52 protein-coding genes and 3 pseudogenes (2 of these 55 cut by a window edge) are annotated in these 57,671 nt (G+C 66.2%); 38 read left to right on the top strand and 17 right to left on the bottom strand.

From position 1 onward, the window contains the following. Positions 1-875, top strand: the 3' portion of a protein-coding gene (rarD, locus tag H276_RS0110320) for an EamA family transporter RarD (protein WP_019971233.1). The gene continues 25 nt to the left of window position 1, outside the view; 875 of the gene's 900 nt are visible here — the last part of the coding sequence; the start codon falls outside the window, past its left edge; its stop codon occupies positions 873-875. Positions 876-995: 120 nt separating this feature from the next. Then, entirely contained in the window at positions 996-4,553 is a 3,558-nt protein-coding gene (dnaE, locus tag H276_RS0110315; protein ID WP_026356802.1) for a DNA polymerase III subunit alpha, read from the top strand. Here dnaE and H276_RS0110310 read toward each other — a convergent pair. Beyond that, positions 4,550-5,383 (bottom strand): class I SAM-dependent methyltransferase, encoded by an 834-nt coding sequence (locus tag H276_RS0110310; protein WP_019971231.1) that lies wholly within the window; start codon positions 5,381-5,383, stop codon positions 4,550-4,552. The genes dnaE and H276_RS0110310 overlap by 4 nt on opposite strands. Before the next feature lie 205 nt (positions 5,384-5,588). On the opposite strand from H276_RS0110310, the gene H276_RS0110305 reads away from it, so the two are divergent. Then, positions 5,589-5,993 (top strand): polyketide cyclase, encoded by a 405-nt coding sequence (locus tag H276_RS0110305; RefSeq protein WP_026356801.1) that lies wholly within the window; start codon positions 5,589-5,591, stop codon positions 5,991-5,993. A gap of 10 nt (positions 5,994-6,003) precedes the next feature. Here the strand turns inward: H276_RS0110305 and H276_RS0110300 are convergent, their stop codons facing one another. Further along, entirely contained in the window at positions 6,004-6,444 is a 441-nt protein-coding gene (locus H276_RS0110300; protein ID WP_036460844.1) for a lipoprotein LpqH, read from the bottom strand. Positions 6,445-6,571: 127 nt separating this feature from the next. Between H276_RS0110300 and ilvA the strand changes: the two genes are divergently transcribed. Continuing rightward, on the top strand, positions 6,572-7,849 hold the full coding sequence (gene ilvA, locus H276_RS0110295; protein WP_026356799.1) for a threonine ammonia-lyase IlvA: 1,278 nt from the start codon (positions 6,572-6,574) through the stop codon (positions 7,847-7,849). A gap of 4 nt (positions 7,850-7,853) precedes the next feature. Here the strand turns inward: ilvA and H276_RS0110290 are convergent, their stop codons facing one another. From H276_RS0110290 to H276_RS0110270, 5 genes are all read right to left on the bottom strand, one after another. Next, positions 7,854-8,300 (bottom strand): hypothetical protein, encoded by a 447-nt coding sequence (locus tag H276_RS0110290; protein WP_019971227.1) that lies wholly within the window; start codon positions 8,298-8,300, stop codon positions 7,854-7,856. A 25-nt stretch (positions 8,301-8,325) separates the two neighbouring features. Beyond that, a complete protein-coding gene (gene treZ / locus H276_RS0110285; protein ID WP_019971226.1) occupies positions 8,326-10,098 on the bottom strand; it encodes a malto-oligosyltrehalose trehalohydrolase in 1,773 nt (590 codons plus the stop codon). After that, positions 10,091-12,358, bottom strand: coding sequence for a malto-oligosyltrehalose synthase (gene treY / locus H276_RS0110280; protein WP_036460842.1), 2,268 nt, complete (start codon positions 12,356-12,358; stop codon positions 10,091-10,093). Before treY ends, treZ begins: the two co-directional genes overlap by 8 nt. Before the next feature lie 3 nt (positions 12,359-12,361). Next, positions 12,362-14,503, bottom strand: a complete 2,142-nt coding sequence (gene glgX, locus H276_RS0110275) for a glycogen debranching protein GlgX (protein WP_026356797.1) — start codon at positions 14,501-14,503, stop codon at positions 12,362-12,364. Positions 14,504-14,565: 62 nt separating this feature from the next. Then, on the bottom strand, positions 14,566-16,737 hold the full coding sequence (locus H276_RS0110270) for an acyltransferase family protein (RefSeq protein WP_019971223.1): 2,172 nt from the start codon (positions 16,735-16,737) through the stop codon (positions 14,566-14,568). A 91-nt stretch (positions 16,738-16,828) separates the two neighbouring features. On the opposite strand from H276_RS0110270, the gene H276_RS0110265 reads away from it, so the two are divergent. From H276_RS0110265 to H276_RS0110250, 4 genes are all read left to right on the top strand, one after another. Further along, entirely contained in the window at positions 16,829-18,127 is a 1,299-nt protein-coding gene (locus H276_RS0110265; RefSeq protein WP_019971222.1) for an adenosylmethionine--8-amino-7-oxononanoate transaminase, read from the top strand. A 66-nt stretch (positions 18,128-18,193) separates the two neighbouring features. After that, positions 18,194-19,342 carry an 8-amino-7-oxononanoate synthase gene (locus H276_RS0110260; RefSeq protein WP_019971221.1) on the top strand — a complete coding sequence of 383 codons (1,149 nt, stop codon included), beginning with the start codon at positions 18,194-18,196 and terminating at the stop codon, positions 19,340-19,342. Next, the gene (bioD, locus tag H276_RS0110255) at positions 19,339-20,022 is read left to right on the top strand and encodes a dethiobiotin synthase (protein WP_019971220.1); all 684 of its coding nucleotides are present in this window, start codon (positions 19,339-19,341) and stop codon (positions 20,020-20,022) included. Before H276_RS0110260 ends, bioD begins: the two co-directional genes overlap by 4 nt. 56 nt (positions 20,023-20,078) lie before the next feature. Next, positions 20,079-20,588: a 2'-5' RNA ligase family protein gene (locus H276_RS0110250; RefSeq protein ID WP_019971219.1), complete on the top strand. Its 510-nt coding sequence runs from the start codon at positions 20,079-20,081 to the stop codon at positions 20,586-20,588. 45 nt (positions 20,589-20,633) lie between these two features. On the opposite strand, the gene H276_RS0110245 is transcribed toward H276_RS0110250, so the two are convergent. Then, on the bottom strand, positions 20,634-21,236 hold the full coding sequence (locus tag H276_RS0110245) for a TetR family transcriptional regulator (protein WP_019971218.1): 603 nt from the start codon (positions 21,234-21,236) through the stop codon (positions 20,634-20,636). Positions 21,237-21,387: 151 nt separating this feature from the next. Here H276_RS0110245 and bioB point away from each other — a divergent pair, with 151 nt between their 5' ends. The 3 genes from bioB to H276_RS0110230 are packed head-to-tail and all read left to right on the top strand — an operon-like array spanning position 21,388 to position 23,340. Then, the gene (gene bioB, locus H276_RS0110240) at positions 21,388-22,380 is read left to right on the top strand and encodes a biotin synthase BioB (RefSeq protein ID WP_196807886.1); all 993 of its coding nucleotides are present in this window, start codon (positions 21,388-21,390) and stop codon (positions 22,378-22,380) included. 11 nt (positions 22,381-22,391) lie between these two features. Next, on the top strand, positions 22,392-22,640 hold the full coding sequence (locus tag H276_RS0110235; protein ID WP_155943034.1) for a hypothetical protein: 249 nt from the start codon (positions 22,392-22,394) through the stop codon (positions 22,638-22,640). 28 nt (positions 22,641-22,668) lie between these two features. Beyond that, entirely contained in the window at positions 22,669-23,340 is a 672-nt protein-coding gene (locus tag H276_RS0110230) for a DUF2567 domain-containing protein (protein ID WP_019971215.1), read from the top strand. Positions 23,341-23,346: 6 nt separating this feature from the next. Here the strand turns inward: H276_RS0110230 and H276_RS0110225 are convergent, their stop codons facing one another. Continuing rightward, positions 23,347-24,678 (bottom strand): lipase family protein, encoded by a 1,332-nt coding sequence (locus tag H276_RS0110225; RefSeq protein ID WP_019971214.1) that lies wholly within the window; start codon positions 24,676-24,678, stop codon positions 23,347-23,349. 42 nt (positions 24,679-24,720) lie between these two features. Further along, a complete protein-coding gene (locus tag H276_RS0110220) occupies positions 24,721-25,413 on the bottom strand; it encodes an NUDIX domain-containing protein (protein ID WP_019971213.1) in 693 nt (230 codons plus the stop codon). A 47-nt stretch (positions 25,414-25,460) separates the two neighbouring features. On the opposite strand from H276_RS0110220, the gene nadA reads away from it, so the two are divergent. The 3 genes from nadA to nadC are packed head-to-tail and all read left to right on the top strand — an operon-like array spanning position 25,461 to position 28,959. Continuing rightward, positions 25,461-26,504, top strand: a complete 1,044-nt coding sequence (nadA, locus tag H276_RS0110215) for a quinolinate synthase NadA (protein WP_019971212.1) — start codon at positions 25,461-25,463, stop codon at positions 26,502-26,504. Continuing rightward, positions 26,501-28,102, top strand: coding sequence for an L-aspartate oxidase (locus tag H276_RS0110210; protein WP_019971211.1), 1,602 nt, complete (start codon positions 26,501-26,503; stop codon positions 28,100-28,102). Before nadA ends, H276_RS0110210 begins: the two co-directional genes overlap by 4 nt. Next, positions 28,102-28,959 carry a carboxylating nicotinate-nucleotide diphosphorylase gene (gene nadC / locus H276_RS0110205; protein WP_026356794.1) on the top strand — a complete coding sequence of 286 codons (858 nt, stop codon included), beginning with the start codon at positions 28,102-28,104 and terminating at the stop codon, positions 28,957-28,959. Before H276_RS0110210 ends, nadC begins: the two co-directional genes overlap by 1 nt. Before the next feature lie 329 nt (positions 28,960-29,288). Here the strand turns inward: nadC and H276_RS22825 are convergent. Next, positions 29,289-30,498: pseudogene (locus tag H276_RS22825) on the bottom strand (transposase family protein). 391 nt (positions 30,499-30,889) lie between these two features. Between H276_RS22825 and hisD the strand changes: the two are divergent. The 8 genes from hisD (at position 30,890) to hisI (ending at position 37,299) form a co-directional block, all read left to right on the top strand. Beyond that, complete coding sequence (gene hisD / locus H276_RS0110195) at positions 30,890-32,218, top strand: histidinol dehydrogenase (protein WP_019971208.1); 1,329 nt, start codon at positions 30,890-30,892, stop codon at positions 32,216-32,218. 63 nt (positions 32,219-32,281) lie between these two features. Further along, positions 32,282-33,409: a histidinol-phosphate transaminase gene (locus H276_RS0110190; protein WP_019971207.1), complete on the top strand. Its 1,128-nt coding sequence runs from the start codon at positions 32,282-32,284 to the stop codon at positions 33,407-33,409. Continuing rightward, complete coding sequence (hisB, locus tag H276_RS0110185; RefSeq protein WP_019971206.1) at positions 33,406-34,014, top strand: imidazoleglycerol-phosphate dehydratase HisB; 609 nt, start codon at positions 33,406-33,408, stop codon at positions 34,012-34,014. The genes H276_RS0110190 and hisB overlap by 4 nt, the downstream gene beginning before the upstream one ends. Next, positions 34,011-34,628, top strand: coding sequence for an imidazole glycerol phosphate synthase subunit HisH (gene hisH, locus H276_RS0110180; protein ID WP_019971205.1), 618 nt, complete (start codon positions 34,011-34,013; stop codon positions 34,626-34,628). Before hisB ends, hisH begins: the two co-directional genes overlap by 4 nt. Beyond that, the gene (priA, locus tag H276_RS0110175) at positions 34,625-35,359 is read left to right on the top strand and encodes a bifunctional 1-(5-phosphoribosyl)-5-((5-phosphoribosylamino)methylideneamino)imidazole-4-carboxamide isomerase/phosphoribosylanthranilate isomerase PriA (RefSeq protein ID WP_019971204.1); all 735 of its coding nucleotides are present in this window, start codon (positions 34,625-34,627) and stop codon (positions 35,357-35,359) included. The genes hisH and priA overlap by 4 nt, the downstream gene beginning before the upstream one ends. Before the next feature lie 4 nt (positions 35,360-35,363). After that, positions 35,364-36,176 (top strand): inositol monophosphatase family protein, encoded by an 813-nt coding sequence (locus H276_RS0110170; protein WP_019971203.1) that lies wholly within the window; start codon positions 35,364-35,366, stop codon positions 36,174-36,176. Continuing rightward, positions 36,173-36,952 carry an imidazole glycerol phosphate synthase subunit HisF gene (gene hisF, locus H276_RS0110165; RefSeq protein WP_019971202.1) on the top strand — a complete coding sequence of 260 codons (780 nt, stop codon included), beginning with the start codon at positions 36,173-36,175 and terminating at the stop codon, positions 36,950-36,952. The genes H276_RS0110170 and hisF overlap by 4 nt, the downstream gene beginning before the upstream one ends. Further along, positions 36,949-37,299 (top strand): phosphoribosyl-AMP cyclohydrolase, encoded by a 351-nt coding sequence (gene hisI / locus H276_RS0110160; RefSeq protein ID WP_019971201.1) that lies wholly within the window; start codon positions 36,949-36,951, stop codon positions 37,297-37,299. Before hisF ends, hisI begins: the two co-directional genes overlap by 4 nt. 5 nt (positions 37,300-37,304) lie before the next feature. On the opposite strand, the gene H276_RS0110155 is transcribed toward hisI, so the two are convergent. After that, a complete protein-coding gene (locus H276_RS0110155) occupies positions 37,305-38,033 on the bottom strand; it encodes an ABC transporter permease (RefSeq protein ID WP_019971200.1) in 729 nt (242 codons plus the stop codon). A gap of 248 nt (positions 38,034-38,281) precedes the next feature. Here H276_RS0110155 and H276_RS0110150 point away from each other — a divergent pair, with 248 nt between their 5' ends. The 3 genes from H276_RS0110150 (at position 38,282) to H276_RS0110140 (ending at position 41,493) form a co-directional block, all read left to right on the top strand. Beyond that, entirely contained in the window at positions 38,282-38,806 is a 525-nt protein-coding gene (locus H276_RS0110150; RefSeq protein ID WP_019971199.1) for a hypothetical protein, read from the top strand. Positions 38,807-38,870: 64 nt separating this feature from the next. After that, a complete protein-coding gene (locus H276_RS0110145) occupies positions 38,871-40,511 on the top strand; it encodes an N-6 DNA methylase (protein ID WP_019971198.1) in 1,641 nt (546 codons plus the stop codon). Beyond that, the gene (locus H276_RS0110140) at positions 40,501-41,493 is read left to right on the top strand and encodes a hypothetical protein (RefSeq protein WP_019971197.1); all 993 of its coding nucleotides are present in this window, start codon (positions 40,501-40,503) and stop codon (positions 41,491-41,493) included. The genes H276_RS0110145 and H276_RS0110140 overlap by 11 nt, the downstream gene beginning before the upstream one ends. On the opposite strand, the gene H276_RS0110135 is transcribed toward H276_RS0110140, so the two are convergent. Beyond that, positions 41,490-42,287, bottom strand: a complete 798-nt coding sequence (locus tag H276_RS0110135; protein ID WP_019971196.1) for an ABC transporter ATP-binding protein — start codon at positions 42,285-42,287, stop codon at positions 41,490-41,492. The genes H276_RS0110140 and H276_RS0110135 overlap by 4 nt on opposite strands. Next, complete coding sequence (locus H276_RS0110130) at positions 42,284-42,955, bottom strand: FadR/GntR family transcriptional regulator (protein WP_019971195.1); 672 nt, start codon at positions 42,953-42,955, stop codon at positions 42,284-42,286. Before H276_RS0110130 ends, H276_RS0110135 begins: the two co-directional genes overlap by 4 nt. A gap of 204 nt (positions 42,956-43,159) precedes the next feature. Between H276_RS0110130 and H276_RS0110125 the strand changes: the two genes are divergently transcribed. Beyond that, complete coding sequence (locus H276_RS0110125) at positions 43,160-44,806, top strand: 2-isopropylmalate synthase (protein WP_026356793.1); 1,647 nt, start codon at positions 43,160-43,162, stop codon at positions 44,804-44,806. Here the strand turns inward: H276_RS0110125 and H276_RS0110120 are convergent. Beyond that, positions 44,793-45,257 (bottom strand): peroxiredoxin, encoded by a 465-nt coding sequence (locus H276_RS0110120; protein ID WP_019971193.1) that lies wholly within the window; start codon positions 45,255-45,257, stop codon positions 44,793-44,795. The two genes, H276_RS0110125 and H276_RS0110120, sit on opposite strands and share 14 nt — an antisense overlap. 52 nt (positions 45,258-45,309) lie before the next feature. Here H276_RS0110120 and H276_RS0110115 point away from each other — a divergent pair, with 52 nt between their 5' ends. The 12 genes and pseudogenes from H276_RS0110115 to H276_RS0110060 all read left to right on the top strand — a co-directional run bounded on the left by H276_RS0110115 (position 45,310) and on the right by H276_RS0110060 (position 56,883). After that, complete coding sequence (locus tag H276_RS0110115) at positions 45,310-46,827, top strand: anthranilate synthase component I (RefSeq protein WP_019971192.1); 1,518 nt, start codon at positions 45,310-45,312, stop codon at positions 46,825-46,827. Next, the gene (locus H276_RS0110110; RefSeq protein ID WP_019971191.1) at positions 46,824-47,441 is read left to right on the top strand and encodes a TIGR02234 family membrane protein; all 618 of its coding nucleotides are present in this window, start codon (positions 46,824-46,826) and stop codon (positions 47,439-47,441) included. The genes H276_RS0110115 and H276_RS0110110 overlap by 4 nt, the downstream gene beginning before the upstream one ends. Before the next feature lie 82 nt (positions 47,442-47,523). Further along, positions 47,524-48,342: an indole-3-glycerol phosphate synthase TrpC gene (trpC, locus tag H276_RS0110105; protein ID WP_019971190.1), complete on the top strand. Its 819-nt coding sequence runs from the start codon at positions 47,524-47,526 to the stop codon at positions 48,340-48,342. Between the two features lie 36 nt (positions 48,343-48,378). Next, a complete protein-coding gene (gene trpB, locus H276_RS0110100) occupies positions 48,379-49,644 on the top strand; it encodes a tryptophan synthase subunit beta (RefSeq protein WP_019971189.1) in 1,266 nt (421 codons plus the stop codon). Then, a complete protein-coding gene (gene trpA / locus H276_RS0110095; RefSeq protein WP_019971188.1) occupies positions 49,641-50,429 on the top strand; it encodes a tryptophan synthase subunit alpha in 789 nt (262 codons plus the stop codon). The genes trpB and trpA overlap by 4 nt, the downstream gene beginning before the upstream one ends. Continuing rightward, positions 50,426-52,060: a prolipoprotein diacylglyceryl transferase gene (lgt, locus tag H276_RS0110090; protein ID WP_019971187.1), complete on the top strand. Its 1,635-nt coding sequence runs from the start codon at positions 50,426-50,428 to the stop codon at positions 52,058-52,060. The genes trpA and lgt overlap by 4 nt, the downstream gene beginning before the upstream one ends. Positions 52,061-52,118: 58 nt before the next feature. Next, positions 52,119-52,556: an NINE protein gene (locus H276_RS0110085; RefSeq protein ID WP_019971186.1), complete on the top strand. Its 438-nt coding sequence runs from the start codon at positions 52,119-52,121 to the stop codon at positions 52,554-52,556. Then, the gene (locus tag H276_RS0110080) at positions 52,546-52,959 is read left to right on the top strand and encodes a DUF2752 domain-containing protein (RefSeq protein WP_019971185.1); all 414 of its coding nucleotides are present in this window, start codon (positions 52,546-52,548) and stop codon (positions 52,957-52,959) included. Before H276_RS0110085 ends, H276_RS0110080 begins: the two co-directional genes overlap by 11 nt. Positions 52,960-53,039: 80 nt before the next feature. Beyond that, positions 53,040-53,429: pseudogene (locus H276_RS0110075) on the top strand (hypothetical protein); the annotation flags it as partial. A gap of 33 nt (positions 53,430-53,462) precedes the next feature. Beyond that, positions 53,463-54,553, top strand: a pseudogene (locus tag H276_RS25655) (glutamate synthase subunit beta); the annotation flags it as partial. A 27-nt stretch (positions 54,554-54,580) separates the two neighbouring features. Continuing rightward, positions 54,581-55,999, top strand: coding sequence for a pyruvate kinase (gene pyk / locus H276_RS0110065; protein ID WP_019971183.1), 1,419 nt, complete (start codon positions 54,581-54,583; stop codon positions 55,997-55,999). Between the two features lie 17 nt (positions 56,000-56,016). Next, complete coding sequence (locus H276_RS0110060; protein ID WP_019971182.1) at positions 56,017-56,883, top strand: acyl-CoA thioesterase II; 867 nt, start codon at positions 56,017-56,019, stop codon at positions 56,881-56,883. A 5-nt stretch (positions 56,884-56,888) separates the two neighbouring features. On the opposite strand, the gene H276_RS0110055 is transcribed toward H276_RS0110060, so the two are convergent. Next, positions 56,889-57,497, bottom strand: a complete 609-nt coding sequence (locus tag H276_RS0110055) for a DUF4190 domain-containing protein (protein ID WP_019971181.1) — start codon at positions 57,495-57,497, stop codon at positions 56,889-56,891. Positions 57,498-57,507: 10 nt separating this feature from the next. Beyond that, on the bottom strand, positions 57,508-57,671 hold the 3' portion of the coding sequence (locus H276_RS0110050; RefSeq protein ID WP_019971180.1) for an ATP-binding cassette domain-containing protein. The gene runs 1,369 nt beyond the window's last position; only the last 164 of its 1,533 coding nucleotides appear in the window; the start codon falls outside the window, past its right edge; it ends in the stop codon at positions 57,508-57,510.

Below are 57,671 nucleotides of genomic sequence, written 5' to 3'. Positions count from 1 at the left end.
TCTGGTGGGGCCTGTGCCCCGGGTTCTTCCTGCTCCTGCTGCCGGCCGGAGCGCTCGAGGTGCTCGCGCACCGCATCGTCTGGAGCGCGGTGTTCCTGCTCCTGGTGCTGGCTGTCGCGCGTCGGCTCGGCGATCTGCGGAAGCTGAGCCTGCGCACCTGGCTGCAACTGCTGGCTGCGGCGGCGCTCATCTCCGTGAACTGGGGCACCTACATATACGCGGTCACCAACGGCCACGTCGTCGACGCCGCGCTCGGGTACTTCATCAACCCACTCGTGACCGTCGCACTCGGGGTCGCGGTGTTCCGTGAACGCATCAACCGCTGGCAGGCGGTGGCCCTGGCCATCGCCGTAGCCGCGGTCGCGGTGCTGACCGCGCAGGTCGGTGCGCCGCCGTACATCGCCGCCGTGCTGGCCGTGTCGTTCGCCGTCTACGGACTGGTCAAGAAGGTGGTGGCGGCCGATCCACGGGTCAGTGTGGCGGTCGAGACGTTGCTGGCGCTGCCGCTGGCCGCGGGATACCTGATCACTCTCGGTGTGCTCGGGCACGGGCATTTCCTCAACAGCGGCGCCCGGCACGCGGCCCTGTTGTTGCTGGCCGGCCCGGTCACGGCGATCCCGCTGTTGCTGTTCGCTGCCGCGGCGCAACGACTCCCGCTGGTCACCCTGGGGCTGCTGTTCTATCTCAACCCGGCTCTGCAGATGGCGTGGGGTGTGTTCATCGGACATGAACCGATGCCGTTGGGCCGGTGGGTCGGGTTCGCGCTGATCTGGCTGGCGCTGATCATCATGACCCTCGGGGCGATCGGGAGGAAAACTCCGGAGCCCTTTTCAGGGTCTGTCGATCGAATCGAACCGGAATCGTCGTCACTGTGACAGCCCGAGACAAACACCGGGTTGCCGGACGGAGATGAGCGGGCCTACTGAGCTGTGGCTGGGGACACGCTCGGCGACACGCTCGGATGTGTCGGTGGGCCGCAATAGACTGGCCACCCTATGAGCGGTTCATCTTCGGGGTCTTCAGGATCCTTTGTGCACTTGCACAACCACACCGAGTACTCGATGCTGGACGGCGCCGCGAAGATCACTCCGATGCTCGCCGAGGCGCAGCGGCTGGGTATGCCCGCGATCGGCATGACCGACCACGGCAACATGTTCGGCGCCAGCGAGTTCTACAACTCGGCGACCAAGGCCGGCATCAAACCGATCATCGGCGTCGAGGCGTACATCGCTCCCGCGTCGCGGTTCGACACCAAGCGGGTCCAATGGGGTGACCCGAGTCAGAAGGGCGACGACGTCTCGGGTAGCGGTGCCTACACCCACATGACGATGATGGCCGAGAATGCCACCGGTCTGCGCAACTTGTTCAAGCTCTCGTCGCTGGCGTCCTTCGAAGGTCAGCTCGGCAAATGGTCGCGGATGGACGCCGAGATCATCGCCGAGCATGCCGAGGGCATCATCGCAACCACGGGGTGCCCGTCCGGGGAGGTGCAGACCCGGCTGCGGCTCGGTCATCGGGACGAGGCGCTCGAAGCGGCCGCCAAGTGGCGCGACATTTTCGGCAAGGAGAACTTCTTCCTGGAGCTCATGGACCACGGCCTCGACATCGAGCGTCGCGTCCGGGAGGGCCTCCTGGAGATCGGGCAGAAGCTTGCCATCCCACCGCTGGCCACCAACGACTGTCACTACGTGACGCGCGAGGCGTCGCAGAACCACGAGGCGCTGCTCTGCATCCAGACGGGCAAGACGCTGTCCGACCCGAACCGCTTCAAATTCGATGGTGACGGCTACTACCTCAAATCGGCCGAAGAGATGCGGGCGCTGTGGGACTCGCAGGTGCCCGGCGCGTGCGATTCCACGGTCCTCATCGGCGAGCGGGTCCAGTCCTACGCCGACGTGTGGACCCCGACCGACCGGATGCCGGTGTTCCCGGTTCCCGAAGGCCATGATCAGGCGTCGTGGCTGACCCACGAGGTGACCGCGGGGTTACAGCGGCGATTCCGGGGCGATGCCGTGCCTGCCGAGTACTCGGACCGCGCCGCCTACGAGATCAAGGTCATCTGCGACAAGGGCTTCCCGTCCTACTTTCTCATCGTCGCCGACCTGATTAACTACGCCCGCTCGGTCGACATCAGGGTCGGCCCGGGCCGCGGCTCGGCCGCCGGATCCCTGGTGGCCTATGCGCTCGGTATCACCAATATCGACCCGATCCCGCACGGGCTGCTGTTCGAGCGGTTCCTCAACCCCGAACGTCCGTCGGCCCCCGACATCGACATCGACTTCGACGACCGTCGCCGCGGTGAGATGCTTCGCTATGCGGCCAACAAGTGGGGCAGCGACCGGGTCGCCCAGGTCATCACCTTCGGCACCATCAAAACCAAAGCGGCGCTGAAGGACTCGGCGCGTGTCCACTACGGTCAGCCGGGCTTCGCCATCGCCGATCGGATCACCAAGGCGCTCCCACCGCCGATCATGGCCAAGGACATCCCGCTGTCGGGTATCACCGATCCGAGCCATGAGCGGTACAAGGAAGCCGCCGAAGTCCGCGGCCTGCTCGACACCGATCCGGATGTGCGCACCATCTACGAGACGGCACGCGGCCTTGAGGGCCTGGTCCGCAACGCAGGTGTGCACGCATGCGCGGTGATCATGAGCTCCGAACCGCTCATCGACGCCATTCCGCTGTGGAAGCGGCCCCAGGACGGCGCGGTCATCACCGGTTGGGATTACCCGTCATGCGAGGCCATCGGCCTGCTGAAGATGGACTTCCTGGGCCTGCGGAACCTGACGATCATCGGCGACTGCATCGAGAACATCAAGGCCAACCGCGGTATCGACCTCGACCTCGAAACGCTGCCATTCGACGACCCGGCCGCCTACGAACTGCTCGGCCGCGGTGACACCCTCGGGGTGTTCCAGCTCGACGGTGGTCCGATGCGGGACCTGCTGCGCCGCATGCAGCCCACCGGGTTCAACGACATTGTCGCGGTGCTGGCCCTGTACCGGCCCGGCCCCATGGGCATGAACGCCCACAACGACTACGCCGACCGCAAGAACGGGCGGCAGGCGATCAAACCGATCCACCCCGAACTCGAGGAATCGCTCAAAGACATCCTTTCCGAGACCTACGGCCTGATCGTCTACCAAGAGCAGATCATGTTCATCGCGCAGAAGGTCGCCTCGTACTCGATGGGCAAAGCCGATGCGCTCCGAAAGGCCATGGGTAAGAAGAAGCTTGAGGTGCTCGAGGCCGAGTACAAGGGCTTCAAGGAGGGCATGACCGCCAACGGCTTCTCCGAGGGTGCGGTGAAAGCCTTGTGGGACACCATCCTTCCGTTCGCCGGCTACGCGTTCAACAAATCGCACGCGGCCGGCTACGGCTTGGTGTCCTACTGGACGGCCTATCTCAAGGCGAATTACCCGGCCGAGTACATGGCGGGCCTGCTCACCTCGGTCGGTGACGACAAGGACAAAGCCGCGGTGTATCTCGCGGACTGCCGCAGGCTCGGCATCACGGTGTTGCCGCCCGACGTCAATGAGTCGGTGCAGAACTTCGCCTCGGTGGGAGCCGACATCCGGTTCGGGCTCGGTGCGGTGCGCAACGTCGGCGCGAATGTCGTGTCGTCGCTCGTGAGTACCCGTGCCGAGAAGGGCAAGTACACCGACTTCTCGGACTACCTCAACAAGATCGACATCGCGGCGTGCAACAAGAAGGTCACCGAATCGCTGATCAAGGCCGGCGCGTTCGACTCTCTCGGCCATCCGCGCAAAGGCCTGTTCCTCGTGCACACCGATGCCGTCGATTCGGTGCTCGGTACCAAGAAGGCCGAGGCGATGGGGCAGTTCGACTTGTTCGGTGGCGGTGACGCCGCTGATTCCGGAGACGCCGCGTTCACCATCAAAGTCCCCGACGAGGAGTGGGATGACAAGCACAAGCTGGCGCTCGAACGTGAGATGCTCGGCCTGTACGTGTCCGGCCATCCGCTCAACGGCGTCGCGCATCTGCTGTCCGCCCAGGTCGATGACCAGATCCCGGCGATCCTCGACGGTGACGTCGCCAACGACGCCCAGGTAGTGGTCGGCGGCATCCTGGCCTCGGTCAACCGCCGCGTCAACAAGAACGGATTGCCTTGGGCGTCAGCACAATTGGAAGATCTCACCGGTGGTATCGAGGTGCTGTTCTTCCCGCAGACATATTCGCTGTTCGGTGGCGAGATCGCTGACGACGTGGTGGTGTTGGTCAAGGCCAAAGTTGCTGCGCGTGACGACCGGATCTCGCTCATCGCGCACGAGCTCGTGGTGCCGGATTTCACCAGCGCCCAGGCCGACCGGCCTCTTGCGGTGAGCTTGCCGACCCGGCAGTGCACCATTGACAAGGTCAGTGCGCTCAAGCAAGTGCTGGCCAATCATCCGGGTACAGCCCAGGTGCATCTGCGGCTGATCAGCGGTGAGCGGATCACGACCCTGGAGTTGGATCAGTCGCTGCGGGTGACGCCGTCGTCGGCATTGATGGGTGATCTCAAGGCGCTGTTGGGGCCCGGCTGTCTGGGTTAGAACCGGTAACGCAGGATCCGTCCCTTGCGCGCTGTCGCCTTCGTCTTCCCCATCAGGCGGGTGGCGATTCGCAGCCATCGGGGGAAGAGGTCGACTTCGTCGGCGTGGGTGAGGCTGGCCTCCTCGACGAGGCGCAGCCGCGGATTCCAGGTCTGCGGATGGTGAGCGTCTTTGAATCCGAGGTATCCCCATTGACTACCAACGTCTTTGAACATTTTCTGGGGATAGAACTTGAGTGCTGCGCGGCTGAACCAGCCGATCCCGCCGTAGTCGTTGAAGGCGATCTCGCCAGTGTGGAAGTGCTCGGTGATGCCGCGGAAGATGCCGGCGATCACCGGTTCGGTGAGGAATGCCAACAACCCGTCGGCCACCAGCATGGTGGGCCGATCCGCCGGAATCGTCGCTGCCCAATCAGGGGCGGCCAGCGACGCCGCCACGATGTGTGAGCGTGGATCCGGAGGCAGGAGACCCTCGCGCAAGGCGCTGATGCCCGCGAGGTCGATGTGGTACCAGTCCACGGTCGCCGGCGGCGAGACACGGTATAGGCCACTGTCTAGACCGGCCCCGAGATCGACCACGACGGCGTTCGGATGTGCCGAGGTGAAGGTACGGACCCGGTCGTCGAGCATCTTGGCCCGCAGTGCCGTCTGGCACGCCACGCTGGTCTGAACACCCAGCCCGGCAAAGTCGTAGTCGATATCGTCGACGACCGAATCGGCCAGCGAATCCCCGAGTATCGGGCGCGCCGCGCGATTGTCCAACGCCCGGGCATACAGCGTCAGCAAGGCCGTCTCTTCGACCGGGGTCAGATCGGTGATGACAGTCCTCATAAGTGCGACCGTACACCCCGCCGTCACGTTGAACGATCAGCCCAAAATGTTTACCGCCCTGGCGATTACGCGTCTGGCAGTGGACAGCACCACCACGACGTGGACCACCAATCCGGTTTCGGCAACACCAGATGCCGAACACGATGATGGTGGTGACGAAGGTGGCTGCGTCGCTACCCAACAGGATCGCCCTACGCTGTGAAACATGCGGAGTTGTCATATCAGTGTCTGGATCGATGCCGCGCCCGAAGCGGTGTATGCGTTCGCCGCCGACCCGCACCAGTTGTCGCGCTGGGCCGCGGGTTTGGCCGGGGGCTCGCTGCGGCCGTCGGCCGACGGCTGGCTGGCGGATTCCCCGATGGGACAGGTGACCGTACAGTTCAGCCCGCCCAACACTTTCGGCGTGCTCGACCATGTGGTGCGGTTGCCGTCCGGTGAGGAGGTCTACAACCCCATGCGTGTGGTTGCCGCCAGCCCCGGGGCAGCACAGTGCGAGGTGGTGTTCACCGTGCGGCAGCGGCCGGGGGTCTCCGATGAGGACTTCGACACCGATATCGCCGCAGTGACCGCCGATCTTGAAACTCTTCGCGGCCTGCTCGAAGGTCGGTGACCGCAGGACTTCAGCAGTGCGCTTCCAGCCGGTACTGAACATCGGCCGGTCGGGTCGGGTGATCGTCATGGGCGCCGCGTGCCGTGCCGGTGATGGTGAACGTCGCCCCTTTGATACTGGCCTCGGTGGCGCCCTGCCGTCCTTCTGCCCAACTACCGGTGAAACCGTCGATGCCGCGGAGTCGGACCGCCTTGGGGGTGACGGCAGTTCCGGTCTCGACCATCGCAGTGAAACCCGGTTCCTTCTGCAGCGAATCGATGATCCACAGCCAGGCTCGCTGCGTGCAGTCGATCGGAAACGCGGTGGAAGACTGCTGGCCATTGATCGTGATCCGCGCGGTGTTCCCGCCGGCGGGAGGTCCGGGCGGGGTCGAACACGCGCTTACCACCAGAGCGGCGAGCACCACGGTGCGCGCCCCTACCGACCGGATCCGCCGTTGGGCGTGGCGCATGAGAATGGGTTTACCCCTTGTCTGCCTGTTTGGCCATAGTCGTGCGTATTCCGGATCGACTACGAGGCCCAGGTGTCTGTGCTCACCCCGGTGAAGTGAAACCGCTGGCCGGTGGCACTATTGACCGGTGACTGCCGAACTGAGCCCCCGTACGTCTGCGCCGCTTTGTGCGGCCGACATCGATGAGGCTGCCCGGCGAATTTCCGGCGTGGTCACGCAAAGCCCCCTGCAGATTTGCGAGCGGCTGTCCGAGGCCACCGGCGCAACGGTGTACCTCAAGCGCGAAGATCTGCAGGCAGTGCGGTCCTACAAGGTGCGTGGTGCCTTCAACCTGATGGCCCAGCTGTCCGAGGAGGAGAAGGCTGCGGGCGTGGTGTGCTCTTCGGCCGGAAACCATGCTCAGGGCTTCGCGATGGCGTGCCGGTCGATGGGTATCCACGGCCGGGTGTACGTGCCGGCCAAGACTCCCAAGCAGAAGCGTGACCGCATCCGATATCACGGCCGGGAGTTCATCGAGCTGATCGCCGTCGGGGCGACCTACGACCAGGCCGCTGCAGCGGCCCTTGACGACGTGGCGCGCACGGGCGCCACTCTCGTACCCCCGTACGACGACGTGCGCACCATGGCCGGACAGGGCACCATCGCCGCCGAATTGCTTGAGCAACTCGATGCCGAACCCGATCTGGTGATCGTGCCCGTCGGCGGCGGGGGTTGCATCTCCGGTATCACCACCTATCTGGCGGAGCGCACCACCAGCACATCGGTGCTCGGTGCCGAGCCGGCTGGTGCAGCGTCGATGATCGCGGCGCTGGCGGCGGGCGAGCCGGTCACCCTCGAGCATGTGGACCAGTTCGTCGACGGGGCCGCGGTCGCCCGGGCGGGTGCGCGGCCCTACGCCGCACTGGCGGCAGCCGGGGACATGGTGTCGATCACCACCGTCGACGAGGGCGCGGTCTGCACCGCGATGCTCGACCTGTACCAGAACGAGGGCATCATCGCCGAGCCGGCCGGTGCCCTGTCGGTGGCGGCCCTGCTGGAGGCCGACATCGAGCCCGGCTCCACCGTGGTCTGCCTGATTTCCGGTGGCAACAACGACGTCTCCCGATACAACGAGGTACTGGAACGGTCGCTGGTTCATCTGGGGCTCAAGCATTACTTCCTGGTCGATTTCCCACAGGAGCCCGGCGCGCTGCGGCGCTTCCTCGATGAGGTGCTCGGGCCTGGTGACGACATCACCCTCTTCGAGTACGTCAAACGCAACAACCGGGAGACCGGCGAGGCGCTGTGTGGGGTCCAGCTGAGCTCGGCTGCCGACCTGGAAGGTCTGCTGGCCCGGATGGGAGCCTCCGATATTCACGTCGAGTTGCTCGAGCCCGGATCCCCGACGTACCGCTACCTGACCTGAGCGGTCAGCCGGCGAGTCGCAGCGTCGGCCCCACCTCGAGCACCGCGTCGTCGTTGGCGCGGAAGATCGGTTCCAGCGGTACGTCGTATGCGGCGGCAGACACGGTCAGCAGCGATGCCCAGTCGCGGTCGAGGTTCGACACGGGGCCGCGTCCCGGCCGCGTGAGCAGCATGGCAACGGTGGCGCCGTCTTCCATCCCTCTCAGAACTCGCGGGAGTCGACTGACGATGTACTCGACCAGTCCCGGCTGCGGTCGGGCCCGCACCGGCACCTGGCTCATGGTCTTGTACATCCGACGGTCGCCGCCGACGAATCCGACCCACAGTAACCGTTGCCCGAACCCGAGATCACCCATGAGGGCGCGCCAACGCTCGCGCAAGTCGGCGGCGGAATGGATCGGGTCGGTGGCGGTTTCGATCGGCGGGATGGGCAGCAATTCATGATCACTCATGCCCGCATCATCGTCGCCAGGATGTCTAGCGGGGTAACGCGTTATCCACAGGCTCGGCGGTTGTGGACAGCGGTTTGACAGTGCGCAGAATCGCGAAAGAATGTCCGGCCAGCGTAGTGGCGTCGGGACCGACCGTCGGCGCGCCCCACGCCAGCACCAGGTCTCCGGTCACCGGGACGCTGGCGGCCGCTTCCCCCAGGTTGCAGGCGATGGCGAGGCTGCCACGGAGCAACACGATCCAGCGCTGCCGCTCATCGAACTCGATGTGCAGATGGTCAAGCCAGGGATCGGCGAGATCGGCCTCGTTGTGGCGCAGGCCGATCAGATCGTGGTAGAGCCGCCGTAACCGGCCGTGGTCGCCTTCGTCGATCTCGTCCCAGTTCAGTTTGGACCGCTCGAATGTCGCCGGATCCTGAGGATCGGGAATCTCGTCGGCATCCCAGCCGTGTTCGGCGAATTCGGCCTTGCGGCCTTCGGCCGTGGCACGAGCCAGTTCAGGTTCCGGGTGCGAGCTGAAGAATTGGAACGGCGACGACGAGCCCCACTCTTCGCCCATGAAAAGCATTGCAGTATAGGGAGATCCGAGTGCAAGTGCGGCCTTTACGGCGAGCTGCCCGGTGTCCAGCTGCTGCGACGGCCGGTCTCCGACCGCCCGGTTGCCGACCTGATCATGGGTCAGCGTGTAGGCCAGTAGCCGGGTGGCGGGAATGGTCGTGGTGTCCAGCGGGCGGCCGTGCCTGCGGTGCCGGAACGACGAGTAGGTGCCGGCGTGGAAGTAGCCGTTCTTGAGTGTGCTCGCCAAGGTCTGCAGTGACCCGAAATCGGCGTAGTAGCCCTGTCTTTCGCCCGAGACCGCAGTGTGGATGGCGTGGTGGATGTCGTCGTCCCACTGTGCGGTCAGTCCGTAGCCGCCACGATCCCGCGGGGTGATCAGGCGGGGGTCGTTGAGGTCGCTCTCGGCGATCAGCGACAGCGGCCGGCCGAGTTCTGCTGCCAGCGCGTCCGTTTCGGTGGCCAGTTCCTCCAGCAGGTGGATCGCGGTGTTGTCCATCAGCGCGTGTACGGCGTCCAGCCGCAGCCCGTCGGCGTGGAACTCCCGCATCCACCGCAGGGCACAGTCGAGGATGTAGCGACGTACTTCGTCTGCGTCGTTGCCGGACAGATTGATCGAGCTGCCCCACGGGTTGTGGCCGGCAGACAGGTACGGGCCGAACCGGGGGAGGTAGTTGCCGGACGGGCCGAGGTGGTTGAACACCGCGTCGATGAGGACACCGAGTCCGCGGGCATGGCAGGCGTCGATGAGCCGGATCAGGCCGTCGGGGCCGCCGTAGGGTTCGTGCACCGCATACCAGAGCACGCCGTCGTAGCCCCAGCCATACGTTCCGTTGAAGGCGTTGACCGGCATCAGCTCAATGAAGTCGACGCCGAGGGCGACCAGATAGTCGAGCTTTTCGATCGCTGCGTCGAAAGTCCCGGCCGGCGTGAACGTGCCGATGTGCAGTTCGTAGATCACCCCGCCCGCGATGGACTTGCCCGTCCAGTCGGCGTCGGTCCAGGCGTCCGGTCGAGCGCGCCACAGCCGGGAGCGTTCGTGCACGCCGTCGGGCTGGCGGGGTGAGCGCGGGTCCGGAACTACCTGCGGGTCGTCGTCAAGGATGAATCCATATCGGGCGTCAGCAGGGGCGTCCACATCGGTGCGCCACCAGCCGTCCTCGGTGCGGTTCATCTCGTGGCGGGCACCGTTCACGTCGAGCCGGACGCGTTCGGGCTTCGGCGCCCACACCGCGAATTCAGTCATTGTCGCGCACCAACAGTGCGACCGGCAGTTCGGCGAAAAGCCCGTCGGCGGGGACCGTCCCGCTGTGCTGTGCGCCGGTGAGCCGGTCGGCCCAGACACCGTCGGGAAGTGTGAGCGTGGTGTCTGCCCAACCGGTTTCGGCCAGACGGACGGTCCAGCGGCTGACGGCCACCAACACGTCGCTACCGCGTTGGAACGACACCACGTGCGCTGCGGCAGGTCCGTCGGCTCGTACCGGCCGGTAGCTGCCGCTCAGGAAGCTCTCCGGTCGTTCCCGGCGCAACCGTAACGCCGTGTTCGTCACTCGCAGTTTCTCTTCGCTGTTCTCCCGCAGTGCGCGACGACGCGCTGCGTAGTCGACGGGCCGGCGATTGTCCGGGTCGACCAGACTGTCCTCGGGGAATTCGGTGCCCTGGTACACGTCGGGCACACCCGGTGCGGTCAGCTGGATGAGCTTTTGGCCCAGAATGTCATTGCGGGTGTGGGCGTGCAGATGCGTCGTCAGGTTCGTCAGCCCGGCTGCGACCGGACCGTCGAGCACCTGATCGAGCCAATTGTGAACGGCTGCCTCGAAATCGGGGTCGGGGTCGTGCCAGGACGTGTGGACGCCCGCCTCCCTGATGGCCTTCTCGGCGTAGGCGTGCAGCCGGGTGCGTAACTCGTCGCTCACGACGCCGTCGGCCGGCCAGACACCGAAGATGTTCTGCCACAGGAACAACCCGGTGCCGGCATCCGGGGGCGGAGCCAACGCTGACCACTCACCGATCCGGTCGACCCACTCCGAGGACACCTGCGACAGCACCCCGATGCGGGCGCGCACATCCTCACCACGCTTGGTGTCGTGCGTGGTCAATGCGGTCATTGCCAACGGCCAGTGGCGGACCCGAGTTGCGGCCCGCTGATGGAATTCGGCGGCACTGACCCCGAACAGCGCCGGGTCGCCCCCGACCTCGTTGAGTGACACCAGACGTGCATCGCGGTAGAACAGGCAATCCTCGACCGACTTCGCGGTCGCCGCGCCACACAGCTGGTTGAACCGGGCCGCCGCTTCAGGGCTGGTCGACACCGCTGCCGCCACGATGGCCAACACGTCAGCCAATTCCGGTGTGGCCACCACTGTTTCGGCGAGGGCGACCGGCAGCACAGCGGCCAGTGCCGGATAGTCGCAGCGGTACACCGGGATCCGGCTGACCAGCGCCGCGACGGCTACGGGTAGACGGGCATCGCGGGCTCCCGTGGCAGCCGAGATGACGCGGCAGAGCCGGGCCAGCTCACTGGCCAGAGTGTCGGTGACGGTGGTGGTCTTGAGTTCGATCTCCGGGGCCGCGTCGTCCTGCGCCGCCAGTTTCGTCAGGGCGGCTGCCCCGGTGGGATCGACGAACAGACCGCCGACCTCCCGCAGCGCGTCGTAACCCGTGGTGCCGTCCACCGGCAACGAGGAGTCCAGGCTTTCGTCGGTGGCGAGGATCTTCTCCGCCACGATCCACGCCGTCGGCCCGGTCAGTTCGCGCAGCCAGGCGAGATATCCGGCGGGATCGGACAATCCGTCCGGGTGGTCGATGCGCACGCCGTCGACAAGCGACTCGTCAAACCACCGCCGGACCTCGGTGTGGGTGGCGTCGAACACCGTGCGGTCCTCCTGCCGCAGCGCGGCCAGCGACGTGATCGAGAAGAATCGGCGATACCCGCACTGTCCGGCGCGCCATCCGGTGAGCCGGTAATGCTGTCGGTCGTGCACCTGCACACCGGTGCCGTCGCCAGTGCCCGCGGCCACCGGCAGCACGAGATCGCCCAGCCGCAAAACGTCGCCGTCGACCTCCAGGTGTTCGGCGTCCTCGTCGGAACCCAAGATCGGCAACACGATCCGGCCGTTGTCGAGATCCCAGTCGATATCGAAGAACTGCGCGTAAGGGGAGTCGTGCCCGTTGGCGAGGACATCCCACCACCACCGGTTCTGCTCGGCATGGGAGACGCCGACGTGGTTGGGCACGATATCAACGATGAGGCCGATATTCCGTTTGCGCGCGGCGGCAGAGAGCCGGTGCAGCCCATCCGGCCCGCCCAGCGCCGGTGAGACCGCCGTCGGATCGGTGACGTCGTACCCGTGAGTCGAATCCGCGTCGGCGGTGAGGATCGGTGACAGGTATAGATGCGACACCCCGAGCTCGTCGAGATAGTCGAGCAGCGCCAACGCATCGTCGAACGTGAAGCAGTCGCCACGCATTTGGAGTCGGTACGTGGACAGGACGGGGAAGGTCACCGCTCAGGCCGTCTTCTTCAGGACGAGGAGCGAACGGGCTTGCAGCGAGATCTTCTCTCCGGCGGCCACGACCAGATCTGACGCGCCGGTCGGATCGGCGGTGTCGAACGTCGCAGTCCACTGGCTGGCGTAGTCGCCGTCCGGCGTGACGAAATCCTGAGTGTGGTCATTGGCGTTGAAGCACAGCAGAAATGAATCGTCGACCACACGCTCGCCTCGAGCATCGGGCGCCTCGATCGCATCGCCGTTGAGAAAAACTGCCACGCACGTACCCAGGCCCGTGCCCCAGTCATCCGGTGTCATCTCGGTTCCGGATGGAGTCAGCCACGCGATGTCACGCACCTGATCCCCACTGCGGATCGGTTTGCCCTCGAAGAACCTGCGGCGTTTGAAGACCGGGTGCTGCTTGCGGAATTTGACGATCTTGCGCGTGAACTCAAGCAGGTCGGCGTTGGTCTCGCACAACGACCAATCCATCCAGGACAGCTCCGAATCCTGGCAGTACACATTGTTGTTGCCCAGCTGGGTGCGGCCGATCTCGTCGCCGTGCGCGATCATCGGGGTCCCCTGCGAGAGCATCAGGGTCCCCATGATGTTGCGCATCTGCTTGGCGCGCAGCGTCAGGATGTCCGGGTCGTCGGTCGGTCCTTCGATGCCGCAGTTCCAGGACCGATTGTGGCTTTCGCCGTCGCGGTTGTCCTCGCCGTTGGCCATGTTGTGTTTCTCGTTGTAGGACACCAGGTCCCGCAGCGTGAACCCGTCGTGGCAGGTGACGAAGTTGATGCTGGCGCCGGGCCGGCGGCCCGTCGCCTCATAGAGGTCCGACGAACCGGTCAGCCGGGACGCGAACTCACCCAGGGTTGCGGACTCTCCCCGCCAGTAATCACGCATAGTGTCGCGGTATTTCCCGTTCCACTCGGTCCATAAACCTGGAAAATTTCCGACCTGGTAGCCGCCCTCGCCGACGTCCCACGGTTCGGCGATCAGCTTGACCTGGCTGACCACCGGATCTTGCTGCACCAGATCGAAGAACGCCGAAAGCCGGTCGACGTCGTAGAACTCGCGCGCCAGCGTCGAGGCCAGGTCGAAGCGGAACCCGTCGACGTGCATCTCCAGCACCCAGTACCGCAGCGAATCCATGATGAGCTGCAGGGTGTGCGGATGACGCGCGTTGAGGCTGTTGCCGGTCCCGGTGAAATCCTTGTAGAGCTCACGCTGGCCGTCCATCAGACGGTAGTAGCCGGCGTTGTCGATGCCGCGGAAGTTGATGGTCGGGCCCAGGTGGTTGCCTTCGGCGGTGTGGTTGTAGACCACGTCGAGGATCACCTCGATGCCCGCGTCGTGGAATGCCTTGACCATGGTCTTGAACTCGGCCACAGCGCCGCCCGCGTGTGGGTTGGCGGCGTACTGGTAGTGCGGCGCGAAAAACCCCACGGTGTTGTAACCCCAGTAATTGCGCAACCCCAGGTCCAGCAGCCGTTGATCGTGCATGAACTGATGCACGGGCATCAGTTCGATGGCCGTGACGTGCAGGGATTTGAGGTGCTCGATGATCACCGGATGGCTCAGGCCTGCATACGTTCCACGCAGCGCCTCAGGGATACCGTGGTGGGTCTGAGTCATGCCCTTGACGTGCGCCTCGTAGATCACCGTGTCGTGATACGGGGTCTTGGGTGCACGGTCGGATCCCCACTGGAAGAACGGATTGATCACCACGCTGGTCATGGTGTGGCCCAGCGAATCCACCTGCGGGGGAGTCCCGGTGCCGGGTGGCTCCGCGGTCAGGTCGTAGGAGAACAACGCCTGGGTGAAGTCGAAGTCGCCATGGAACGATTTGCCGTACGGGTCCAGCAGCAGCTTGCTGGGATCACATCGATGCCCGGCGCTCGGATCCCACGGACCGTAAACCCGGTATCCGTACCGCTGACCCGGGGTGATGGTCGGCAGATAGGCGTGCCACACGTATCCGTCGACCTCGTCGAGGTTGATCCGTTCCTCGGTGCCGTCCTTGGCGACCAGGCACAGTTCGACGCGTTCGGCGACCTCGGAGTAGAGGGAGAAGTTGGTTCCGGCACCGTCATAGGTCGAACCCAGCGGATAGGGGTCACCGGGCCAGACCGTCGACGTCGCGTGGGCCGGGGGCAGGGGCGGCTGGGTAGCGGGGGTCGGCTGGGTAGCGGAGGTCGGCTGGGTAGCGGAGGTCACTGTCACCACCACCCCGTGGTAGCCGCCATCTGGCGGCCGAGCTCACCCGTCATGGTTCTCATATACGTCGTAGAAATGTGATGAGAGTCGTGGTACAGCAATACATTTCCCTCCACCGCACGGCAATAGTCCTTACGGCACACCGCATTGCTCATGTCGAGTGGCTTCAAATTCGGGAACTGCTGGACAAAATCCAGTGTCGGGTTCCGGTCGGAAAGCACCTTGGACCGCTCCACGCCGCAGGAGACGGCGTTGCCGCCTTTGGCCAGGCAGTCGGATGGAAAGAACGGCTGACCGTTCCGTACCAGCCAGGGTGTGTCCCGCATGGCGAGAACGGGAATGTTGTTCTTGGACAGCGTGTCCCAAATGCCGATATAGGTGCTCGGCATTACATCGCCTGGTTTGATGTTCCACGGCCGGGTCGAGGTGGTGAACACATAGTCGGGCCGGTCGGTGATGAGCCGGGACATGACCTCGTCATTCCATTGGTGGCACTTCGGATACGGGTGGTTGTCGCCCATCACCAGAGGGACTTCCTCGGTGGTCAGCGGACAGCCCATCTTCAGGTACGTGACGACCTTGAAGTGGTGCGACTGGCCGAGCAGATCGAGTGCAGTGATCCAGTGCTCGGCGTGCGATCCGCCGGCCAGTGCGATGGTACGCGTTGCGTTCTTGTCACCGTAGGTGCACGTGATGACATCGGCGTTGGAGAAATCGCTGATGCAGCCTTCCAACGTGGTGGCCGGCAGATCGTCCTTGGCTTCCAGGACGGTCGGCCGCATGGGCAGCTTCGGCACCCGCTCGTGGTTGAGCAGCGCTCGGGCGCCGGGATAGTCCCGCGCCGACAACCCGGCCAGTTCCTTGCCGTTGGCCCGCTGCACGGTGACGTGTTCCCGCCAGGTGAACGACGTGGCGGTCAAGGCGACACCGAGCAGGGCGACCACGGAGCCCAGCACGATGGTCGGGCGTTTCAACCGAGCCTGTAGCGGGATGACCGGCGCGGGCGTGGCCGACTTCGTCGACCTCTGTAACCGCAGCGGCTCCTCGACGTAGTGGGTGGTGAGCCAAGCCAGCATTCCGGAGATCAGGAGCACAACTGCGCCCTCAAGGAAGCTGGTCCGCGTATGGCCGGTGTAGGACAGCCAGAAGATCAGCAGGGGCCAGTGCCACAGGTACAGCGAGTAGGCCATCGAGCCGAGTGAGACGAACGGCTTGGTTGCCAGCATCCGGTTGGGTGCCGGAAGTCGGTCATCCGACCCGGTGCCCGTCATCAGATTGGCTGCGGAGAGGATGAACAGCATCGTGGCCCCAACCGGGACCAGGGCCCACGGCCCAGGGAATTCCTTGACACCGTCGATGAATGCGCCGCAGGACAGGATCGCGGCCAGGGCAACCGTCGCGACCACGGTGCGCAGCCACATCGGCCACCGGACACGGGGCACGACCGCGCCGACCAGGGCGCCGAGCAGCAACTCCCAGGCACGCGCAAAGCTGTTGTAGTACGCGGTCGCCTGGTCGATGTTGTGGGCGATGATCGCGTACACGAAGGACGCGACGGTGAGCGTGCTCAGCAGCACGACGAATGCCGTGCGCAGGTGTCGACCGAAGACCTTCCGACCCAGGCAGGCAAATCCGAAGATCAGGGCAAGAAACGCGATATAGAACTGGCCTTGTACCGACATCGACCAGATGTGCTGCAGCGGGCTGACAGCTTCACCTGCGCGCAGATAGTTCGCTGCGGTGCTGGCCAGCTCCCAGTTCTGGTAGTAGCCCAAGCTTGCCAGGCTCTGGTCGGCAAATGTTTCCCAGCGGGTCTCCGGTTGGATCAGGATGGTCAGCACCGCTGCGGCCGCGAGCACTACGACCAGTGCCGGCAACAGCCGACGGACCAGTCGGATCACTTCGGGGACAGGGCGCAGCGACGCGCCAGGGGTGAGGGCGGTGCGCAACAACTTGCCGCCGAAAAAGAACCCCGACAACGCCAGAAAAACGTCCACACCACCGGAAACACGCCCGAACCAGACATGGAAAACAGCGACCAGCGCGATGGCGATACCGCGCAGGCCGTCCAGATCGTGCCGGTAGAAACCCGACTTCCGGGTCCCCATGGCGGCGGGGGTCGCGCGCGAGTCATCGGTGGTCGGCGCCGACCGGGCTGGGGCGAGGGTCATCATGGTCGAGGACAATTTACCTAATAACGTCGTGCCGCTCACATTTCACATGTCAACAACGTCGCGGGTGAGCAAAGCGATAGGCTGCCGCTCTGTGGCTGAGCTGACACCAGCCCAGATCAGTGCCATCGATGCGGCACACGTCTGGCACCCGTACAGCCCCGTCGGGTCCGAAGCGTTGACACCGGTGGTGGCCGTCGGTGCCAAGGGTGCCTGGCTGACCGTGATCGATCCCACTGACGGCGAGCAGATCGAAGTACTCGACGCGATGGCTTCCTGGTGGACGGCGGTGCACGGCCACGGGCACCCCGTCCTGGACCGGGCGATCACCCGCCAGATGACCACGATGAACCACGTCATGTTCGGCGGCCTCACCCATGAGCCGGCGGCGCGTCTGGCGCAGTTATTGGTAGAGCTGACCCCGGCCGGCCTTGACACTGTCTTCTTCAGCGACTCGGGTTCGGTTTCGGTCGAGGTGGCTGTGAAAATGGCGCTGCAGTACTGGCGCAGCGTCGGGCGTGTCGGCAAGCACCGCCTGATGACGTGGCGGGGTGGCTACCACGGCGACACGTTCACTCCGATGAGCGTGTGCGACCCCCACGGCGGCATGCATTCACTGTGGACCGACGTGTTGGTCGACCAGGAGTTCGCACCGCAGGTGCCCAGTGGTTACGACCCCGCCTATAGCGCGGCGTTCGAGCGGCAGCTCGCCGAGCGCGCCGACGAGATCGCCGCGGTGATCGTCGAGCCGGTCGTGCAGGGTGCAGGCGGTATGCGGTTCCACGATCCGCGCTACCTGTCGGATCTGCGCGCGGCCTGCGATCGCCACGGCGTGCTGCTGATCTTCGACGAGATCGCCACCGGTTTCGGTCGCACCGGCGAGTTGTTCGCCGCGAACCATGCCGGAGTCAGCCCCGACATCATGTGCGTCGGCAAGGCACTGACCGGCGGCTACATCACCCTGGCCGCCACCCTGTGCACGGCCACAGTCGCGCAGACGATCAGCTCGGGGGAGCCGGGTGCGCTCATGCACGGGCCCACCTTCATGGCGAACGCACTGGCCTGCGCGGTCGGCGTGGCCGCGGTGGAACTGCTGATCGACAGCGACTGGCGCACTCAGGTGCGCACCATCGAGGCAAGGCTGCAAGAGGGCCTGGCTCCTGCTCGCGACCTCGACGGCGTCGCCGATGTGCGGGTGCTCGGCGCGATCGGTGTGGTGGAGATGAAGCAACCGGTTGATATGAGGGTGGCGACCGCGGCTGCATTGCGTCACCGAGTCTGGCTGCGCCCATTTCGCAACCTGGTCTATGCGATGCCGCCGTATATCTGCACCCCCGGTGAGATCGAACAGATCACCGCGGCGATGGTCGGCGTCGCGCGTGCACTAGCCTGAACGGTGTTCAATTGTCGGCACCGCCGACGCGTTCAATTTGTCGGCACGCCACCGAGGAGCATCAAGGTGACCCGCACGGATCTTTCCCCGTTGTCCTGGCTGGCCGACGTCGAACAGCAGCGCCGGGCCGACGGATTGCGACGCGAATTGCGGGTCCGCCCACCGGTCGGGGCTGAGCTCGACCTGGCCTCCAACGACTACCTGGGTTTGTCGCAGCACCCTGACGTGCTCGACGGCGGGGTCGAGGCATTGCGTACCTGGGGTGCCGGCGCCGGCGGATCGCGCCTGGTGACCGGTAACACCGAACTGCATGAGGAGTTCGAGAACGCCCTCGCCGGGTTCGTCGGTGCCGAGTCCGCCCTGGTCTTTTCGTCGGGGTACACCGCGAATCTCGGGGCTGTCGTGGCGCTGTCCGGACCCGGCTCGCTGGTGGTGTCCGATGCGTTGACCCACGCGTCGCTGGTCGACGCGTGCCGGCTCTCGCGCGCCCGGGTGGTGGTCTCACCGCATCGCGACGTGGCCGCGGTCGAGGCCGCGCTTGGTGGGCGCGCCGAAAAGCGTGCGGTCGTGGTGACCGAGTCGGTGTTCAGCGCCGACGGTGTGCTGGCCCCGCTGCGCGAACTGGACGCGGTGTGCCGTCGCCACGGCGCGCTGCTGATCGTCGACGAGGCGCATGGTCTCGGTGTCCGCGGTACCGGCGGACAGGGGCTGCTGCATGAGGTGGGGCTGGCGGGAGCGCCCGACGTGGTCATGACGACCACGCTGTCGAAGGCGCTGGGCAGCCAGGGGGGCGTGGTTCTCGGGCCCGAGGCGGTGCGGGCCCACCTGATCGACGCGGCCCGGCCGTTCATCTTCGACACCGGGCTGGCGCCGGCCGCCGTCGGCGCCGCGTACGCGGCGCTGCGTGTGCTGATCGCCGAGCCGCAGCGGGCCCAGGCAGTGTTGACCCACGCTGCCGAGTTGGCCCGGATCTCGGGTGTGACGGGCGCCCCCGACTCCGCGGTGGTGTCGGTGATTCTCGGCGAGCCCGAAGTTGCTTTCGCTGCCGCCATGGCTTGTCTGGAACGGGGCGTGCGGGTGGGCTGCTTCCGTCCCCCGACCGTCCCGGCCGGAACCTCGCGCCTGCGGCTGACCGCGCGAGCTTCGCTGTCCGACGACGAGATGGAGCTGGCGCGGCGGGTGCTGACCGAGGTGCTCGCGGCCGCCCGCCCATGAGCATCGTCATCGTCACCGGCACTGACACCGGCGTCGGGAAAACCGTAGGCACTGCGGCACTGGCGTGCGCAGCCCGGCTCGCAGGCAGCGATGTGGCCGTGTGCAAACCGGTGCAGACCGGGACCGCCGACGGCGACGACGACCTCGGTGAAGTCCGCAGGCTTGCCGGAGTCGCCGCGCTTCACGGGGACTGGCGCTATCCCGAACCACTGGCGCCCGAGGCGGCCGCACAACGGGCGGGACTGACGCTGCCCACCCGCGCCGAACTGGTCACGGCGACGCTTTCCGTGGACGCGCCCGGGCGGTTGACCCTGGTGGAGGGAGCCGGCGGGCTGCTGGTGCGGATCGGCGCGGACGGCGTGACACTACGCGACCTCGCGGCCGAACTGTCCGCACCCGTGCTGATTGTGGTCCGCGCCGGTCTCGGCACTCTCAACCACACTGAACTGACTCTTGAATCGCTTGCAGGGCAAGGTATTCCATGTGCGGGTTTGGTGATCGGCGCTTGGCCCGCGCAACCCGGCCCGGCCGAGGAAGGCAACCTCACGGAGTTGGCCCGGCTGGCGCCGCTACGCGCAGTACTGCCCGCCGGCGCTGGGACCGTGACTGCCGACGAGTTCGACGCGATCAGCGCTAGCGCGTTCGACCGAGGGTGGATCGAGAGCCTGTGCGGCCGATGAGCGCTTGCGCGAAGAGGAAATGGGCATGATGAGCGCTTGCGCGAAGAGCGACTAGCGTGGTGCATTCCGTCGAGTTCGTGTTCGACGCCGATACCGAGGCAGTGGTCCGCGGTATCTGGGACGGACTGCGTGAGGCCGGGATCCCCAGCCAGGCGCCGGCGAGCCGGCCACACGCGACGCTGACGGTAGCCCAACACATCGACCCGGCGGTCGAGACGGTCTTACTGCCGATCGCCGACCGCTTCCCGCTGCCCTGTCATGTGGGCGCCACACTGATCTTCGGGCGGTCGGCCGACGTGCTCGGTCGGCTGTTGCTGCCTTCGCCGGAGCTCCTCGATGTGCATGCCCACATCTATCGGTCCTGCCTACCGCTGATGACGCCGGGTCCGATGCCGCACACCGAACCAGGGCACTGGACTCCACATGTCACGCTGGCCCGCCGGATCTCCCCGGCAAAGCTCGCCGCGGCGCTGCGGATCGCTGGCCGGCCGCGAGAGATCACCGGCGAGATCACGGGTCTGCGGCGATGGGACGGCGACCACAGGACGGAGCACCTGATCGGCTGACCTGCGATCGAACTCCACTGCGGCCAGATCGCTTGCGGCCGTGTGCTATTCGAAGTGCAGCTGCAGCGCGCCAAGGTCAGCGCCGTGCACGCCGAGTCCGTCGACGAGCAGTTGCAGCCCAAATGTGAACTCGCGGCCGGTATCGGCCATCAACACCGACTGCTCGTCGGTGAGCGCGCCGGCCGCATCCCACTGCAGCCGGGACTGCTCGTCGACGGTGAATCCGAGGACGTAATACATCACGGTGCGAGCTGCGGGTTGGGCGTCTTGCTCCGCCACACCGGCGTCACGGGCAGCCTCGGTGAGTTGCGCGACGATCGCGGCGGCGCGGGCCGACTGACCGGCCGCGAAGCTGGACGATACGAGCTCGGCGCCGTCGGTGTGCGACAGCAGAGCGTTTCGCAGGGCCGCGCAGATCTCGTGGATCCGGTCGCGCCACGCGAAGGCCTCCGCATCGGTGCCGGCGGGCTCCAGAATGCGGTCTGCCACGGCCCCGAGCAACTCCTGCTTGTTGGCAAAGTGCCAGTACAGCGCGCCCGGGCTGACGTTGAGTTCGCGGGCCAGTCGCCGCATGGTCAGGTCCGCGACGCCGTAGCTGTCGAGGATGGCCGCCGCCGCATCCACCACGTCGGGTTTGTGGAGTTGCACGCCGCTACCCTAACCTGAACGGTGTTCAACTGTCGGCACCGCCGACGTGTTCAACTGTCAGCACCGCCGCAGCGTTCAACTGCCGGCACCGCCGACGTGTGCGTGTGTAAGTCGACGATCCTCAGGAGGAACCACCGTGACGCAGGCGGCCGTGGATGTGCTGAGTGTGGCCCGCGAACAGGTCCTGGAGCGTGGCGTGGGCCTCGATCAGGACCAGACGCTGCACGTGCTGCAGCTGCCCGATGAGCACCTCGAGGAACTTCTCGCTCTGGCGCACGAGGTCCGGATGAAGTGGTGCGGACCTGACGTCGAGGTCGAGGGGATCATCAGCCTCAAGACCGGTGGCTGCCCTGAGGATTGCCATTTCTGTTCTCAGTCGGGGCTTTTCGCCTCACCGGTGCGCAGCGCCTGGCTGGATATCCCGAGCCTGGTGGAGGCGGCTAAGCAGACTGCGAAGACCGGCGCGACCGAGTTCTGCATCGTCGCGGCGGTCCGTGGCCCGGACGAGCGGTTGCTGGCTCAGGTGGCCGCCGGCATCGAGGCAATCCGCAACGAGGTTGACATCCAGATCGCCTGCTCGCTGGGCATGCTGTCCGAAGACCAGGTGCAACGGCTCTCCGAGATGGGCGTGCACCGCTACAACCACAACCTGGAGACCGCGCGCTCGTTCTTCACCAACGTCGTGACCACCCACAGCTGGGAAGAGCGTTGGGATACCTTGCGCATGGTCCGCGAGGCCGGCATGGAGGTGTGCTGCGGCGGCATCCTCGGTATGGGAGAGACGCTGGAGCAGCGCGCCGAGTTCGCGGCGAATTTGGCCGAGCTGGATCCGCACGAGGTGCCGTTGAACTTCCTCAACCCGCGCCCGGGTACTCCCTTCGGCGACCTGGAGGTGCTGCCCGCCTCTGAGGCGCTCAAGGCAGTCGCGGCGTTCCGGCTGGCGTTGCCACGCACCATGCTGCGCTTCGCCGGCGGCCGGGAGATCACGCTGGGTGACCTCGGCGCCAAGCAGGGCATCCTGGGCGGCATCAACGCCGTGATCGTCGGCAACTACCTGACCACGCTGGGCCGTCCGGCCGAGGCGGATCTGGAACTGCTCGATGATCTGCAGATGCCGATCAAGGCTCTCAACGCCACCCTGTAGAACTGTGGGTGATGATTAGCGAGATGCCGGCGCTGCCCGCGCCCGTCAGCGCCGGTGTGTACAACGTCTACACCGGAGTCGAGGTCAACGCGGTGGCTGGCGCGGCAGTTCCGACCGCCGCGCAGTTGGGCCTTGAGCCGCCACGGTTCTGCGCCGGATGTGGCCGCCGCATGATTGTGCAGGTGCGCCCAGATGGTTGGTGGGCGAAGTGCTCGCGGCACGGAGTGGTGGACTCGAAGGACCTCGAGGCTGAACGATGAGCGCTTGCGCGAAGAGCCGAGTACCGCGATGAGCATGCCCGCCGAAGAGCCCGCAAGCGTTTTCGTCACTGTGACCGATGATGCTCTCGCCCCGCATATTTCACGACAGCGCGCAGTGGTGACGGTCGTCGCGGCGCTGGCGGTGGCGGGCGCGGTCGTCGGTGCGCTGTGGGCGTGGTTGGCGCCGCCGATCCACGGAGTGGTGGCGTTGACGCGCAGCGGCGATCGGGTCCAGGCCTACCTCGGCAGCGAGTCCGACAACTTCTTCATCGCGGCGTTTGTGTTCGTCGGTTTCGTGGTGGTGCTGTCGGTGGTGGCGGCCGTGCTGGTGTGGCAGTGGCGCGAGCACCGCGGCCCGGTGCTCGTCGGGGCACTGGCCGTCGGATGTGCGGTGTCGGCTGCGACTGCGGCCGGCGTGGGCGTCGCTCTGGCACATCTGCGGTACGGCACTATCGACGTGCTCGGAGCTCCGGTCACTCCCGAACATCGCGTGCACTATGTCGTGGAAGCTCCTCCGGTGTTCTTCGGGCACGGCCCGCTGCAGATCGCCACGACGATCCTGTTCCCGGCGGCCGTCGCAGCGTTGGTCTATGCCTTGATGGCGGTTTCCGCAGCTCGTGACGATCTGGGCGCATGGCCGCCCGAGGACACGACCGCCTATCCGGTGCTGCCGGCCACGGTGGGCCAACCCGGGGCGTGAGACGGCTCAGAGCGGCCGGTGTCGCACTGTCCGGCCGGTGACCATCTTGATGCCGACGCCGGCGAGCCGGGCCATCCCCACGTAGGTCATGGGGTTGAGCAGCGTCGGCCATTTGGTTCGCACCATGTGCTCGCTGAGCGGGCGCTCGGCGAACCGGTCCACCAGCCAGCGCAGCGCCATCGGGGCTGACATGGGATGCAGCAGCAGATGGTCGCAGAACATGTCGCGGTGGTAGGTGACATCGGTGCCACCCGTGGCGTACACGTCGGCGAGGGCGTCGATGTCGTCGACCGAGATGATTTCGTCGTGCACGGCCTGGACGATGAGCACCGGCGGCCGCGGAGCAGCAGTCCCGAGCTTGATGTCATCGAACACGTCACTGACCTCGGGCATGGCGAGGATCTCTTCCAGCGGCATGTCCACGAGATCGTCCATGTCGGTGCCGATGAGGCGCAGAACGGCTTCCACAGTGGTCATCCGGTGCAGCCGGTCCAGCAGGTTGCGGCCTTCGCGGGTGGCGTGTTCGGCGATGACGCGGTTGAGCTCCGGGTAGATGTCGGCGAGCGCGGCGACCACCAGTGCGGGCAGGCCGGAGAAAATGGTGCCGTTCAGCTTGCGGAAGGTATTTCCGAGATCGCCGACTGGCGAGCCAAGGACAGCGCCGACGATGTTGAGTTCGGGCGCATAGGATTCACAGGTCTCCGCGGCCCAGCCGGTGGCGAGCCCACCGCCCGAGTAGCCCCACAGACCTATGCGGGCCTCCGGAGAGAGACCGAGGTGTTCGGATTCCAGCGCGGCCCGCAGCCCGTCGAGAATGCGATAGCCGGGCTCGTAGGGCGCACCCCACATCCCTCGGATGCCTTCGTGGTCAGGGATCGACACCGCCCAACCCTGGGCCACCGCAGCGGTGATCAGCAGGAGTTCGAGTTGGGCCAACGATCCGGTGGCCTTGGCGTGGCGGCGCAACGCGTACGACGGGAAACAGCGCCCGGTGATGGCGTCGATTGCGCATTGGTAGGACACCAGCGGACAGTCCGGTTCGGCATCGGGCGGAATGATCACCGTGGTGACTGCGGCTTCGGGGACCCCGTTGCGGTCGGTCGACCGATAGAGCAGTTGTGTGGCGTGCAGACGCTGCGGGATGAACCCGAGGAAGGACAGCTCCACGTCGCGGCTGCGCAGCACGGTGCCGGGAGCGGCGTGCTGGAAGCCGGCTGGTGGTGTGTAGAACGGATCGTCGGCCGGCAGCTGAGGCCGGGCAGCGCGATCGAGCTCCTCGTGCGGGGTACGACCGATCCACTCGGCGCCCGTCAAGTCGGCGACACTGCCCAAGTTCATCCCGGCATTCTTGCTTAAGAAGGGTCTAAGAATCCAGCCGGGTCACCCAGGCGGGCGTAGTGCGGCGAATTCGTCGGTCACGCGATAGTGCGATTCGGTGAAGCGGTACAGCGCTGCCGGGCGCCCTCCGCTGCGCCCCGAGCGGGCAGTGGTACCGGTGCGGGTGATGACGTTGCGGCGTTCGAGGACCCGTTGCAGGTTGGTTGTGTCGACCTGGTAGCCGAGCGCGGCACCGTACACGTCGCGCAATGTCGAGAGGGCGAATTCCGTTGGCGCCAAGGCAAACCCGATGTTGGTGTAGGACATCTTCGCGACCAGGCGGGCCTGCGCGTGTTCGACCATCGGGGCGTGGTCGAAGGCCATCGGGGGCAGGTCGTGGACCGGGTGCCATCGGGTGTCCGGAGGCAGTTCCGGCATGGCGGGGGAGGGCACCAGCCCCAGGAACGTCGATGCGATCGTGCGGACTCCGGGAACGCGGCCCGGCGCGGAGAACACCGCGAGTTGTTCCAGGTGGGCCAATTGTTGCAGGTCCACTTTCTCGGCAAGCTGGCGGCGGACCGAGCTGGTCAGATCCTCGTCCTCACCCAACCGGCCGCCGGGCAGGGACCACTTGCCGCGTTCGGGTTCACGGGCACGCTGCCATAGCAGCACGTTGAGCACCGGTTGCCGGGAGTCGAGGCCGCGAACCTGGAACACGACGGCGAGCACTTCATGCTCGGTGCTACCATGTGACATGTTTTCGATTATAAGTCGAAAACCTGGATTGGATTGAGGAGGCCGCCGTGACGGTTCTCGATAGCACGACTGCGGGGGAGTTGGCCGACATGATCGTGGCCGGTCCCGACGGCTATACCGGCGTGGTCGGTGACGAGCGCTGGGCCGCCGAGATTCGTCGGCTTGTCGACCAGCGTGGCGCGACGCTGTTGGCGCACAACTACCAGCTGCCTGAGATTCAGGACGTCGCCGACCATGTCGGCGATTCGTTGGCGCTGTCCCGCATCGCTGCCGACGCTCCCGAGGACACCATCGTGTTCTGCGGCGTGCATTTCATGGCCGAGACCGCCAAGATCCTCAGCCCGGCCAAGACTGTCCTGATTCCCGATCAGCGTGCGGGCTGCTCGTTGGCTGATTCGATCACCGTCGAGCAACTGCGGGCATGGAAGGACGAGTATCCCGACGCCGTCGTCGTGTCCTATGTCAACACGACCGCAGCGGTGAAGGCGCTCACCGACATCTGCTGCACGTCCGCGAATGCCGTCGACGTCGTCGCTTCCATTCCCGCGGACCGCGAAGTGCTGTTCTGCCCCGACCAGTTCCTCGGAGCGCACGTCCGGCGCGTCACCGGCCGCACGAACATGCACATCTGGGCCGGTGAATGCCACGTGCACGCCGGCATCAACGGTGACGAACTTGCCGACCAGGCGCGCTCGCACCCGGATGCCGAACTGTTCGTGCACCCCGAATGCGGTTGTGCCACTTCGGCGTTGTACCTGGCTGGCGAAGGGGCGGTGCCCGAGGAGCGGGTGAAGATCCTGTCCACCGGCGGCATGCTGGACGCAGCGCGAGAAACCCGGGCGCACGAGGTGTTGGTGGCCACCGAGATCGGCATGCTGCACCAGTTGCGTCGCGCCGCACCGGAAATCGACTTTCTGGCGGTCAACGACCGGGCGTCCTGCCGGTACATGAAGATGATCACGCCGGCAGCCCTGCTGAGGTGCCTGATCGACGGGGCCGACGAGGTGCACGTCGATCCCGAAACTGCCCGCCTGGGCCGCGCCAGTGTGCAACGGATGATTGCCATCGGCCAACCCGGCGGCGGCGAGTGAGCGCGTTGTCGGCTCGCATCGCCGGCCGCCCGTTCGTCTGCGGTACGGCGACGCTGTGGCAACAGCGCGCCGATGTCGTGGTGATCGGCACCGGGGTTGCGGGCTTGGTGGCGGCGCTCGCCGCGCACCGACGGGGCCGACGGGTCGTGGTGCTCAGCAAGAGCGGCGAGACCGCGACCAGCTATGCCCAGGGTGGCATAGCCGTTGCGATGCCTGGCAACGACGATTCGATCGAGGCGCACGTCGCCGACACCTTGGCGGCCGGGGGCGGTTTGTGCGATCACGACGCGGTGCGTTCGATCGTCGCCGACGGCTACCGCGCCGTGGCTGACCTGGTCGGCGACGGTGCACGGTTCGACGAGACCACTCCCGGCCGATGGGCACTGACCCGCGAAGGTGGACATACCCGGTACCGCATCATCCACGCCGGCGGCGATGCCACGGGCGCGGAAGTGCAACGCGCCCTCGACGTCGCGGCGACCAACCTGGACATCCGGCGTCATCACGTTGCACTGCAGGTTCTCCACGACGGTTCCGTAGTCACCGGCGTACTCGTGCACAACCAGGACGGCATCGGCATCCTGCACGCGCCGTCGGTGATCCTGGCCACTGGTGGTCTTGGGCATCTGTATTCGGCCACCACCAATCCCGAGGGTTCGACAGGCGACGGCATCGCTCTGGCACTGTGGGCCGGGGTGGCGGTGGCCGACATCGAATTCGTCCAGTTCCACCCGACCATGCTGTTCACCGGTCGCGCCGGTGGCTCGCTGCCGCTGGTAACTGAGGCGATCCGTGGTGAAGGCGCTGTTCTCGTTGATTCACAAGGTCGTTCGGTGACCGACGGGGTCCACCCGATGGGCGATCTGGCGCCGCGCGACGTGGTGGCAGCTGCCATCGACGCCCGTCTGACCGCCACCGGGGACCCGTGCGTATATCTCGACGCTCGCAGCATCAACGATTTCCGGCGTCGGTTTCCGACCGTCACGGCATCGTGCGCCGTAGCCGGAATCGACCCGACCCGTGAACCGATCCCGGTGGTACCCGGTGCGCACTACAGCTGTGGCGGCGTGGCCACCGACGTGCACGGCCGCACTGAACTACCCGGCTTGTTCGCCGCGGGCGAAGTGGCCCGCACCGGTATGCACGGCGCCAACCGGCTGGCCTCCAACAGCCTGCTCGAGGGGCTCGTGGTGGGAGGTCGTGCCGGACGTATCGCGGCCGACCATGCGGCACAGGTCGGGTCGGTCCGCGCGCAGGCCCCGCGGGACCGTCGCCTCGACATCGTCGACCGCGAGCTGCTCCAGCACGCGATGTCCACTCATGCGTCCGTGGTCCGCGACGCCGCTGGGCTGGGTCGCCTTGGTGAGGTGCTGGCTACAGCGCATCAACGGGAAGCTCTGAACCGCAGGAGTTTTGAAGACGCGACACTCACCATGGCGGCGCGGGCGGTGGCCGCCTCGGCGCTCGCCCGTACCGAATCGCGAGGCTGCCACCACCGTGCCGACTTCCCCGAAGCCGACCAGATCCAGGAGCATCCGTTGAGCATTCGACACGGTGCCGACGGCATCATCGTCGCGACACCGACAACGGTGTGCTGATGGCACTTTCGGAATCCGAGCTCATCGAGGCCAGGGCCACGATCGCTGGTGCACTGCGGGAGGATCTGCGCTACGGCCCCGACGTCACCACCCAGGCGACCGTGCCGGCCTCGTCGTTGACCACGGCGTCGGTGGTCAACCGCGAGGCGGGAGTCGTCGCTGGCGTCGACATCGCCCTGCTGGTACTCGACGAAGTGATCGGGCCCGACGGATACCGGGTGATCCACCGCGTCGACGATGGAGCCCGGCTGGACGCCCAGTCGCCCGTGCTGACTGTGGAGGCGCCGACCCGACAGCTGCTCACCGCTGAGCGCACGATGCTCAACCTGGTGTGCCACCTGTCCGGCATCGCCACCGCGACCGCGGCCTGGGTAGATGCGGTGGCCGGCACGAACGCCAAGATCCGCGACACCCGCAAGACGCTGCCCGGCCTGCGTGCGCTGCAGAAATATGCGGTCCGCGTCGGCGGCGGCGTCAATCACCGGATGGGGTTGGGTGACGCCGCGCTGATCAAGGACAACCACGTGGCGGCGGCCGGGTCGGTGTTGGCGGCATTGCAGGCCGTGCGTGCCGCTGCGCCCGAGCTGCCCTGCGAGGTCGAGGTGGATTCGCTCGAGCAACTCGACGATGTGCTCTCGGCCGGTGCGGAACTGGTTCTTCTGGACAACTTCCCGGTTTGGCAGACCCAGATCGCCGTGCAGCGACGGGACTCCCGGTCGTCGATGACAAAGCTCGAATCCTCGGGCGGCCTCACGCTGGATACCGCAGCGGAGTACGCCGGCACCGGCGTCGACTATCTCGCAGTGGGTGCGCTCACGCACTCGGTGCGGGTGCTTGACCTGGGATTGGACATCTGAGTTTCGGTACGGATTCAGGCCGAGTCACATGTGTCACAACAGTCACTGTCCCGAACCCATAGTGGTGTTGCCCGACTGTTGGCGACAAAGTCGCGGAAACCGCCTCATGAGCACTACCATTCACTGCTGACCCAACCGGCCAATCCCACTGGCCACGGCAGTACCGCCAGCCGCAGCAGTCCCAGATTTAGGTTTGCCCGCCTATTCGCGACTTTGTCGCTCGCAGCCGGGCGCCTGTTGCCTCGTGTCAATATGCCCGCGGGGGGATTCGTTGCCTCAATTGGACAATGCCCGGCGGGGATCGTTGCCTCAACTGGTGGTGTCCGGGTTCAGGCGTTGGGGGTGGAAATATTCGTTGCCTCAGCCACCGGTGCCCGCCCCAGGCGCGCGATCGGTCGGGGACCGGCTTTGCTGGTGGTCACGGTGAGCAGTTCGGTGCACAACGCTTGAATGTCGCGTTGCAGGGCGGCGGGATTGAGCCCGGCGTAGACCTCGGCCAGATGCTTGACCTCCTCGGCGGTGACCACCGCATGGGCCTGGGCCCGACGGTACGGGGTCGCGGCCCGGTGATACCTCTTGGTCACCTGGGAACCCCGACGGACCTTCGACTTAAGTTTCTGCTGCGGGGAGAAATAGTTGCCCAACAACGACTGCAATACCCAGATCTTGTTGAGCAACACCACCTCTGCGGCCGTGTCGTAGCGGTGATAGCCCACCAGGACCCGCACCGTGGTCCAGTTCTTCTGCTCGACGTGACAACCATCGTTCTTGTTGCCCGCCCGCGACCGGGTGAAGGTGATGTGCCGCGTGCGGCACCACTCCAACAGGTGGAAGTTGATGAACTCCGACCCGTTGTCCGAATCCACCCCCCGGACCGGGAACGGCATCCCCGCCGCGATCTCACTCAACGCGGCCATCACCCGTTTCTCACCTTTGCCCAACACGCTGCGGGTCTCGGTCCAGCCAGTGGCGATGTCGGTGACCGTCAACGTGTAGGCATGCACCCCGGTGACCACCCCGCCGTCATGGCTGACCAGATCGATCTCGACGAACCCCGGCACCGCATCGTCCCACGCCGCCCAGGTGCGCACCGGGATCTGACTCTTGAGCAACGTGCCCGGTTTCGTCCGGGACCGCCCCTTAAGCTGGTGTTTCTTCCGTTCCGGGGCCAGTCGACGATCGATGGTGGCCGCCGACATCCCCGCCAACAACCCCGCCGTGGCGTCGTCGATGACCAACTCCCCGCACCGACGCAGCACCACCACCAACTCACCCAAGACCTCCGCCAACCGCTTACCGGCCGGCATCCCCACCACCGTCCAGCACAACACCAGGGCCTCAATGACGTCCGGGCCATAGGTTGGGGGCCGCCGCACCCGCGCCCGCACCCCGCAACGCCTTGCGGGCATGATCACGATGCCAGCCCGTCGTGGCACACAACTCATCAAGGATCCGGGACTTCTCGCTCCGACCCGCCCGCGCATACCGCACCGCGATCACCCTGGTCACCGCCCTGCGCTCCGTCAACGTCAACCCCATCCACCGGCGCTAACCCACCCCCGCCCCCACCACCGCAACGACACGCCGCAACCGGGCACTTTCACATGAGGCAACGAATCAGCAAAACGGACATTTTTAATGAGTCAACGCGGGCGCCTCATCACCGGGGTCCGTGGGGTCTAAGGGACATATGTGGCGGACGATACCGGCTGGGGTGAGAGTGATGATGCCGATGTGGTTGGTGGGGCGATTTCCGCGACTTTGTCGCTAACAGCCGGGCGGCACCACCATGATCTGAGAGTCGTGACTGCCGTTGCAGCTGTGACAGCTGGGACTGGCGACCGCCAGCGAACTCGGGGTTTCGTAGGGCACCGCCGACGTGCGCCGCCCGGATTTTATTCGACTGGACTGATCAGGGACAATCGAAGAGATGGCCGAGTTTCAGATGTCCCGTATCGACCTGCGTAACCGCGAGATGAGTGCCGCGCAACTGCGCGCTGCCCTGCCGCGCGGTGGCGTCGACGTGGACGCAGTGGTGCCCAGGGTCCGCCCGATCGTCGACGCAATCGCCGAGAGGGGTGCAGTGGCGGCCTTGGAGTACGGGGAATCGTTCGACGGAGTCCGGCCCGCGACGGTGCGCGTACCGGCCGTAATGCTGGCGCAGGCGCTGTCGGAGTTGGCCCCGGACGTGCGGGCCGCGCTGGAGGTGTCGATCGAGCGCGCCCGCACGGTACACGCCGATCAGCGCCGCACCGACACCACCACGACCCTGGCGCCAGGCGCGACCGTCACCGAACGCTGGGTGCCCGTCGAGCGGGTCGGCCTCTATGTTCCGGGCGGTAACGCGGTCTATCCGTCCAGCGTGGTGATGAACGTGGTGCCCGCGCAGACCGCGGGGGTGGACTCCCTGGTGATCGCGAGCCCCCCGCAGGCTCAGTTCGGCGGGCTGCCGCATCCGACCATTCTGGCCGCCGCGGCGTTACTCGGTGTGGAGGAAGTGTGGGCGGTCGGCGGGGCGCAGGCCGTCGCACTGCTCGCTTACGGCGGCACCGACACCGATGGCGCCGAACTGGCCTCTGTGGACATGATTACCGGTCCCGGCAACATCTATGTCACCGCCGCGAAGCGGATCTGCCGGTCGCAGGTGGGTATCGACGCCGAAGCCGGGCCTACCGAGATCGCCATCCTCGCCGACCACACCGCCGACCCCGTGCACGTGGCCGCCGATCTGATCAGCCAAGCCGAGCACGACGAGATGGCCGCGAGCGTGCTGGTGACCGACAGCGTGACCTTGGCGGACGCCACCGACCGTGAACTGGCCAACCAGCTGGCCACCACAGTGCACGTCGAGCGAGTGACCGCGGCCCTGTCCGGGCAGCAGTCGGCGATAGTGCTAGTCGACGACATATCTGCTGGTATCCGTACGGTCAATGCCTACGCCGCCGAACACCTCGAGATCCAGACCGTCGACGCCTCCGGTGTCGCCGACCGAATCCGTTCTGCCGGAGCGATATTCGTGGGAGCGTGGTCGCCGGTAAGCCTCGGTGACTACTGCGCAGGGTCCAACCACGTGCTGCCCACCGCGGGCTGTGCGCGACATTCCAGCGGGCTGTCGGTGCAGACCTTCCTGCGTGGCATCCACGTGGTGGAGTACGACGAAGCCGCGCTGAAAGATGTTTCCGGGCATGTAATCACGCTGTCGAAGGCGGAAGATCTACCCGCGCATGGTGAGGCGGTACGACGGAGGTTTGAGCGGTGATGAGCGCTTGCGCGAAGAACAGAGGGTACTGATGAGCGCTTGCGCGAAGAACAGAGGGCACTGATGATGCGCGACGTGACCTTGGCGGATCTGCCGCTGCGGGACAGTCTGCGGGGCAAATCGCCCTACGGCGCGCCACAGTTGCAGGTTCCTGTGCGGCTCAACACCAATGAGAATCCGCATCCGCCGACGCCGGCACTCATCGAAGACGTCACGGCCTCGATCCGCGATGCGGCAGCTGACCTGCACCGGTATCCCGACCGTGATGCAGTGGAGTTGCGTGCTGATCTGGCTGCCTACCTGACGTCGGCCACCGGCGTCCCGCTTACCACCGAAAACCTTTGGGCTGCAAATGGTTCCAATGAAATCCTGCAGCAATTGCTGCAGGCGTTCGGCGGCCCGGGCCGCAGCGCGATAGGGTTTGTGCCGTCGTATTCGATGCACCCCATCATTTCGGACGGCACCCAGACGGAATGGTTGCAGGCGACCCGGGCGGATGACTTCAGCCTGGACGTCGAAGCGGCAGTCGCAGCCATCGAGGACCGTAGGCCTGACGTCGTGTTCGTCACGAGCCCGAACAACCCGTCGGGACAGAGTGTTCCGCTCGAGGATCTGCGTCGTCTGTTGGATGCGATGCCGGGTGGGATCCTGATCCTGGACGAGGCCTACGGCGAATTCTCGTCACAGCCCAGTGCTGTCGCGCTGCTGGCCGAGTACCCGACCAAGCTCGTAGTCAGCCGCACGATGAGCAAGGCCTTCGCGTTCGCAGGCGGTCGGCTGGGATATCTGGCGGCCGCGCCCGCCGTGGTCGATGCGCTGCTGCTGGTGCGGTTGCCCTACCATCTGTCCGTGCTGACCCAAGCCGCAGCCCGAGCGGCGCTACGTCACGCCGACGATACCCTGGGCAGTGTGGCAACCCTTGCCGCAGAACGTGATCGAGTGACAGCTGAGCTGTCGCGCCTGGGTTACCGCGTGATACCCAGTGATGCCAACTTCGTGTTGTTCGGGGAATTCGCCGATGCACCCGCAACGTGGCGGCGCTACCTCGACGCCGGTGTGCTGATCCGCGATGTCGGTATCCCGGGATATCTGCGCACCACGATTGGCCTGGCCGACGAGAACAACGCATTCTTGACCGCCAGTGCGGAACTCGCCAAGACCGAACTCAACAGCACGGTAGGAGCATCGTGACCCGTCGCGCGAAAGTCGAACGGAAGACGAGGGAGTCCGAGATCGTCGTCGAGATCGATCTCGATGGCACCGGTGTGGTCGACATCGACACCGGGGTACCGTTTTTCGACCACATGCTCACCTCGCTGGGCACCCACGCCAGCTTCGACCTGACGGTGAAGGCCAAGGGTGACATCGAGATCGAGGGTCACCACACTGTGGAGGACACCGCGATTGTGCTCGGTCAGGCGCTCGGTCAGGCGCTCGGCGACAAGATCGGCATCCGGCGGTTCGGTGACGCGTTCATCCCGATGGACGAAACCCTGGCGCACGCCGCTGTCGACGTCTCGGGCCGTCCGTATTTCGTGCACACCGGCGAGCCGGACTACATGGTCGAGTTCACCATCGCCGGGTCCAGCACGCCGTATCACACGGTGATCAACCGGCATGTGTTCGAGTCGCTGGCGTTCAACGCCCGCATCGCTCTGCATGTGCGCACCATCTATGGTCGCGATCCACACCACATCACCGAGGCCGAGTACAAGGCCGTCGCCCGGGCGCTGCGCCAGGCAGTCGAATACGACCCGCGTGTCACAGGGGTGCCGTCCACAAAGGGCACTTTGTGACGAAGAAAGTCATTGTTCTCGACTACGGGTCGGGAAATCTGCGTTCGGCGCAACGGGCCTTGCAGCGGGTCGGTGCCGATGTCGAGGTGACCGCAGACCCGGGTGCCGCGGCAGCCGCCGATGGTCTGGTGGTGCCAGGTGTCGGTGCCTACGAAGCGTGTATGCAGGGCTTGCGGGCGATCGGCGGTGAGAAGATCATCGCCGACCGTTTGCAGCACGGTCACCCGGTGCTCGGGGTCTGCGTCGGCATGCAGATTATGTTCGCCCGCGGTGTTGAGTTCGGCGTGGAGACCGTCGGGTGTGGTCAGTGGCCAGGCGCGGTCACCCGCCTCGACGCGCCGGTCATCCCACACATGGGCTGGAACGTCGTCGAGGCTGCCGCCGGCAGTAGGCTATTCCGGGGACTCGACGCCGACACGCGGTTCTATTTCGTACACTCCTACGCCGCACAGGAGTGGTTGGGCAATCCTGACGCGCTGGTCACGTGGGCGACGCACCATGTTCGGTTCATCGCGGCGGTCGAGGACGGGCCGTTGGCGGCCACACAATTTCATCCGGAGAAGAGCGGCGACGCTGGTGCTACGCTGCTCGCGAATTGGGTTGAGGGACTGTGAGTTTGATTCTTTTGCCAGCCGTCGACGTGGTCGAGGGCAAGGCGGTGCGGCTGGTTCAGGGCAAGGCGGGCAGCGAGACCGACTACGGCTCGGCGCTCGACGCGGCGCTGGCCTGGCAGCGTGACGGCGCGCAGTGGATCCATCTGGTGGATCTCGACGCGGCGTTCGGCCGGGGGAGTAACCGGGAGTTGCTCGCCGAGGTCGTCGGCAAGCTGGACGTCGACGTGGAACTTTCCGGCGGCATCCGTGACGACGAATCGCTGAAGGCGGCCCTGGACACCGGCTGCGCCCGGGTCAACATCGGTACCGCGGCGCTGGAGAACCCACAGTGGTGCGCGGCGGCCATCGCCGAGTATGGCGACAAGGTGGCCGTCGGTCTGGATGTGCAGATCGTGGACGGTGCGCATCGGCTCCGCGGGCGAGGGTGGGAAACTGACGGCGGCGACCTCTGGGACGTGCTGCAACGCCTCGAGCGTGAGGGATGTTCCCGTTACGTGGTCACCGACGTCACCAAGGACGGCACCCTGACCGGGCCCAATCTGGAGCTGCTCGGTGCGGTAGCCGAGCGTAGCGGGGTGCCTGTCATCGCCTCCGGTGGCGTGTCCAGCCTTGACGATCTGCGGGCCATCGCCACCCTGACCGAGCGTGGTGTCGAGGGTGCGATCGTCGGAAAGGCGCTCTACGCCGAACGATTCACCCTGCCCGAGGCTCTGGCCGCGGTCAGCGGCTGATCCGGTGGACCCCAACCGGCTGGCCGCGCTGCTCGCCACTGCGGCCGAGATTCTCGACGAGGCGTCGGCTCCGTTCATCGCCGGGCACCGGGCCGATTCCGCGGTCCGTAAGCAGGGCAATGACTTCGCCACGGAGGTCGACCTGGCCATCGAGCGACAGGTGGTCAGGGCGCTGGCCGAAGGGACCGGGATCGGGGTACACGGCGAGGAGTTCGGCGGCGAACCGATCGATTCCGACCTGGTGTGGGTACTCGACCCGATCGACGGCACCTTCAACTACGCGGCGGGTTCGCCGATGGCCGCAATTCTGCTGGGGCTGTTGGCAAATGGCGAACCGGTCGCGGGCCTGACCTGGCTGCCCTTCATGGGACAGCGTTACTCCGCGCTCGCCGGCGGACCGGTATACGACAACGCCAAAGCGCTTCCTGCCCTGGACTCTCCGACACTGGCCGACTCCATCGTGGGAATTCAGTCGTTCAACATCGACTCGCGTGGGCGGTTCCCGGGGCGGTACCGGGCCCAGGTTCTGGCGAATCTGAGCCGTGAGTGCTCGCGCGTGCGGATGCATGGCGCCACCGGCATCGACCTGGCGTATGTGGCTGCCGGAATCCTGAGTGCCGCCATCAGTTTCGGGCACCACATCTGGGATCACGCGGCCGGTGTGGCACTCGTCCGCGCGGCCGGCGGTGTCGTGACCGATCTTGCCGGTGAGCCATGGACTGCCGAGTCCAAATCGGCACTGGCCGCGGCACCCGGTGTGCACGATCGCATACTGGACATCGTGAAATCCGCAGGCCACCCGGAGGATTACCTGTGACCAGTGACGTTGCCACCCGGGTCATTCCGTGTCTGGACGTCGACGACGGCCGCGTCGTCAAAGGCGTCAACTTCGCAAACCTCCGCGACGCCGGGGATCCCGTCGAACTGGCCGCGGCCTACGACGCCGAGGGTGCCGACGAGCTGACCTTCCTGGATGTGACGGCGTCGTCGTCCGGTCGGAGCACCATGCTGGAGGTGGTCAAGCGCACCGCCGAGCAGGTGTTCATCCCGTTGACGGTCGGCGGCGGGGTGCGGTCCGTGGAAGACGTCGACGTGCTGCTGCGTGCCGGCGCGGACAAGGTTTCGGTCAATACGGCCGCGATCGCGCGGCCAGAACTACTCGCCGAGTTGGCCCGGCAATTCGGCTCGCAGTGCATCGTGCTCAGTGTCGACGCCCGCACCGTTCCGGCCGGTGCGGCACCCACTCCGTCGGGCTGGGAAGTCACGACGCACGGCGGGCGGCGCGGCACCGGTATCGACGCCATCGAGTGGGCCACCCGCGGCGCCGAACTCGGTGTCGGCGAGATCCTGCTGAATTCGATGGACCGCGACGGCACCAAAGCGGGTTTCGACCTGGCCATGCTGCGCGCCGTGCGTGCGGCGGTCACCGTGCCCGTGATCGCCAGCGGCGGGGCCGGCGCGGCGGAACATTTCCCGCCTGCCGTTGTCGCAGGAGCCGATGCGGTCCTGGCCGCGAGCGTTTTCCACTTCCGGGAGCTGACCATCGCCGAGGTCAAGGCGGCAATGGCGGACGCAGGGATCACTGTGCGATGAGTGGACTCGATGCGACTATCGCGGCGCGGCTCAAGCGCAACGCCGACGGTCTGTTCGCCGCTGTGGTGCAGGAGCATGGCACCGGTGACGTGCTGATGGTCGCCTGGATGGATGACGACGCGTTGGCTCGCACGCTGGAAACCCGTGAGGCGACATATTTTTCGCGTTCGCGCGGCGAGCAGTGGATCAAGGGCGCCACCTCCGGGCACACCCAACGCGTGCATTCGGTGCGGCTGGACTGCGACGGTGACACGGTGCTGCTGGAGGTCGACCAGGTCGGCGGAGCCTGCCACACCGGCAATCACACCTGCTTCGACGCCGACCTGCTGCTCTCGCCCGAGGGCTAGCAGCCTCAGACCGCGAGGACGGGTGATCGGCCCAGGATGCGTACGAGCAGGGTGGTCGCGACGGTCTCGGCGGTGATCAGGCACACCAGCACCACGATCTGAAACCGTGCGGCTTCCAACGGCAGGGCACCCGCCATCAGCGCACCCACGAATGCGCCGGGGAGTGTGACGAGCCCCGTCGTCCTCGTCTGGTCGAGGACCGGGCGCACGGCGTCCCCGGCAGCAGCTCGGCCGATGTGCACCACCGATTGGCTCGGCGTCGCGCCGATGGACAGCCAGCCTTCGATCTCGGCTCGGGACTTCACCGACATCCGCTGAAAATTACGGCTTGCCAAGGTGGTGGCCGTCATCGTCGAACCGATGACGATGCCGCCCAGCGCGATCACGAACCGGCTCTCCAGGGCCAGCATATGCAGCCCGAACGCCAGGCCGATTGTCAGTGCACTCGCCGCCACCGTCGACATCACCACCGCGATCGGGCCGCCATGGAGGTCCCGAAGCCTGCGGCCTGCCGTCCACGCCGCCACGCTGACCATCACCGCCAGCGCCAGCGCCACCAGCGCAGGGTGAGCGAGGACTCCGCGCAGCGCGAGACTGATCAGCGCCAACTGCCCGAGCGCCCGGGTAACCGCCCACCATGGCGCGGCCGTATGTTCGATCTTGGCCCACCACATCACCGCCGAGGTGATGGCGAGCAGGACCGCGGCGCCAAGCAGCAAAGTCGCATACGGCATACGAGCATCTCACCACTGCTATAGGCGCGGCGCCCCGAAGTTTCCCCCGTGACGAACCCATGCGTGTGATGTTCGTCGCCCAGCCCATGGGCGAAATGGCAAAGTAGTCGACGCTAGTGACACCATCGAAATGTGGTGGTAATACGTTCAAATTCTGGGCGCGGCCCGGTGTGATGCATAGCACGCTCTTACGCGCACTCGGCCGCTTGTGGGTGTTTCGTGGACTCGCACGCAATCCTCTGGCCCGCATGACCGATCGGGTGGAAGCGATTGCCATGCTGACGGTTCTGGCTACTGCGCTTCTCGTCGTCCCGACCGCCGCGCAGTCGGGTGCCGATCGCTACGCGGCACAGATGCGTACGATCGCCGAACAGACTCGGTCGCAGCATCAGGTCGACGCTGTGGTGACCCAGGGCAGGGTGCAGGGGGCACAGCCTTACTCCGCAGATCTACCGTCGGTCGTCCAGTGGCGCGAGGGTTCACAGATCCGCACCGGGCGCGCAACGTTCTCGACGTCGACCTCGACCGGTCAGCGAGTGGTGATCTGGCTCGACAACCAGGGCAAGGTCGTTGCTGCCCCTAGACATAAAGCCGATGCCCAGTTGAGTGCATTCGTGCAGGCGGCCGGTGTGTGGCTCGGTGCAGTGACGTTGAGTGTGCTGATCGCCTACCTTGTCCGGCGGTTGCTCGACCGGATACGTGCGAACGCTTGGGAGCGTGAATTGCAGTTACTGGCGCACAACGACGACGGCTGGGCCAACCGGCGCATCTAGCAGTGCATGAACGCACCCCGGCGTTGCGGTGCGCCGGCTTGTCGGTGGCTTCGATAACAATGACGTGGTGACCGACACCGCAGTGCATGCCGATGGCGATTCCGCCACGGCACGTAAGGCGCGTGGTGCATTCTTCACACCTGCCGAGATCACCCGGTACCTCACCCGGTGGGCCGTGCGGTGCGCTGAAGAACGGATCCTCGAGCCCTCGGCAGGCGACGCGGCATTCCTGATCGAGGCCACCCACCGGCTGCAGGAATTCGGAAGTGCGGCCCCGCAGGTCGATGGTGTCGAGATCCATCCCGCCAGCGCCGCCGCCGCGCGGCGCCGGGTGGCCGCTGCCGGCGGCAGCGCGCATATCCGTACGGCCGATTTCTTCGATATCACCCCGCGGCCGGAGTACACCGCCGTGATCGGCAATCCGCCCTATATCCGCTACCAGGATTTCCGCGGGCCGGCGCGTGCCCAGTCCCGCCGGGCCGCCCTGCAGGCCGGTGTGGCGCTGTCGGGGCTGGCCTCCAGTTGGGCGGCCTTCACTGTGCACTCCGCTCTGTTCTTGCGCCCTGGCGGCCGGATGGCTCTGGTGCTGCCCGCGGAGCTGCTGAGCGTCAACTACGCGGCTGCCGTGCGCAGGTTCTTGTTCGACCGGTTCGCCCACGTCGAGCTGGTGATGTTCGACGAACAGGTGTTTCCCGAGGCCGAGGCCGACATCCTGCTCCTGCTGGCCGACGGATTCGATCAGGGCCCGTCCGGCCATGCTGTCATTCACCGTGCGCGCAATACCGCATCGCTGACATCGGAACTGGTGCAACGCAACTGGTCGCCACGCGACCCGGCCGACAAATGGGTCAGCGGGCTGATCGGCAATGCATCCGTCGACGCCGTGCACGCGTTACACACCGCGGGTCGGTTCGCCCACCTGGAGTTGTGGGGGGACACCACGCTGGGCATGGTGACCGGCAACAATGCCTTCTTCGCGCTGTCCCCGCAGCGGGTCGGGGAATTGGGGCTTCACCGCAGCGATCTGCTGCCGTTGTCCCCGCCGGGGAGTGCCCATCTCCGTGGCCTCACCCTCACCGCTGATCAGCTGGCGCAGCTCGGGGAGCAGGGCAAGTCCACTCAATTGTTCCGGCCCGCGGGCCGGTTGTCGGCGGCTGCCCAGCGCTACCTCGACGCCGGTCACGCTGCCGGGGTGCACCTGGCCTACAAGTGCCGGGTGCGGAAGCCTTGGTACCTGGTGCCGCTCGTGGCACCCGCCGACCTGTTGTTGACGTGCATGAACGCCGACACCCCGCGGCTGGTGACCAACCGGGCCAAGGCCCATCACCTCAACTCGGTGCACGGGGTGTATCTGCGGGACGGTTTAGCCGCGCTCGGGCGCGACCTGTTGCCACTGGCGGCCTTGAATTCGGTGACGCTGCTGCACGCCGAGATGACCGGCCGCTCCTACGGCGGCGGAATACTCAAAATCGAACCACGCGAAGCGGATCGGTGGCTGGTGCCGGCACCCGAGCTCATCGTCGCCCGAGCTCCGCAACTGCGCGCCGCGCGGCGACGGACGGCGACCTTGCTGCGCAACGGTCGGTTGCTCGACGCCGTACACTTGGTCGACGAAGCACTTGGTTTGGCCGACTTGGAATCCATTCGCGCAGCGCGATATTCGTTAGCTACCCGCCGGGCGGTAAGGTCTCGGCGTGCCCGCTGAACCGTCGACGAAAGCCACCGCGTGGGCCATCTTCGACCGGATCGTCGCCGATGCCGCACCCGGTGGTGAGCACACCAACCCCTGGGTGCGCAGCGGAGACGAACTCGTCTACCGCCCCGACTTCCGGGTGCTGCGCAGGCTGCTGGGTGTGCCACTGCACCTCGACGCCCCATCGACGACGGGTGTGCCGGCGCTGGCCCTGGATGTGTGGCTGGCGTACGAACTGCGCCGGGCCGGGTTCGACCCTGATGCGGTGTGGCCGCGGCCCAGTGAGCCGAGGATCATGCCCAGCGCCATCGCCAACCTGCTCGAGGCGCTGCCGCTCAAGGAACGCCAACTCATCGAACATCGGCTTCGCCGGTCCATGAAGGGCGTCGCCGGGTCCAGCGCCAGCATCCTCGGCAAGCACTACATGAAGCAGGTCGACGTGGTGATGTCGGACTGGGACACGGGCCCGGAACTGCTCGTCAGTACCAAGCGGATGGATTCCAGCTTCGGCAAGAACGCCGCCAACCGGGTCGAGGAGAGCTACGGCGACGCCAAGAACCTGCGGCTGCGCCACCCGATGGCTGCGCTCGGGTTCGTCTACGGGCTGCGTTCGACCATTCTCGACACAGAGCCGGACAAGGCCGAATGGCTGATCGACCTGCTCGGCAAACTCGGCACCGAGGACGATGCCTACCATGCCGTCGCGCTGGTGATGATCGACTACGACGCTGCGGCGCCGGTCGAGGACGACGAGGTGGACAGCATCGAAAAGGCCGAGCCTGACGCGCTTTTCGAGATCGTCGACGTCGAGACCGCCGCGGTGGACGAGGCGCTGGCAGCGCTTCCCGACATCGCGATCCGCCACGACACGGTGCCGCCCGAGCTGCAGCCGTCACGCTTTCTGGCCACCATGGTCACGCGCGTCGTCGACACGACGCCGGTGACCAGACACCGCGAAGCCCGCCGGCGCCGCCGGGAGGCGCCCGAGGGCTAACGGATCCTGGGCCCGGCCTTGGCGCGTGCGGTCCAGCGGCCGTCGTGGAACCCGACCTCGACCGGATGGGCGAACGCCGTAGAGACGTGGTCGGTCGTCACCGTCTCCCGGGCCGGACCGCTCGCGACGGTCCGCCCGTGCGCGATCAGCAGGGCATGCGTCGTCGACGTCGGCAGTTCTTCCAAATGGTGCGTCACCAGGATCGACGCCATATCGGAATGCGAATCATCCAGGGTGTCAAGGGTTTCCAATAGCTGCTCGCGGGCGGCGACATCCAGGCCCGTGGTCGGCTCGTCGAGAAGCAGCAGCCGAGGATCGGAGATCAGGGCACGGGCGATCAGTGTGCGGCCTCGCTCACCCTGCGACAGCGTCGGCCATGTCGCGTCGGCCCGAGCCGTCAGCCCGACGGTGTCGATGAGCTCCCGGGCGCGGGTCAGCTGTTCGGGGCTCGGTGTCCAGCGGGCCGCGGTGTCGATGGTGGCGGTGATCCCCGTGAGCACGACGTCACGCACGGTCAGCGGATACTGCAGCCGGTGCCGGGGATTCACGTGGCCGATGGACCGCCGCAGCACCGCAAGGTCGGTCCGCCCCATCTGTCCGCCGAGCACGCGTACCGTGCCGGTGGTCGGAAAGGTCACGGCCGCGCAGAATCCCAGCAGCGTGCTCTTACCGGCGCCGTTCGGCCCGAGCAGCGCCCAGTGCTCCCCGGACTGCACCCTCAGCGAGATGCCGTCGATGATCTGCTTGCCGTCACGCCGGAAGGTGACGTCGCTGATGTCCAAAACCGGTGTCATGAAAAGGATTCCTTCAGTGCGCTCAGGTGGGTTCTGCTGGAGGCGGCTGCGGCCGCAGGGTCGCGGGCGATGATCGCGTCGGCTAGCTGCTGATGTAGCGCGTGGTCGTGCGGCTCGGACGCGATCGGGCGGATCTTGAGCATGTCGATCATCGCCAGCCGTAGCCGCGGCAGGAACGCGTCGAACAACTGGGTCAGCACGTCGTTGTGTGCGGCGGTGATCACCGCGCGGTGAAATGCCATGTCGGCGTCGACGTGCTCGGGTACCGACTGGCCCTGCACACCGCGAGCAGCCAGGGTGCGCCGGATCGCGCGTAGGTCGGCCGGGGTGCGGCGAGTTGCGGCCAACGCGGCGCCCTCGGCCTCGATGGCGATGCGGGCTTCGATCACCGAGGCGATGTTCGCGCTGCGCAGTACGGTGTCCCAGTCCTCGGTGGCATCCAACGCCGTGACGAATACCCCGGCGCCCTGCCGGCTTTCCAGCACGCCCCTGCCTGCCAACTCGCGGATGGCTTCCCGCAGTGTCGAGCGGCCCACCCCGAGTTGGGCGGCGAGCGTGGTTTCGCCGGGGAGCCGGTGCCCGAGCGGCCACTCACCGTCTCGGATCCGGGTCAGCAGCAACTGCGCCGTCTGCGCGGCCAACGGGTGGCGTTGAACCTGCGAAACCATCTCAACCTCTCTACTTGTCTGAGGAGTTGTGTGTATTGTAACCATCGTGACGCGCGTGCTTCTCCTTAGCTGCCTCGGCAGGGCCTGACCGACCGGCCCCCTGCCGCGGGGCTGTCGTTGCGCCGGTCGACCCATCGCCGACCGAGCAGAAAGCACACCAACATGATCCACACTCAGACGTGGAACCGGCAGCAGCCTTCGACCATGCCGTCGCATCGCTACGCATCCGTTTTCGACCGAGTGGACGTTCCACTCACACAACGACATTGGCCCGACGTCCGCTTCACGGCCGCACCCCTGTGGGTGCCGGTGGACCTGCGCGACGGCAATCAGGCGCTGGCCGAACCGATGGACCCGACCCGCAAGCGGCGTTTCTTCGAGCTGCTGGTGGCCATGGGCTACAAGGAGATCGAGGTCGGCTACCCGTCGGCATCGCAGACCGATTACGACTTCGTGCGGCTGCTCGCCGATTCCGACATCGCCCCGTCCGACGTCGGAATCGTGGTGTTCACCCCGGCCCGGCGCGATCTCATCGAGCGCACCGTGGAGTCGGTACGCGGCGTCCGCAACGAGGTCGTCATCCACATGTACACGGCCACCGCACCGGTGTGGCGTAACACCGTGTTGGGCAAGGACCGCACCGAATTGCGCGAGCTGATCCTGTCCGGGGCCGGCGATGTACTCGAGTTGGCCGGCGACCTGCCCAACGTCCGCTTCGAATTCTCGCCCGAAGTGTTCAACCTGACCGAGCCCGACTACGTGCTGGAGTTGTGCGACACGATCACCGAACTGTGGCAGGCCGGCACGGACCGGCCGGTGATCCTCAATCTGCCCGCGACCGTCGAAGTGGCCACCCCGAACGTGTACGCCGACCAGATCGAGTACATGCACCGCAACCTGTCCCGTCGCGACAGCGTCATCCTCTCGGTGCATCCGCACAACGACCGGGGCACCGGCATCGCTTGTGCCGAACTCGCGGTGCTGGCCGGCGCGCAGAGGGTCGAGGGCTGCGTCTTCGGCAACGGGGAACGCACCGGCAACGTCGATATCGCGACACTCGCGTTGAATCTGCACGCCCAGGGCGTCGACCCGATGATCGACTTCTCCGACATCGACGAAATCGCCCGCACCGTCGCCTACTGCACGCGTATGCCGATCCCCGAACGACATCCGTACGTCGGCGACCTGGTGCACACCGCGTTCTCGGGTACCCACCAGGACGCCATCAAGAAGGGGTTGGCCGAACATCGCGCCAGGGCCGCACTCGAAGGTCGCTCCGAGCGTGAAATCGATTGGCGGGTACCGTATCTGCCGATCGATCCGGCCGACATCGGACGCACTTACGACGCGGTGATCCGGGTCAACTCGCAATCGGGGAAAGGTGGCATCGCCTACCTGCTGCTCACCGAGTACGGGCTGGACCTGCCCCGCCGCTTGCAGATCGACTTCGCCCGCCGCGTTCAGTCACACACCGACACCCACGGTGCGGAGGTCACCGCCGCCGAACTGTTCGACCTGTTCGATGCGGCCTATCTGCAACCCGGCGGCCCCGTCGAGCTGAAGGACTGGCACACCGGCCATGACGAAACCACCGAGATCACCCTCGTCGACGGCCAGACCCGGACCAGCACACATCACGGGATCGGCCCACTGGATGCGCTGACAGCGGCGCTGAGTGCCGTCGGCCGCGACGTCGAGGTGCTCAGCCTGACGCAGCAATCCGTCGGGCGTGCGGCGGTCAGCTATCTGGAGTACCGCAGGGGCGGTGTGACCGGTTGGGCGTGCGGGCGCAGCGACTCGGTGCTCGCCGCATCGATGGCAGCCGTGCTGCGCGCAGTCAACGCGCCCTGAGCACCTCCAGTGCCTTGTCGGCGTGGGTGTCCATGTTGATCTCACTGGAGATCACGTCGAGCACAGCGCGGTCGGTGTCGATGACGAACGTGATCCGCCTGACCGGCATCAGCTTGCCGAGCAGGCCGCGTTTGACTCCGAAGTGGCTGGCCACCTTTCCGTCGGCATCGGACAGCAACGGGAAGTCGAAGCGTTGAATGTCGGCGAACTTGGCTTGTTTGGTGACCGGGTCGGTGCTGATGCCGACCCGGGATACACCGAGGGCGGTGAACTCACCGGCCAGATCGCGGAAGTGGCAGGCCTCCTTGGTGCAGCCGGGCGTCATCGCAGCTGGATAGAAGAACAGCACCACCGGACCGTCAGCCAGCAAACTCGTCAGGCTCTGCACCGTGCCGGTCTGATCAGGGAGTTCGAACTCCGCAACAATGTCACCCGGCCTAAGAGGTGTCATGGGCGTCCACGCTACGCCGAGCGCGTGCGGTCAGTCTGGGAGGATCATCTGCGTGCACACGCTTGCTTCCACCACATCGCGTGAGGACTTCCGGGCGCTGGCCGCCGAACATCGCGTGGTCCCGGTGACCCGCAAGGTACTGGCCGACAGCGAGACGCCGCTGTCGGCGTACCGCAAGTTGGCCGCCAACCGGCCCGGGACGTTCCTGCTGGAATCGGCCGAGAACGGCCGCTCCTGGTCGCGGTGGTCGTTCATCGGCGCAGGTGCGCCGTCAGCACTGACCGTCCGCGACGACCAGGCGGTGTGGTTGGGGACGACGCCGCAGGACGCCCCGAGCGGCGGCGATCCGCTCGACGCGGTTCGCACGACGCTCGATCTGCTGGCCACCGCGGCGATGCCCGGACTGCCGCCCCTGTCCTCGGGACTGGTCGGCTTTTTCGCCTACGACATGGTCCGGCGCCTGGAGCGGCTGCCGGAACTCGCCGTCGACGATCTGGGCCTGCCCGACATGCTGCTGTTGCTGGCCACCGACATCGCCGCGGTCGACCACCACGAGGGAACCATCACGCTGATCGCGAACGCGGTCAACTGGAACGCCACCGATGACCGCGTCGACTGGGCCTACGACGATGCGGTCGCGCGACTGGACGTGATGACGGCAGCGCTCGGGCAGCCGTTGGCGTCGGCGGTGGCGACGTTCAGCCGCCCCGCGCCGCAGCACCGGGCGCAGCGCACGCTCGAGGAGTACTCGGCGATCGTGGAGAAGCTGGTGGGTGACATCGAAGCCGGCGAGGCGTTTCAGGTGGTGCCCTCGCAGCGGTTCGAAATGACGACTGGTGCGGATCCTCTTGACGTATACCGACTGCTGCGGGTCACCAACCCCAGCCCGTACATGTATCTGCTCAACGTTCCTGATGCCGAAGGCGGATTGGACTTCTCGATCGTAGGTTCAAGTCCCGAGGCGCTGGTCACGGTCACCGACGGGCGCGCCACCACACACCCCATCGCCGGGACCCGGTGGCGTGGGGCCACCGACGAGGAAGACATGCTCCTGGAAAAGGAGTTGCTGGCCGACGAGAAGGAACGTGCCGAGCACCTGATGCTGGTCGATCTCGGGCGTAACGATCTGGGCCGCGTGTGCCGCCCCGGCACCGTGCGGGTGGAGGACTACAGCCACATCGAGCGCTACAGCCACGTCATGCACCTGGTGTCCACGGTGACCGGCGAGCTCGCCGACGGCAAAACCGCACTCGATGCAGTGACTGCCTGCTTCCCGGCCGGCACCCTTTCCGGTGCCCCCAAAGTGCGAGCCATGGAGCTGATCGAGGAAGTCGAGAAGACCCGCCGCGGCCTCTATGGCGGTGTGCTGGGGTATCTCGACTTCGCCGGCAACGCCGATTTCGCCATCGCCATCCGCACGGCCCTGATGCGCAACGGCACTGCCTATGTGCAGGCCGGCGGGGGAGTCGTTGCCGATTCCAATGGCCCCTACGAGTACAACGAGTCGGCGAACAAGGCCAAAGCGGTACTCAACGCGATTGCTGCCGCCGACACGCTCACCGAACCATGATGCGGATCGCCCAGGTATTGCTCGTGGCCGCCGCGGCGGCCCTGTGGGGCGCGTCGCGGATGTCGTGGGTACAGGTGTCGTCATTCGACGGATTGGGGCAGCCCAAGAACACGGTGCTGACGGGTGCCATGTGGTCCACGGCGCTGATACCGCTCGCCCTACTGGTGTTGGCGGCTGCGGTCGCCGTGCTGGCATTGCGGGGCTGGCTGCTGCGCCTCTTGGCGCTGCTCGTCGCCGTCGCCAGCGCCGGGATGGTCTACCTGGGCATCAGCCTGTGGGTTGCCAAGGACATCGCTGTGCGCGCCGCGGACCTGGCGCTGGTGCCGGTGGCGCAACTGACCGGTACCCAGCAGTACTACGGCGGGGCCGTGTTGACGCTGGTCGCCGCGGTGGCTGCGCTCGTCGCGGCGATACTGCTCATGAGGTCGGCGACCGGGGCGCGCGCGGTGGCCCCTCGCTATGCGGCGCCAAGTGCCCGTCGGGCCGCCGCACACAGCGACGAGGGCGACGCCTCGATGTCGGAACGAATGATCTGGGATGCGCTCGACGAAGGACACGATCCGACCGGTGAGCAGAAGGGCGAGCACACCGATCCGGACAACAAGGGTCGGTGACAGCAGAAGGTACGGCGGCGGCTACCCTTCGAGTGAGGTCCACCGGGATCGTCCCGGGCGTACCGGAAAGGAATCGACGGCGATGAGTTCGGCCACTGTGCTCGACTCCATCATCGAGGGAGTCCGCGCCGACGTTGCCGCTCGCGAGGCCGTCGTAAGTCTTGACGAAATCAAGGCGCGCGCCCTGGATGCACCCGCACCATTGGACGTGATGGCCGCGTTGCGCGAGCCCGGTATCGGCGTCATCGCGGAGGTGAAGCGGGCCAGCCCGTCGCGCGGTGCGCTCGCCAACATCGCCGACCCGGCGCAGCTGGCTCGTGCCTACGAGGACGGCGGCGCCCGGGTGATCAGCGTGTTGACCGAGGAGCGGCGGTTCAACGGATCGCTGGCCGATCTGGACACGGTGCGCGCCGAGGTCTCAATTCCCGTGCTGCGCAAGGACTTCATCGTCAAGCCGTACCAAATTCACGAAGCTCGCGCGCACGGCGCCGACATGCTGCTGCTCATCGTCGCCGCGCTCGAACAGTCGATACTGGAATCGCTGTTGGAGCGCACCGAGTCTCTGGGAATGACGGCTCTGGTCGAGGTGCACACCGAAGAGGAGGCCGACCGTGCGTTGCGGGCCGGCGCCAGCGTGATCGGGGTCAACGCACGGGATCTCAAGACCCTCGAGGTTGACCGGGATTGCTTCGGACGAATTGCACCGGGGTTGCCCAGCAACGTCATTCGCATCGCCGAGTCCGGCGTCCGCGGAACTGCCGACCTGCTGGCGTATGCCGGCGCGGGCGCAGATGCCGTCCTCGTCGGCGAAGGGTTGGTCACCAGCGGTGACCCCCGAAGTGCGGTAGCCGATCTGGTCACCGCCGGGACACACCCGTCCTGCCCGAAACCGGCTCGTTGAATCGACGATGAGCTGCTGGCACGAAAAGGCACACTGATGGCGGATATCGCCGGTCCCGAGCTGCCGCGGTCCAGCGCAGCCGTGGCCGAACCCACTGTCCATGATCCCGACGCGCGCGGCCACTTCGGTTCTTACGGTGGCCGACTCGTGCCGGAAGCCTTGATGGCGGTGATCGAAGAGGTGACCGCGGCCTATGAGAAGGCCCGCGGCGAGCAGTCGTTCCTCGATGAACTCGACCGGTTGCAGCGGCACTACACTGGTCGGCCGTCACCTCTCTACGAGGCCACCCGGCTCTCCGAGCATGCCGGTGGGGCGCGCCTCTTTCTCAAGCGGGAAGACTTGAACCACACCGGTTCTCACAAGATCAACAATGTCCTCGGGCAGGCGTTGCTGGCCCGCCAGATGGGCAAGACCAGGGTGATCGCCGAGACCGGCGCGGGCCAGCACGGCGTCGCGACCGCCACCGCGTGCGCCCTGCTCGGCCTCGAGTGCGTGATCTACATGGGCGCTGTCGACACGCAGCGGCAGGCCCTCAACGTCGCGCGGATGCGCTTGCTCGGAGCCACGGTGGTCTCCGTGGAGGCCGGGTCGAAGACGCTCAAGGACGCTATCAACGAGGCATTCCGGGACTGGGTCACCAACGCTGACGAGACGTACTACTGCTTCGGGACCGCTGCGGGACCGCATCCGTTCCCGCTCATGGTGCGCGATTTCCAGCGCGTCGTCGGGTTGGAGGCGCGAGTGCAGATCCAGGACCAGGCCGGACGGCTGCCCGACGCCGTGACCGCATGCGTCGGTGGCGGGTCGAATGCGATCGGCATCTTTCACGCGTTCATCGACGACCCCGGCGTGAAACTGGTCGGCTTCGAGGCGGCCGGCGACGGTGTGGAAACCGGGCGGCATGCCGCGACCTTCTCGGGAGGTTCGCCGGGGGCGTTCCAGGGTTCGTTCTCTTACCTGCTGCAGGATGAGGACGGTCAGACCATCGAGTCGCATTCCATCTCAGCCGGCCTGGATTACCCGGGTGTCGGGCCGGAGCACGCGTTTCTGAAGGACATCGGGCGGGCCGATTACCGGCCGATAACCGACACCGAGGCGATGGATGCGTTCTCGTTGTTGTGCCGGACCGAGGGCATCATCCCCGCCATCGAGTCGGCGCATGCAGTGGCGGGCGCGCTGAAACTCGGGAATGAACTCGGCACGGGGGCGATCATCCTGGTCAATATCTCCGGCCGTGGTGACAAGGATGTGGAGACAGCAGCCAAGTGGTTCGGCCTGTTCGACGAGGGAGGCACCCGATGAGCCGATTGGCGGAACTGTTCGACGGGTGCCGAGCGGAAGGACGGGCGGCCCTTATCGGCTACCTACCAACCGGATTTCCGGATGTGCCGACGTCGATCGCGGCGATGACCGCACTGGTCGAATCCGGTTGTGACCTGGTCGAAGTGGGCGTGCCGTATTCGGATCCCGGGATGGACGGCCCCACCATCGCTGCCGCGACCGAAACCGCGCTGGCCGGTGGGGTCAGGGTCCGCGACACTCTGGCTGCCGTGGAGGCGATCAGCAATGCCGGCGGCCGGGCAGTCGTAATGACCTACTGGAACCCTGTGCTGCGCAAGGGAGTTGACACGTTCGCGCGTGATCTGGCCGCGGCCGGCGGCTACGGTCTGATCACCCCAGACCTCATTCCGGAGGAGGCCGACGACTGGCTGGCGGCCTCCGATGCCCATCAGCTGGACCGCATCTTCCTCGTCGCGCCGTCGTCGACCCCGCAGCGGCTGGTCTCCACCGTGCAAGCCTCCCGAGGGTTCGTCTACGCCGCATCGACCATGGGTGTCACCGGCGCCCGCGACGCGGTCTCCAGTGCCGCGCCCGAATTGGTGAGCCGGGTCCGCGAAGTCTCCGACATCCCGGTCGGTGTCGGCCTCGGCGTGCGGTCCGGCCGGCAGGCCGCGGAGATCGGGTCCTTCGCCGACGGTGTGATCGTCGGCTCGGCGTTGGTCTCGGCACTAGGCAACGGGCTCGACGCCGTCCGCACACTCACCGAAGAACTGGCCACCGGTGTTCGGCAAAGGGTCTCGGCTTGACCACAGCTATCCTCGCGTACCTGCCCAGCCCATCGCAGGGCGTGTGGCATCTGGGTCCGGTACCGATCCGCGCGTATGCCCTGTGCATCATCGGCGGCATCGTCGCCGCGCTCGTCATCGGGGACCGACGGTGGGCGGCGCGCGGGGGTGAACCGGGTGTCATCTACGACATCGCGCTATGGGCGGTGCCCTTCGGTCTGGTCGGGGGCCGGCTGTACCACGTGATGACGGACTGGCGTACCTACTTCGGTCCCGAGGGCAAGGGCCTGGCCGCAGCCTTCCAGGTTTGGGAAGGCGGCCTCGGCATCTGGGGTGCCGTCGCGCTCGGGGGCGTCGGTGCCTGGATCGCGTGCCGCCGGCGCGGAATTCCGTTGCCCGCGTTCGCCGACGCAATCGCACCGGGAATCGTGCTCGCCCAGGCGATCGGCCGGTTCGGCAACTACTTCAACCAGGAGCTCTACGGTCGCGCCACCACGCTGCCGTGGGGCCTGGAGATCTACGACCGGCGCAACGCCGCGGGCCTGCCCGATCAACTCAACGGTGTCTCCAACGGCACGGTGCTGGCCGTGGTGCACCCCACATTCCTCTACGAGTTGCTGTGGAACCTGCTGATTTTCGCGCTGCTGATCTGGGCGGACCGCCGTTTTCGGATCGGCCACGGCCGGTTGTTCGCACTCTATGTTGCCGGGTACTGCGTGGGTCGATTCTGGGTCGAGCTGATGCGCAGCGACGCTGCCACCCACCTGGCGGGCATCCGCATCAACACCTTCACCTCGACGTTCGTGTTCATCGGCGCCGTCGTCTACATCATGTTGGTGCCGAAGGGTCGTGAGGACCCGGCCACGCTGGCAGGTCACCGGCGTGGCGACACCGACGAAACGGTGATCGATGAGTCCGGCAAGGAATTGGTCGGTGCGGCCGCCACAACGGGTGTGGTGGCTGCCGGGGATTCCGACACTGTCGACGATGTGTCCGATGAACATTCCGAGGACATGCATCCGGATGCGGTGACGGAGGACGAGGGGGCCGATGCCGCCGCCGCGGTCGAATTGAAGGCGATCGCCCCGCAGACCGATACCGCCCAGGACGCGCCCGCTGAAGACGCTGCGGAAGGCGCCGAGACCGAAGAGGAACCACCGGAGGCTGCAAGCGAGGAGTCCGAAGCCGAAGATACGGTGGTTGCCGAGGGCGAGGACGTCGCTGTCACCGAGCCGAGCGAGCAAGAAGCCGAGGCGGAAGACTCCGAGACTGAAGCGGATACCACCGCGGAAGAGGGTTCGGTCGCTGAGGTAGTGACCGAAGGACCCGAGCCCGACCAACCCGCGGCCGACGAAGAGGCCGAGACTGAACAGCCAGAGGCTGAGTCCGCGGCCGCCGAGCCTGTCGACGAAGCAGCCGAGACGGACGAGCCGTCGGTGGACGAGGACGCAGCCGACCCCGAGTACACCGAATCGGAAGTCACAGAAGGTGATTCGGCTGAGTCGAAACCCGCGGAAGCCTCTGAGCCTGCCGAACCGACCGAAGCCGAGGTCGAGGACGAGGACGAAGCGTCAGGAAATGCCGCTGCTGTCCCGAGCATGCCGGCAGCACCAGCGCCCGAACACCGTCGTTGGTGGCGACGGCGGCGCTGACTGCCCTCCGGAAGGTGATGGCGGCTCGGCCGGGTCACGTTCTGGCATGCTGAGAGGCATGACCGATCGCCCGGATCCCGGCGCCGAAGGCTCGGTACCGCCGTTCCCGCCGCCTGCCGGATACCCACCGCCGCCTGGCTATGCGCCCCCGCCCGGGTACCCGCCGCCCGGCTACGGACAGCAGCCGCATGGTTATTACCCGCCGCCGATGTATGTCGATCCGGCCGCTCCGTACGGACGTCATCCGCTGACCGGAGAGCCGTTCTCGGACAAATCGAAGACCACCGCGGGGCTGCTGCAGTTGTTGGGTTTGTTCGGCCTGGTGGGAATTGGCCGCATTTATCTCGGCGACACCACCATGGGCGTGGTCCAACTCGTCGTCGGCATCCTGACATGCGGAATCGGCGCCTGGATCTGGGGCATCATCGATGCGATCCTCATCTTCACCGACAAGGTCCGTGACCCGAACGGACGTCCGCTGCGCGATGGGACCTAGCTCGGGACCCGGCATCAGGACGACGCGCTACGGTGCGCTCGGCGCCGGCGTCGTGCTGTCCGGGGCTGTCGCCTACATCGGTGTGGCCGATCCGCATCGCCCTGGATTCCTGTTCCCGACATGCCCGTTCAAGCTGATCACCGGCTGGAACTGCCCGGCCTGCGGCGGCCTGCGGATGATGCACGATGTGCTGCACGCGGACCTGGGCGCAGCCGTGGTCGACAATGCCTTCGCCCTGGTGGGGCTTCCAGTACTGGCCGCCTGGATTCTGGTGCGATGGCGCCTGGGCAAGCCGCTCTTTCCGGTGCCTGCCATCGTCACTATCCTGATCGCTGCCGTCATTTGGACCATGGTCCGAAATCTCCCGGGCTTCCCGTTGGTCCCAACATTCGTCGATGGGTAGCTGACCTGCACCGATACACTCGTATTCGGGCCGGTGCAGTCCCGGGGCCAGGATGTTCCGGACTGTGGAGGTGCGTTCCCGTGGTCTTCTCGGCATTGCCAAACGCTCAGGGTTTGTACGACCCTGCCAACGAGGCCGATTCCTGCGGTGTGGCGATGATCGCCGATATTCAAGGACGACGGTCGCACGGCATCGACGGTGCAGGCATCCTGCTGCAGTTGCCGGTCGAACTGTTGAGCCGCGTGGTGGATTTCGCGTTGCCGGCGCCCGCTGCCGACGGCACCAGCACGTTCGCCGCCGGAATCTGTTTTCTGCCGCAGGACCCCGTGGCCCGACAGGTAGCGCACGAGCGGGTCGAAGCCATCGCCGTGGAGGGAGGCCTGCAAGTTCTGGGCTGGCGCGTGGTGCCGGTCGACCCCGAAGGTGCCGGCATCGGTATGACGGCGCTGAGCTGTATGCCATACATAGCGTAGTTGTTCGTCGCCGCGCCCGAAGTCGAGGGTTGCAGTATCCCGTTCTGCCACTCGGGAACTGCGGGATGCCCACTCGGGAACCTCATACCGGAGTGGAATGACCTGGTGCGGCGGGGCCGCTGGGACGCGGCCAGCAACCGGCTGCATGCCACCAACAACTTCCCGGAATTCACCGGTCGGTTGTGCTCGGCACCCTGTGAGTCAGCATGCGTCTTGTCGATCGCCGAGGAGCAGACCGGCGGTAGCGTCACGATCAAACGCATCGAGCAGACCATCGCCGACCAAGCCTGGATGGACGGCACGCGCGCCGCAGCCCGCCGCCATCACCACCGGCAAGAGTGTCGCGGTGGCGGGCTCGGGTCCCGCGGGATTGGCTGCGGCACAACAACTCACCCGGGCCGGTCACGATGTGACTGTCTACGAACGCGACGACGGCTCGGTGGGCTGCTGCGTTACGGCATCCCCGAGTACAAGCTGGAGAAGGCGACCCTCAATCAGCGACTGGCCCAGATGCGGGCCGAGGGAACCCGATTCGTCACCGAGTGCGAGGTCGGTGTCGACCTGACCGTCGAGCAGTTGCGGGCTCGGTACCAGGAGGTCGTGCTGGCCGTCGGCGCCCTGCGGGCCCGCGACAACGACGTGCCCGGACGCGAACTGGCGGGTGTCCACCTGGCGATGGACCACCTGGTGTCGGCCAACCGGGAATGTGAAGGCAACGGACCGTCACCGATATCGGCCGCCGGTCGGCATGTGGTCATCATCGGCGGCGGTGACACCGGTGCCGACTGTTTGGGCACCGCGCACCGGCAGGGGGCAAAACCGGTGACCCAGTTGGACTACAACCCCGAACCGCCGGAAATGCGTGACAATTCTCTCTCCCCATGGCCGACCTGGCCGCTGGTGTTACGAACGTCACCGGCGCGTTGTCGTGCGGTTCGGACTAGCAGACCGATGCACCGGGGGTGTTCGTCTGTGGTGACGCACACCGCGGGGCCTCGTTGGTGGTGTGGGCCATCGCCGAAGGCCGCAGCGCAGCGCATGCGGTGGACGCCTATCTGATGGGTGACTCCGATCTGCCCGCGCCGGTGCGACCCGGTGCCCTGCCGCTCGCCGTCGTCTGAATCGATTAACGACTATGCTCTGAATCCGTGAACAGACGCGCGAAGATCGTTTGTACCCTTGGTCCGGCTACCGGCACTGAGGACGTCGTCAGATTGCTGGTCGAAGCTGGAATGGACGTCGCTCGGCTGAACTTCAGCCACGGCGACTATTCGGATCACGAGGCCGCTTACCGTCGGGTACGGGCAGCCTCCGACATCACCGGTCAGGCCGTCGGCATCCTCGCCGACTTGCAAGGACCGAAGATCCGCCTCGGTCGCTTCGCTGACGGACCGACGGTCTGGGCGACCGGCGAGACGGTGCGGATCACCGTCGAGGACTGCGCCGGAACCCACGACCGGGTGTCGACCACCTACAAGCGGCTGGCCGAGGACGCGTCGCCGGGGGATCGGGTACTTGTCGACGACGGCAACGTCGGTCTGACCGTCGAGAGCATCGACGGCAACGACGTCATCTGCAAGGTCACCGAGGGCGGCCCGGTCAGCAACAACAAAGGTATGTCGCTGCCGGGCATGAATGTGTCGGCCCCGCCACTGTCGGAAAAAGACATCAAAGACTTGGAGTTCGCGCTGCAGCTCGGCGTCGACCTGGTCGCCCTGTCTTTTGTGCGCTCGCCGGCCGATGTCGAGCTGGTGCACGAGGTGATGGACCGCGCCGGCCGTCGGGTTCCGGTGATCGCCAAGCTGGAGAAGCCCGAGGCCGTCGAGAACCTCGAGGCCATCGTGCTGGCATTCGACGCGATCATGGTGGCCCGCGGTGATCTGGGTGTGGAACTGCCGCTGGAGGAAGTGCCTCTCGTACAGAAGCGGGCAATCCAGATGGCAAGGGAGAACGCCAAACCCGTCATCGTCGCGACCCAGATGCTGGAGTCGATGATCGACAGTTCGCGGCCCACCCGTGCCGAGGCATCCGACGTGGCAAACGCGGTGCTCGACGGTGCGGACGCGGTGATGCTCTCCGGTGAGACCTCGGTGGGCAAGTACCCGCTGGAAACGGTGCGGACGATGGCCCGCATCATTCATGCGGTCGAGGAGAATTCTGTCGTCGTGCCACCGCTGACGCACGTTCCGCGCACCAAGCGCGGCGTCATCTCGTACGCGGCGCGCGACATCGGTGAGCGGCTGGACGCCAAGGCGCTGGTCGCGTTCACCGAGTCCGGGGACACGGTCCGCCGACTGGCGCGGCTGCATACGCCGCTGCCGGTCCTCGCGTTCACCGCGCTGCCCGAGGTTCGTAGCCAGCTGGCGCTGACCTGGGGGACCGAGACGTTCATCGTCCCGCAGATGACCAGCACCGACGGCATGATCCGGCAGGTCGACAAATCGTTGCTGGAACTCGGCCGGTACAAACGCGGCGAACTGGTGGTCATCGTCGCAGGTGCCCCTCCTGGCACAGTAGGTTCCACGAACCTGATCCATGTGCACCGCATCGGGGAGGAAGACGTCTAGGCGAGGAAAGCGGCACCGTGTCGCACTCGGATTTCGAGGAGCTGCTGGCAGTTCTCGACCTCAAGCGCGCCGACGACGACCTCTTCATCGGGACGCATCCGAGTAAGAATCCGGTGCGGACGTTCGGTGGTCAGATGATCGCGCAGGCGTTCGTCGCCGGCGGACGGTCGCTCGAGCACAAGCAACAGCCAAGCGCACTCAACGCCCACTTCATCGCCGGCGGCGACCCTGAGAAGGATCTCGAGTTCCACGTCGTGCGGCTGCGTGACGAGAAGCGTTTCGCCAATCGCCGGGTGGATGTCATGCAGGGCGGTCAACTGCTGACGACGGTGATGCTCTCCTACATGAACGCCGGGCGCGGCCTCGAGCACAGCGTGGCCGCGCCTGACGTCGCGCACCCCGACACCTTGCCGAAGATCGACGACCTGCTGCGGGGTTACGAGGAGACCGTGCCGCTGTTCGTCAACGCGTTGCGGCCGATCGAGTGGCGTTACACCAACGATCCGGCGTGGGTGATGCGGGACAAAGGGGAGCGGCTGCAGTACAACCGGGTGTGGCTCAAGGCCGAGGGCACCATGCCCGACGACCCGGTGCTGCACGCGGCGGCCCTGGTGTACTCGTCGGATACCACTGTGCTCGATTCGATCATCACCACTCACGGGCTGTCGTGGGGCTTCGACCGCATCTTCGCGGTGACGATGAACCACTCGGTGTGGTTTCACCGTCCCATCCGGTTCGACCAATGGGTGCTGTATTCCACTACCTCGCCGGTGGCCGCCGAGTCCCGCGGCCTGGGCACCGGTCATTTCTTCGACGAGTCGGGACAACTGCTGGCGACAGTCGTGCAGGAAGGCATCGTCAAGTACTTCCCGACGTCGAAGTGACGCGGCTAGCGCGTCGAATGCGGGGTGACGCCGAGGCCGGTTTCCAACCGGTCGCGGAAGGTGTCCTCGCACTGTTGCTGAGCGACGCGATCACTGCCGGCCCGCTGCATGCAGTTCATGTATTCGTGGCCGCCGAATTCGTCGTACCAGCGCTGTCCCACGCTGATCCAGATCCAGACGAAGACCACCGACACCAGCACGGCGATGACGCCGAGCACGATGCCGCTGGTGGCGACGCCCACGTTGTCGGCCTCACCGCGTTTGCACCGGCCCCGCGCCGCGAATCCGATGATTATCGCGGCAAGTCCGAGCGCGATACCCCCGACGACCGACCACACCAGTACCAGCCCGACGATGGCCGTCACCAGTGCGGCGATACCCAGACCGTTGCGTGGACCGACCGGCCCGTGTGGAACCTGAACCGGGGGCGGAGCGGGATAGCCGCCGTACGACGGCGGAGGATAGCCACCCCCGTAGGGCGGCGGAGGTTGATAGGCGCCGTACGGGGGTGGGTAGGGGCCCGGGTAAGGCCCGTACGGTACCTGTGGCGCCGGTGATGCGCCCGGGGCGACGGGCTTGTCCGACTCGTTGGCACCGTCGTGCGCATCGGTCATGAGAGTGAGGCTACCCGCCGCGCAGGCACTGCAGTTCGGGACAGCGGATGGTCGGGCAGTCGACATCGGCCGGCAGATGATGCGTGGCCACAACGACGGTCCGGTCCGCGGGAAACAGGCCGTCCGGTACGAGCAGTTCAGTCAGGATGCACTCGGCGTCGGCTGCGTCGAGAT

Source organism: Mycobacterium sp. 141, from assembly GCF_000382405.1.
In the GTDB taxonomy this organism is placed as follows: domain Bacteria; phylum Actinomycetota; class Actinomycetes; order Mycobacteriales; family Mycobacteriaceae; genus Mycobacterium.
This window is presented reverse-complemented; position numbering and strand designations above follow the sequence as displayed.

Coding starts and splice junctions, on each gene's coding strand:
- dnaE (WP_026356802.1), top strand. CDS start 996: ATGAGCGGTTCATCTTCGGGGTCTTCAGGATCCTTTGTGCACTTGCAC.
- H276_RS0110310 (WP_019971231.1), bottom strand. CDS start 5,383: ATGAGGACTGTCATCACCGATCTGACCCCGGTCGAAGAGACGGCCTTG.
- H276_RS0110305 (WP_026356801.1), top strand. CDS start 5,589: ATGCGGAGTTGTCATATCAGTGTCTGGATCGATGCCGCGCCCGAAGCG.
- H276_RS0110300 (WP_036460844.1), bottom strand. CDS start 6,444: ATGCGCCACGCCCAACGGCGGATCCGGTCGGTAGGGGCGCGCACCGTG.
- H276_RS0110290 (WP_019971227.1), bottom strand. CDS start 8,300: ATGAGTGATCATGAATTGCTGCCCATCCCGCCGATCGAAACCGCCACC.
- treZ (WP_019971226.1), bottom strand. CDS start 10,098: ATGACTGAATTCGCGGTGTGGGCGCCGAAGCCCGAACGCGTCCGGCTC.
- H276_RS0110270 (WP_019971223.1), bottom strand. CDS start 16,737: ATGATGACCCTCGCCCCAGCCCGGTCGGCGCCGACCACCGATGACTCG.
- bioD (WP_019971220.1), top strand. CDS start 19,339: ATGAGCATCGTCATCGTCACCGGCACTGACACCGGCGTCGGGAAAACC.
- H276_RS0110235 (WP_155943034.1), top strand. CDS start 22,392: ATGATTAGCGAGATGCCGGCGCTGCCCGCGCCCGTCAGCGCCGGTGTG.
- H276_RS0110230 (WP_019971215.1), top strand. CDS start 22,669: ATGAGCATGCCCGCCGAAGAGCCCGCAAGCGTTTTCGTCACTGTGACC.
- H276_RS0110225 (WP_019971214.1), bottom strand. CDS start 24,678: ATGAACTTGGGCAGTGTCGCCGACTTGACGGGCGCCGAGTGGATCGGT.
- H276_RS0110220 (WP_019971213.1), bottom strand. CDS start 25,413: ATGTCACATGGTAGCACCGAGCATGAAGTGCTCGCCGTCGTGTTCCAG.
- nadC (WP_026356794.1), top strand. CDS start 28,102: ATGGCACTTTCGGAATCCGAGCTCATCGAGGCCAGGGCCACGATCGCT.
- hisD (WP_019971208.1), top strand. CDS start 30,890: ATGGCCGAGTTTCAGATGTCCCGTATCGACCTGCGTAACCGCGAGATG.
- H276_RS0110190 (WP_019971207.1), top strand. CDS start 32,282: ATGATGCGCGACGTGACCTTGGCGGATCTGCCGCTGCGGGACAGTCTG.
- hisI (WP_019971201.1), top strand. CDS start 36,949: ATGAGTGGACTCGATGCGACTATCGCGGCGCGGCTCAAGCGCAACGCC.
- H276_RS0110155 (WP_019971200.1), bottom strand. CDS start 38,033: ATGCCGTATGCGACTTTGCTGCTTGGCGCCGCGGTCCTGCTCGCCATC.
- H276_RS0110150 (WP_019971199.1), top strand. CDS start 38,282: ATGACCGATCGGGTGGAAGCGATTGCCATGCTGACGGTTCTGGCTACT.
- H276_RS0110135 (WP_019971196.1), bottom strand. CDS start 42,287: ATGACACCGGTTTTGGACATCAGCGACGTCACCTTCCGGCGTGACGGC.
- H276_RS0110130 (WP_019971195.1), bottom strand. CDS start 42,955: ATGGTTTCGCAGGTTCAACGCCACCCGTTGGCCGCGCAGACGGCGCAG.
- H276_RS0110125 (WP_026356793.1), top strand. CDS start 43,160: ATGCCGTCGCATCGCTACGCATCCGTTTTCGACCGAGTGGACGTTCCA.
- H276_RS0110120 (WP_019971193.1), bottom strand. CDS start 45,257: ATGACACCTCTTAGGCCGGGTGACATTGTTGCGGAGTTCGAACTCCCT.
- H276_RS0110110 (WP_019971191.1), top strand. CDS start 46,824: ATGATGCGGATCGCCCAGGTATTGCTCGTGGCCGCCGCGGCGGCCCTG.
- trpC (WP_019971190.1), top strand. CDS start 47,524: ATGAGTTCGGCCACTGTGCTCGACTCCATCATCGAGGGAGTCCGCGCC.
- trpB (WP_019971189.1), top strand. CDS start 48,379: ATGGCGGATATCGCCGGTCCCGAGCTGCCGCGGTCCAGCGCAGCCGTG.
- trpA (WP_019971188.1), top strand. CDS start 49,641: ATGAGCCGATTGGCGGAACTGTTCGACGGGTGCCGAGCGGAAGGACGG.
- H276_RS0110085 (WP_019971186.1), top strand. CDS start 52,119: ATGACCGATCGCCCGGATCCCGGCGCCGAAGGCTCGGTACCGCCGTTC.
- H276_RS0110080 (WP_019971185.1), top strand. CDS start 52,546: ATGGGACCTAGCTCGGGACCCGGCATCAGGACGACGCGCTACGGTGCG.
- H276_RS0110055 (WP_019971181.1), bottom strand. CDS start 57,497: ATGACCGATGCGCACGACGGTGCCAACGAGTCGGACAAGCCCGTCGCC.